The sequence below is a fragment of the Curtobacterium sp. Leaf183 genome, from assembly GCF_001424385.1.
Taxonomy (GTDB): Bacteria; Actinomycetota; Actinomycetes; order Actinomycetales; family Microbacteriaceae; genus Curtobacterium.
Genome location: NZ_LMPO01000008.1, coordinates 115164 through 172834 on the forward strand (window position 1 = coordinate 115164; position 57671 = coordinate 172834).

Annotated in this window: 50 protein-coding genes and 3 tRNA genes (1 of these 53 only partly in view); 18 read left to right on the forward strand and 35 right to left on the reverse strand. The window is 70.7% G+C overall.

Going from position 1 to position 57671, the window contains the following annotated elements:
• The 7 genes from ASG04_RS17815 to ASG04_RS06955 form a co-directional block, all read right to left on the reverse strand.
• Window positions 1-2056 (reverse strand): PHP domain-containing protein (locus tag ASG04_RS17815; RefSeq protein WP_235515466.1); only part of this gene is annotated, 2056 nt, incomplete at its 3' end.
• 73 nt (window positions 2057-2129) lie between these two features.
• Window positions 2130-3758 (reverse strand): DNA polymerase Y family protein, encoded by a 1629-nt coding sequence (locus ASG04_RS06930; protein ID WP_156463563.1) that lies wholly within the window; start codon window positions 3756-3758, stop codon window positions 2130-2132.
• Window positions 3755-4489 (reverse strand): hypothetical protein, encoded by a 735-nt coding sequence (locus ASG04_RS06935; protein WP_200938420.1) that lies wholly within the window; start codon window positions 4487-4489, stop codon window positions 3755-3757. The genes ASG04_RS06930 and ASG04_RS06935 overlap by 4 nt, the downstream gene beginning before the upstream one ends.
• A 270-nt stretch (window positions 4490-4759) precedes the next feature.
• Window positions 4760-6265: an anthranilate synthase component I family protein gene (locus ASG04_RS06940; protein ID WP_056121835.1), complete on the reverse strand. Its 1506-nt coding sequence runs from the start codon at window positions 6263-6265 to the stop codon at window positions 4760-4762.
• A complete protein-coding gene (locus tag ASG04_RS06945; RefSeq protein WP_056121837.1) occupies window positions 6244-7167 on the reverse strand; it encodes an aldose 1-epimerase family protein in 924 nt (307 codons plus the stop codon). The genes ASG04_RS06940 and ASG04_RS06945 overlap by 22 nt, the downstream gene beginning before the upstream one ends.
• Before the next feature lie 28 nt (window positions 7168-7195).
• The gene (locus ASG04_RS06950; RefSeq protein ID WP_162241697.1) at window positions 7196-9010 is read right to left on the reverse strand and encodes a 3-oxoacyl-[acyl-carrier-protein] synthase III C-terminal domain-containing protein; all 1815 of its coding nucleotides are present in this window, start codon (window positions 9008-9010) and stop codon (window positions 7196-7198) included.
• Window positions 9003-9971: an NAD-dependent epimerase/dehydratase family protein gene (locus tag ASG04_RS06955; protein WP_056121841.1), complete on the reverse strand. Its 969-nt coding sequence runs from the start codon at window positions 9969-9971 to the stop codon at window positions 9003-9005. The genes ASG04_RS06950 and ASG04_RS06955 overlap by 8 nt, the downstream gene beginning before the upstream one ends.
• A 39-nt stretch (window positions 9972-10010) precedes the next feature.
• Between ASG04_RS06955 and ASG04_RS06960 the strand changes: the two genes are divergently transcribed.
• Window positions 10011-11246, forward strand: a complete 1236-nt coding sequence (locus tag ASG04_RS06960) for a glycosyltransferase (RefSeq protein WP_056121844.1) — start codon at window positions 10011-10013, stop codon at window positions 11244-11246.
• A gap of 39 nt (window positions 11247-11285) precedes the next feature.
• Here the strand turns inward: ASG04_RS06960 and ASG04_RS06965 are convergent.
• The 10 genes from ASG04_RS06965 to rplU all read right to left on the reverse strand — a co-directional run bounded on the left by ASG04_RS06965 (window position 11286) and on the right by rplU (window position 18614).
• Window positions 11286-11358: transfer RNA gene (locus ASG04_RS06965), tRNA-Ala, on the reverse strand.
• Window positions 11359-11484: 126 nt separating this feature from the next.
• Window positions 11485-11874 carry a ribosome silencing factor gene (rsfS, locus tag ASG04_RS06970; RefSeq protein ID WP_056123738.1) on the reverse strand — a complete coding sequence of 130 codons (390 nt, stop codon included), beginning with the start codon at window positions 11872-11874 and terminating at the stop codon, window positions 11485-11487.
• Between the two features lie 105 nt (window positions 11875-11979).
• On the reverse strand, window positions 11980-13440 hold the full coding sequence (locus tag ASG04_RS06975; RefSeq protein WP_056121845.1) for a hypothetical protein: 1461 nt from the start codon (window positions 13438-13440) through the stop codon (window positions 11980-11982).
• Complete coding sequence (gene nadD, locus ASG04_RS06980; protein ID WP_082517867.1) at window positions 13437-14036, reverse strand: nicotinate-nucleotide adenylyltransferase; 600 nt, start codon at window positions 14034-14036, stop codon at window positions 13437-13439. Before nadD ends, ASG04_RS06975 begins: the two co-directional genes overlap by 4 nt.
• An 11-nt stretch (window positions 14037-14047) precedes the next feature.
• Window positions 14048-14248, reverse strand: coding sequence for a hypothetical protein (locus ASG04_RS06985; protein ID WP_056121847.1), 201 nt, complete (start codon window positions 14246-14248; stop codon window positions 14048-14050).
• 41 nt (window positions 14249-14289) lie between these two features.
• Window positions 14290-15585: a glutamate-5-semialdehyde dehydrogenase gene (locus ASG04_RS06990; protein ID WP_056121849.1), complete on the reverse strand. Its 1296-nt coding sequence runs from the start codon at window positions 15583-15585 to the stop codon at window positions 14290-14292.
• A gap of 9 nt (window positions 15586-15594) precedes the next feature.
• Window positions 15595-16407, reverse strand: a complete 813-nt coding sequence (proB, locus tag ASG04_RS06995) for a glutamate 5-kinase (protein ID WP_056121851.1) — start codon at window positions 16405-16407, stop codon at window positions 15595-15597.
• Window positions 16408-16414: 7 nt separating this feature from the next.
• Complete coding sequence (gene obgE / locus ASG04_RS07000) at window positions 16415-17938, reverse strand: GTPase ObgE (protein ID WP_056121853.1); 1524 nt, start codon at window positions 17936-17938, stop codon at window positions 16415-16417.
• A gap of 101 nt (window positions 17939-18039) precedes the next feature.
• Window positions 18040-18291 (reverse strand): 50S ribosomal protein L27, encoded by a 252-nt coding sequence (gene rpmA, locus ASG04_RS07005; protein ID WP_056121855.1) that lies wholly within the window; start codon window positions 18289-18291, stop codon window positions 18040-18042.
• Window positions 18292-18305: 14 nt separating this feature from the next.
• Window positions 18306-18614 carry a 50S ribosomal protein L21 gene (gene rplU, locus ASG04_RS07010; RefSeq protein ID WP_056121857.1) on the reverse strand — a complete coding sequence of 103 codons (309 nt, stop codon included), beginning with the start codon at window positions 18612-18614 and terminating at the stop codon, window positions 18306-18308.
• 185 nt (window positions 18615-18799) lie between these two features.
• Between rplU and ASG04_RS07015 the strand changes: the two genes are divergently transcribed.
• Complete coding sequence (locus tag ASG04_RS07015; RefSeq protein WP_056121859.1) at window positions 18800-19072, forward strand: DUF4031 domain-containing protein; 273 nt, start codon at window positions 18800-18802, stop codon at window positions 19070-19072.
• Between the two features lie 222 nt (window positions 19073-19294).
• Here ASG04_RS07015 and ASG04_RS07020 read toward each other — a convergent pair whose 3' ends face one another.
• The gene (locus ASG04_RS07020) at window positions 19295-19936 is read right to left on the reverse strand and encodes a hypothetical protein (RefSeq protein WP_056121861.1); all 642 of its coding nucleotides are present in this window, start codon (window positions 19934-19936) and stop codon (window positions 19295-19297) included.
• Between the two features lie 2 nt (window positions 19937-19938).
• The gene (locus ASG04_RS07025; RefSeq protein ID WP_056121865.1) at window positions 19939-22881 is read right to left on the reverse strand and encodes an Rne/Rng family ribonuclease; all 2943 of its coding nucleotides are present in this window, start codon (window positions 22879-22881) and stop codon (window positions 19939-19941) included.
• 329 nt (window positions 22882-23210) lie between these two features.
• Here ASG04_RS07025 and ASG04_RS07030 point away from each other — a divergent pair, with 329 nt between their 5' ends.
• Complete coding sequence (locus ASG04_RS07030; protein WP_056121867.1) at window positions 23211-23810, forward strand: vitamin K epoxide reductase family protein; 600 nt, start codon at window positions 23211-23213, stop codon at window positions 23808-23810.
• A 106-nt stretch (window positions 23811-23916) separates the two neighbouring features.
• The gene (locus ASG04_RS07035) at window positions 23917-24783 is read left to right on the forward strand and encodes a DsbA family protein (RefSeq protein ID WP_056121869.1); all 867 of its coding nucleotides are present in this window, start codon (window positions 23917-23919) and stop codon (window positions 24781-24783) included.
• Between the two features lie 303 nt (window positions 24784-25086).
• Here the strand turns inward: ASG04_RS07035 and ndk are convergent, their stop codons facing one another.
• Genes ndk through ileS form a run of 4 tightly spaced genes read right to left on the reverse strand, consistent with a single transcriptional unit; the run spans window position 25087 to window position 30690 of the window.
• Window positions 25087-25506, reverse strand: coding sequence for a nucleoside-diphosphate kinase (gene ndk / locus ASG04_RS07040; protein WP_056121871.1), 420 nt, complete (start codon window positions 25504-25506; stop codon window positions 25087-25089).
• A 38-nt stretch (window positions 25507-25544) separates the two neighbouring features.
• Window positions 25545-25958 (reverse strand): DUF4233 domain-containing protein, encoded by a 414-nt coding sequence (locus tag ASG04_RS07045; RefSeq protein ID WP_056121873.1) that lies wholly within the window; start codon window positions 25956-25958, stop codon window positions 25545-25547.
• Window positions 25955-27430, reverse strand: a complete 1476-nt coding sequence (locus ASG04_RS07050; protein ID WP_082517868.1) for a bifunctional folylpolyglutamate synthase/dihydrofolate synthase — start codon at window positions 27428-27430, stop codon at window positions 25955-25957. Before ASG04_RS07050 ends, ASG04_RS07045 begins: the two co-directional genes overlap by 4 nt.
• Complete coding sequence (gene ileS / locus ASG04_RS07055; protein ID WP_056121875.1) at window positions 27427-30690, reverse strand: isoleucine--tRNA ligase; 3264 nt, start codon at window positions 30688-30690, stop codon at window positions 27427-27429. Before ileS ends, ASG04_RS07050 begins: the two co-directional genes overlap by 4 nt.
• A gap of 242 nt (window positions 30691-30932) precedes the next feature.
• Here ileS and ASG04_RS07060 point away from each other — a divergent pair, with 242 nt between their 5' ends.
• Window positions 30933-31961, forward strand: coding sequence for a cation diffusion facilitator family transporter (locus ASG04_RS07060; RefSeq protein ID WP_056121877.1), 1029 nt, complete (start codon window positions 30933-30935; stop codon window positions 31959-31961).
• Here the strand turns inward: ASG04_RS07060 and ASG04_RS07065 are convergent.
• Together ASG04_RS07065 and ASG04_RS07070 are read right to left on the reverse strand one after the other, a co-directional pair.
• Window positions 31958-32530: a hypothetical protein gene (locus ASG04_RS07065; RefSeq protein WP_156463564.1), complete on the reverse strand. Its 573-nt coding sequence runs from the start codon at window positions 32528-32530 to the stop codon at window positions 31958-31960. The genes ASG04_RS07060 and ASG04_RS07065 overlap by 4 nt on opposite strands.
• A gap of 107 nt (window positions 32531-32637) precedes the next feature.
• Window positions 32638-33237, reverse strand: a complete 600-nt coding sequence (locus ASG04_RS07070; protein WP_056121881.1) for a TetR family transcriptional regulator — start codon at window positions 33235-33237, stop codon at window positions 32638-32640.
• Window positions 33238-33269: 32 nt separating this feature from the next.
• On the opposite strand from ASG04_RS07070, the gene ASG04_RS07075 reads away from it, so the two are divergent.
• From ASG04_RS07075 to ASG04_RS07090, 4 genes are read left to right on the forward strand one after another with little or no spacing between them, the layout of a single operon-like run.
• On the forward strand, window positions 33270-34901 hold the full coding sequence (locus ASG04_RS07075) for an ABC transporter substrate-binding protein (RefSeq protein WP_082517870.1): 1632 nt from the start codon (window positions 33270-33272) through the stop codon (window positions 34899-34901).
• 26 nt (window positions 34902-34927) lie between these two features.
• Window positions 34928-35971, forward strand: a complete 1044-nt coding sequence (locus tag ASG04_RS07080; protein ID WP_321164481.1) for an ABC transporter permease — start codon at window positions 34928-34930, stop codon at window positions 35969-35971.
• The gene (locus ASG04_RS07085; RefSeq protein ID WP_056121883.1) at window positions 35968-36843 is read left to right on the forward strand and encodes an ABC transporter permease; all 876 of its coding nucleotides are present in this window, start codon (window positions 35968-35970) and stop codon (window positions 36841-36843) included. Before ASG04_RS07080 ends, ASG04_RS07085 begins: the two co-directional genes overlap by 4 nt.
• A complete protein-coding gene (locus ASG04_RS07090; RefSeq protein ID WP_056121885.1) occupies window positions 36840-38561 on the forward strand; it encodes an ATP-binding cassette domain-containing protein in 1722 nt (573 codons plus the stop codon). Before ASG04_RS07085 ends, ASG04_RS07090 begins: the two co-directional genes overlap by 4 nt.
• A 106-nt stretch (window positions 38562-38667) precedes the next feature.
• Here the strand turns inward: ASG04_RS07090 and proP are convergent, their stop codons facing one another.
• Complete coding sequence (gene proP, locus ASG04_RS07095; RefSeq protein ID WP_235515467.1) at window positions 38668-40221, reverse strand: glycine betaine/L-proline transporter ProP; 1554 nt, start codon at window positions 40219-40221, stop codon at window positions 38668-38670.
• A 247-nt stretch (window positions 40222-40468) separates the two neighbouring features.
• Here proP and valS point away from each other — a divergent pair, with 247 nt between their 5' ends.
• From valS to ASG04_RS07115, 4 genes are all read left to right on the forward strand, one after another.
• Window positions 40469-43063: a valine--tRNA ligase gene (gene valS, locus ASG04_RS07100; protein WP_056121887.1), complete on the forward strand. Its 2595-nt coding sequence runs from the start codon at window positions 40469-40471 to the stop codon at window positions 43061-43063.
• Window positions 43064-43124: 61 nt separating this feature from the next.
• Window positions 43125-43376: a hypothetical protein gene (locus ASG04_RS07105; protein WP_082517871.1), complete on the forward strand. Its 252-nt coding sequence runs from the start codon at window positions 43125-43127 to the stop codon at window positions 43374-43376.
• Window positions 43377-43482: 106 nt separating this feature from the next.
• Complete coding sequence (locus tag ASG04_RS07110; protein WP_056121890.1) at window positions 43483-44064, forward strand: TetR/AcrR family transcriptional regulator; 582 nt, start codon at window positions 43483-43485, stop codon at window positions 44062-44064.
• Between the two features lie 47 nt (window positions 44065-44111).
• Entirely contained in the window at window positions 44112-46136 is a 2025-nt protein-coding gene (locus ASG04_RS07115) for a M3 family metallopeptidase (RefSeq protein WP_056121892.1), read from the forward strand.
• Window positions 46137-46156: 20 nt separating this feature from the next.
• Here ASG04_RS07115 and ASG04_RS17330 read toward each other — a convergent pair whose 3' ends face one another.
• Genes ASG04_RS17330 through clpX form a run of 4 tightly spaced genes read right to left on the reverse strand, consistent with a single transcriptional unit; the run spans window position 46157 to window position 50688 of the window.
• Entirely contained in the window at window positions 46157-47071 is a 915-nt protein-coding gene (locus ASG04_RS17330) for a hypothetical protein (RefSeq protein WP_156463565.1), read from the reverse strand.
• Window positions 47061-48194, reverse strand: a complete 1134-nt coding sequence (locus tag ASG04_RS17335; protein ID WP_156463566.1) for a hypothetical protein — start codon at window positions 48192-48194, stop codon at window positions 47061-47063. The genes ASG04_RS17330 and ASG04_RS17335 overlap by 11 nt, the downstream gene beginning before the upstream one ends.
• Window positions 48176-49396: a DNA cytosine methyltransferase gene (locus ASG04_RS17060; RefSeq protein WP_082517872.1), complete on the reverse strand. Its 1221-nt coding sequence runs from the start codon at window positions 49394-49396 to the stop codon at window positions 48176-48178. The genes ASG04_RS17335 and ASG04_RS17060 overlap by 19 nt, the downstream gene beginning before the upstream one ends.
• 11 nt (window positions 49397-49407) lie before the next feature.
• On the reverse strand, window positions 49408-50688 hold the full coding sequence (gene clpX / locus ASG04_RS07130) for an ATP-dependent Clp protease ATP-binding subunit ClpX (RefSeq protein WP_056121900.1): 1281 nt from the start codon (window positions 50686-50688) through the stop codon (window positions 49408-49410).
• Between the two features lie 235 nt (window positions 50689-50923).
• Between clpX and ASG04_RS07135 the strand changes: the two genes are divergently transcribed.
• On the forward strand, window positions 50924-51673 hold the full coding sequence (locus tag ASG04_RS07135) for a YcnI family protein (RefSeq protein ID WP_056121902.1): 750 nt from the start codon (window positions 50924-50926) through the stop codon (window positions 51671-51673).
• A complete protein-coding gene (locus ASG04_RS07140; RefSeq protein ID WP_056121904.1) occupies window positions 51670-52317 on the forward strand; it encodes a copper resistance protein CopC in 648 nt (215 codons plus the stop codon). The genes ASG04_RS07135 and ASG04_RS07140 overlap by 4 nt, the downstream gene beginning before the upstream one ends.
• A 245-nt stretch (window positions 52318-52562) precedes the next feature.
• Here the strand turns inward: ASG04_RS07140 and ASG04_RS07145 are convergent, their stop codons facing one another.
• The 5 genes from ASG04_RS07145 to ASG04_RS07165 form a co-directional block, all read right to left on the reverse strand.
• A complete protein-coding gene (locus ASG04_RS07145; protein WP_056121906.1) occupies window positions 52563-53222 on the reverse strand; it encodes an ATP-dependent Clp protease proteolytic subunit in 660 nt (219 codons plus the stop codon).
• 26 nt (window positions 53223-53248) lie between these two features.
• Window positions 53249-53878 (reverse strand): ATP-dependent Clp protease proteolytic subunit, encoded by a 630-nt coding sequence (locus ASG04_RS07150; RefSeq protein WP_056121908.1) that lies wholly within the window; start codon window positions 53876-53878, stop codon window positions 53249-53251.
• 179 nt (window positions 53879-54057) lie between these two features.
• A complete protein-coding gene (gene tig, locus ASG04_RS07155) occupies window positions 54058-55368 on the reverse strand; it encodes a trigger factor (RefSeq protein WP_056121910.1) in 1311 nt (436 codons plus the stop codon).
• Window positions 55369-55403: 35 nt separating this feature from the next.
• Window positions 55404-55480, reverse strand: a tRNA-Pro gene (locus tag ASG04_RS07160).
• A 57-nt stretch (window positions 55481-55537) separates the two neighbouring features.
• Window positions 55538-55840 carry a hypothetical protein gene (locus ASG04_RS07165; protein ID WP_056121911.1) on the reverse strand — a complete coding sequence of 101 codons (303 nt, stop codon included), beginning with the start codon at window positions 55838-55840 and terminating at the stop codon, window positions 55538-55540.
• Window positions 55841-55892: 52 nt separating this feature from the next.
• On the opposite strand from ASG04_RS07165, the gene ASG04_RS07170 reads away from it, so the two are divergent.
• The 3 genes from ASG04_RS07170 to ASG04_RS07180 form a co-directional block, all read left to right on the forward strand.
• Window positions 55893-55966: transfer RNA gene (locus tag ASG04_RS07170), tRNA-Gly, on the forward strand.
• A gap of 104 nt (window positions 55967-56070) precedes the next feature.
• Window positions 56071-56760: a response regulator transcription factor gene (locus tag ASG04_RS07175; protein ID WP_056121913.1), complete on the forward strand. Its 690-nt coding sequence runs from the start codon at window positions 56071-56073 to the stop codon at window positions 56758-56760.
• Window positions 56757-57671: the 5' portion of a sensor histidine kinase gene (locus ASG04_RS07180; protein ID WP_056121915.1), read on the forward strand. Its footprint extends 459 nt past the window's final position; only the first 915 of its 1374 coding nucleotides appear in the window; it begins with the start codon at window positions 56757-56759; the stop codon falls past the right edge of the window. Before ASG04_RS07175 ends, ASG04_RS07180 begins: the two co-directional genes overlap by 4 nt.

A 57671-nucleotide genomic window follows, 5' to 3' on the forward strand; every position in this document is an offset into this window, starting at 1 on the left:
GGATCGGGCCGGGGCGGACCAGCGCCACCTCGATCACCAGGTCGTAGAACCGCCGCGGCAGCAACCGGGGCAGGGTGCCCATCTGTGCCCGGGACTCGACCTGGAACACCCCGATCGTGTCCGCACGGCACAGCTGGTCGTAGACGCCCTGCTCTTCCTTGGGGATGGAGTGCATCTCCCAGCGCTCCCCGCAGTGCTCGGCCGCCAGGTCGAACGAGTACTGCAGCGCGGCGAGCATGCCCAGCCCGAGCATGTCGAACTTCACGAGCCCCATGTAGGCGCAGTCGTCCTTGTCCCACTGCAGCACGGTGCGGCCGTCCATCCGGGCGTGCTCGATCGGCACGACCTCGCCCACCGGGCGGTCGGTCAGGACCATGCCACCGGAGTGGATGCCGAGGTGCCGCGGGAACCCGAGGACGTCGCTGGCCAGCCCGACGACCGCCGGCGGGATGTCGTGGTCCTGGCTCTCGGTCACCGACCCCCACCGCTCGACCTGCTTCGACCAGGCATCCTGTTGGCCGGGACTGTGACCGAGCGCCTTCGCCATGTCGCGGACGGCGCCCTTCGGCCGGTAGGTGATGACGTTCGCGACCTGCGCGGCGTTGTACCGGCCGTACTTGTCGTAGACGTACTGGATGACCTCTTCGCGTCGGTCGGAGTCGAAGTCCACGTCGATGTCGGGCTCCTCGTCGCGCATCGCCGACAGGAACCGCTCGAAGGGCAGCCCGTACCGGATCGAGTCGACCGCGGTGATCTCGAGCAGGTAGCAGACCGCCGAGTTCGCCGCAGAGCCGCGCCCCTGGCAGAGGATGCCCCTGCCACGGGCGAACTGCACCATGTCCCGCACGATGAGGAAGTAGCCGGGGAAGTTCTTGTCCTCGATCACCGCGAGCTCGCGCTCGATGCGCGCTCGCTTGTGCGGGTCGACCCCGTCCGCGCTGCCCGGGTAGCGCCGTCGTGCCCCCGTCCACGTGAGCTCCCGCAGCCACGACATCGCCGTGTGTCCGTCCGGGACGTCGAGGTCGGGCAGCCCGGGCTTGACCGTCCTGAGCCGGAACCCGATCTCGTCCGCGATCCGGACGGTGTTCTCGATCGCACCCGGGTAGCGCGCGAACCGCCTGGCCATCTCGACGCCTGACCGCAGGTGTGCCGTGTCGGCGGCCGGCAGCCAGCCGTCGATCTCGTCGAGGCTGCGCCGCGCCCGGACGGCGGCGAGTGCCGTCGCCACCGGGAAGCGGTCCGGGGTGGCGTAGTGGACGTTGCCCGTGGCGACGAGCGGCAGCGCGTGCCGGGTGGCCAGCGCGGCCAGGACGTCGTTCCGGGCACTGTCGAGGGGGTCACCGTGGTCGAGCAGCTCCACGACGACGTTGCCGGTGCCGAACCGGTCGAGCAGTGCCCGCAGCGCGGCATCGGCCGCTGACTCGCCGCCCTGGTCGAGCGCCTGGCGCACCGTGCCCTTCCGGCAGCCGGTGAGCACACGCCAGTGTCCGTCCGCCCGGGCGGCGAGGTCGTCGAGGTCGTAGCGCGGCCGCCCCTTCTCGGACCCGGCCGCCAGGTGCGCGCTCGTGATGGCTCCCGCCAGGCGGTGGTAGCCGTCCTGACCGTCGGCGAGCAGCAGCAGGTGCGAGCCCTCGGGGTCGGGCACGCCGTTCTGCGGTGCCGTCAGCCCGAGGGAGAGCTCGGTGCCGTAGACGGTGCCGACGGTCGGGTACGCCTCGGCCACCTCGGCCATGCGGGCGGCACCGTACAGGCCGTCGTGGTCGGTGAGCGCCAGGGCGTGCAGCCGCAGCCGGGCAGCTTCCTCGAACAGGTGCTCGGGCTGGCTGGCACCGTCGAGGAAGCTGAAGGTCGAGTGCGCGTGCAGTTCGGCGTACGGCACGGTCGGTGGCCCGTCGACCGCGCCGTCCACTCGGGAGGCGGGGGCGTAGGGCTCGCGCTTGCGGGACCACGCGGGACTGTCCCCGCCGTCGCCGGCGTGCCCCGAACCCGGACTCCGCTCGTCAGAGAGGGCACGCTCGAACTCCGACCACGGGATCGGCGGGTTGCTGTAGCCCATCAGGTGCCCTTCGTCGTGGTCGTCTCGTCGTGCGTCTCGTCGTGCGTGGTCGTCTCGACCTGCGTGGTGGCCGTCACGTCGCGACCGCTTCGGCCCACCAGCGGTGGTCGGCGAGCACGAGGTACCAGGCTCGACCATCGGCATCGACGAGCTGCAGGCGGTGCAGCCGTCGACCGCCCGCTTCCCACCAGCGCACGACGAGCGGCCAGGGTCCGGCCCACGCCGTCACCACCGCGAACCCCCCGCCGCGGTCGCCGTCGGCTCGGAAGCGCTCGGGTGCACCCGAGAGCACGCCGCGCTCGTCGACGTCCACCCCGGTGCCGTCCGCCGCGACCACGTCGACCGGGCGGGGGCGTTCGAGCACCGTGGCGGGCGGTGGCCCGGGGAGCTTGCCGGGCCACGGCCGGTCGCGCACGGTCGCCAGGGCCCGCTCGCCACCCGGCGGGGCGTCACCCCAGGGGACGAGGACGATGCGCTCGGACAGGGTCCGGCCGCCCCCGACGCGCGGGCTGACCACGCCGTCGTGTCCGACCATGCCCTGGATGCGCGCGAGCCCGTGGTGCACGCGCTCGTCCGGACCCGACCCCCACAGCCCGCGCTCGTGGTTCGCCATGTCGTCGACGGCGACCGGGTCGAGCACGACCGAGGTCACCGGGGCTTCGAGCCCGGTGGGGTCGACCCCGCCCGCGAGCTGCCAGCGCACGCGGTCGACCACGTCGGCCGCGTCGAACCAGCGCGGGTGCGCCCAGGTGCGCTCGAGCAGGATGTCCCGTTCGTCGACGATGCCGACGCGGATGGTGGTGGCCACGAGTCCCGCTGCCCGGAGCCGTGCCGCGAAGTCGTCGGCCGACCGCCGGAAGGCGAACGCGACCTGGTCGGCGCGGTCGAGCGGCGGCTCGAACGAGGCTTCCACCCGGAGTTCGGGCGGGATGTCGCGTGCTGCGACCTCGCGCGGGTCGCGTCCGGCCGCCAACCGGTGCAGGAAGGCCCCGGGGACACCGAACCGGTCGCGGACCTGCTCGTCGCTGAGCCGGGCGAACGCCCCGAGGGTGGTGATCCCGAGCCGGTCCAGCACGGTCGCCAGGTCAGGGTCACCGAGCACGCCGAGCGGCAGTCCCGCCAGGAACTCCGCCGACGCCGCGACCGGCACGATCCGGACCCGTTCGCCCGGACGCACCGGACGGGCACGAGCGGCCTGCTCCGCCGCGAAGGGGGTGTCCGCGACACCGGCACGGACCATGGGCGCCCCGTGGTCGGCCGCGATGCCCGCCAGGGTCGCCGCCGCCGCACGTTCACCGCCGTAGTACCGCGCCGGACCCCGGGAGCGCAGGGCGAGGGTGCCGGGGCGCACCACCTCGACGCCCGGGACCGCGGCTTCGACCGCGCGGATGACCGGCTCGAACGCACGGTGGTCGAGGGCGTCGTCGTAGGGCTGCACGACGAGCCCGGGACAGCGCGCCTGGGCTTCACGGATCCGGATGCCCCGGGCGACGCCCTGCTGGCGGGCCGACGCCGAGCTGGCGAACACCAGGCCCTTCGCCACCACGGCGAAGGGCTGCTCCGGTGGGCACCCGGCGGCGCGGGCGGCGGCGATAACCGGCCAGTCCGGGCACCAGAGCACAATGGTGCGGGTGGGCGGCGGTTCCGGCAGCGCCCCGCCACGGGCGATCGCGTCGGCGCGCACACGCCCCTGGGCGATCACGACGCCACCGCCACGGGTCGCATGCCACGTTCGTCGCCCCGCTCGACACCAGCGACACCCGCGACACCCGAGCCGACCGAGCCACCCGAGCCGACCGAGATGTCCGAGACACCCGAGCCGCCGCCGGGCAGCGCCACCGGTGCCACGGTCGCTGCTCGGACGGCACCGTCGGCCGCCGGCAGGAGCAGCTCGGTGCTGATCGGACGCATGGCTCCCGCTCGCCCGGTCGCCGTCACGGTGGCGCGCCGTTCGGTCAGGTGCCCGTGCCCCTGCCCGATGCCGCTCCACGTCGACGCGGTGACCCGCAGCGTGACGTCAGCCCCCGGCCACGAGCCGAGTGCGACGAGGGCGCCACCACGCTGCCGCAACCGCGCCGAGAGCCGCGCGACGTCACCGGGCACGACACGGCCGAGCGGGCGGGTCAGGACGATCTGGGCGACGTCGGCCATCGCCGCCGTCACCGCGAGCCACTGGTCGCCCGGGTCGGGCACCAGGACGAGCCGTTCGAGGTCGATCCCCGCGGCAGCCGCGGCCTCGACCCCGAAGGACGGCACACCCACGACCGCGCACCACGCCCCCGCCGCCGAGGCCGCCTGCAGCATGGTCATCGCGAGCAGCACCGACTCGGGCACCGCGTACGTGCCCCCGGCGCGGATCGCCCCGCCGGGCAGCAGCGGTTCGAGTGCCGGCGCCGTGGGGAGCCCGGCGGTGTCGACCCGGGTGGACTCCATGTCCGAGACCCGGGACCGCAGCGACGTGATCCGGTCGAGCGCCGCCCGGGCATCCCCCAGGTGGTCACTGCCCCGCGCAGCACGCGCCGACGCAACACGCACCGACGCACCACGCCCCGTCGCAGCATCGTTCCGCCCGCCCCGTTCGGAGTCGGGCGACCGGAGTGCCGCCGCCGTTTGCATGCCCTCATATTCGAACATGTGTTCGATGATGTCAATCGGGTCTGACATCCGTGGACAACCGGATCGAACACGCGTTCGACCAAGCGGTCACCAGTGGGCGACGGCCCCCAGACTGCCGAGGACCGAGCGCGTCTTGGTCTCGACCTCGGTCGCCTCGTCCGCGGCGACGGACGACCAGGTCACTGCCCCACCGGCCCCGAGCGTGCGCGAGACCGCGGACCCCGCAGGACCGACCACCGTCACCAGTGTGCGGATCACCACCGACAGGTCGACCGCCCCGCTCGCCGAGAAGTACCCGATCACGCCCGAGTAGACCCCGCGCGGCGCGTCCTCGAGCCGGTCGGCGATCGCCATCGCGCTGGTCTTCGGCGCCCCCGTCATCGACCCCGGTGGGAACGCCGCCCGCACGACCTCCGCCCGCGAGGTCCCCTCCGGCACCCGCGCGCCGATCGTCGACACCATCTGGTGCACGCTGGCGTACGTCTCGACGTCGCACAGGCGGTCGACGTGCACCGACCCCGGCACCGCCGTCCGCAGCAGGTCGTTCCGCATGAGGTCCACGATCATCACGTTCTCGGCCCGGTCCTTCACGCTCGCCGCCAGCTCCGCCCGGACCGTCCGGTCCGCCACCGGGTCCTCGGACCGTCGTCGGGTCCCCTTGATCGGCTCCGCCAGCACCGTCCCGTCCGCCCCGATCCGCAGGAACCGCTCCGGCGACCGGCTGGCCACGCGCAGCGGGCCGAGCCGCAGGTACGCAGCGAACGGGACGGGGTCGACCGCCCGCATCCGCAGGTACTCGGCGAGCTGCGGGTCCGCGTCGGAGTCGACCAGGGCCTCCCGTCCGGCCACCGGCAGGGTGAAGACGGTCGTGAGACACACCTGGAAGGCGTTGCCCTCACGGATCTCGGCGCGGCACGCGTCGACCGAACGCTCGTGGGCGGCGCGCGTGACGCGACCGGTCGCCGCCACACCGGTCGGGAGGCTCGGGGTGCCGACGATCCCGCTCGGAACGGTCGGCGGACCGGTCACCGACTCGAGCCACGCCTGGTTCGCCGACGTCGCCGCCGGTTCCGCGTCGCTGACCAGGGCGAGCGCCCACGCCGCGCCGTCGTCGCGGACGACGACCGCCCGGTCCACGAACCACAGCTCGGCGTCGGCGTGTCGCCGGGCGGTCCGGTCCGCACCGCCCGACTCACGGCCGAGCTCGTAGCCGAGGAACCCGAGCCAGCCGAGCGCGAAGCCGAGTCCGGGGAGTGGTTCCTCGAGTGTCGGCGTCCGGCACAGCAGGTCGCGCAGCACGGCGAAGGCGGGGCGGTCCTCGGAGCGGCTCGGGCCGAACCACGTCGCGGCGGCCGTGGGCACGTCGAGCACCGCGCGCCGTGCCTCGTGCCGGAACCGCGTGGCGAACGGGCCGTCGCACGGCGCCAGGACGGACCAGCGTGCTCGGTCCCGAGCGCGTGGCGGGGACCCCGCGGGCAGGGCCGAGTCGAGCCAGACGAACTCGCCGTCCTGTCCGACGGCGAGCGCCTCGAGGTCGACCGCGTCGAGCCGACGCGACGCGATCCGCGGGGTCAGACCGCCTGGATCGTCCACGAGGCGGGGTGCGACGCACCGGGTTCGAGCACGACGAGCCCCCGGTCCTGTCCGGCGTTGAACGCGTCCGGGGCGCACGTCATCGGTTCGACGGCCAGTCCGACGCGGTGGTACTCGGGCACGACGTGGTCGGCGGTGTGCACCTGGGCCCACGGGCAGTCCGTGCCGAAGAGCATCCGAACGCCGTGACCGTCCGCCGCCGTCAGCGTGATGGTCGCGGTGCCCTCGGCGTCACGGTCGAAGCCGGTGAAGGCGTGGTCGATGAACCGGGTGCCGATCGGCGTCGCCGTGCGCAGGTCGAACTCGTCGTGCACGGGGACCAGGTCGGTCGGCACCAGACGGTCGGGCGTGACCTCGAGCACCTCCGCCGCGGGCAGCGTCAGCGCCCAGTCGTCGACCGTGCCGGCGCCCGCGACCAGGTACGGGTGCGGACCGGTCCCCCACGGCGCCGGACGGTCGCCGGTGTTCGTGCCGGTGACCGTCGTGTGCAGCCCGTCGGCGTCGATCCGGTACTCGACCCGGACGACCACGCGGAAGGGGTAGCCCTCCTGCGCCTGCACGGTGGTGCTGAGCACGACGCGGTCGGCGGCGACGGACTCGACGTCGAAGTCCGTCCAGGCGGCCAGCCCGTGCAGCGCATGCGAGCGCTTCGGCTCGGTGAGCGCGAGCTCGTGCTCGTCGCCGTCGAACGTGTACCGGCCGTCGACGACGCGGTTCGGCCACGGGGCCAGCACGGCGCCGCGGAACGCGGGACGGACCTGGTCGGCGTCGAAGGGCACGACCAGGTCACGGTCGTCGTGCTGCAGGGAGCGGAGCGTCGCCCCGACGGTCGCGATCCGGGCGGTGGAGCCGGCGGCGGAGATGGTCAGCTGCGTGCCGGACAGCGGGGCGTCGGTGCTCATGCGCTCAGCGTAGCGGCGCGTGGGTGCGTCACAGGCGCAGCGCGAGTGCGTTCGCGGTCAGGCCTGCCGCCGTCCCGCACAGCAGCACGGTGTCGCCGCGGCGCAGCCGGCCGTCGTCCAGGCACGTCGCCAGCGTGTACGGCACCGAGGCGGAGACCATGTTGCCGTACTCCGCGACCGCGTCGACGTAGGCGCCGTCGGGGATGCCGACCCGGCGCATCGCGATGCCGAGCGCTCCGCTCGCCTGGTGCGGCACGACCAGGTCCAGGTCCTCGACGCCGATCCCGGCCGCGGTGAAGAACCGCTCGAAGAACCCCGGCAGGACCCGGAGCATGCCCATGAGCGCACGACGGCCGTGCATGTCGAAGCGGTAGTCGGCCGGGTCGCCGTCGGCGTAGTCCTGGGCCGGGAACCGGGAGAGGCCACCGCGCAGCTCGGTGTCGTGCGCGTGTGCTGGCCAGGTCTGCTGCAGGCTGGCCAGGACGCCGGGGCCGGCGTCGGGGCGGACGTCGACGTCGGGGCGGACGTCGAGGTCGGGGCGCGCGTCGACGTCGGGGCGGTCCGCAGGGGTGGTCCCGGCGCGGCTCACCACGACGGCGGCCGCCGCGTCCGAGAACAGTTCCCAGGACTCCCGCTCCGCCGGGTCGAGGAACCGTGACCCGACGTCCCCCGACACGATCAGGACGTGCTCGTACACCCCGTCGGCCAGGTAGCGCGACGCGATGTCGAGCGCGGTGATGAAGCTCGTGCAGGTGGAGTTCACGTCGAAGGCCGCGGCGCGTGCCCCGGGGGCGACGCGTTCCATCACCAGGGCAGCCGTGCACGGGATCGGTTGGACGCCAGCGGCGCACGCCGCGATCACACAGTCGACGTCGTCCGGTCCCAGGTCGGCCCGGCGGATCGCCCGGTCGGCCGCTGCGACGAGCATGTCGAGCTGCGACACGTCGTCCGCGACGCGGTAGCGCGTGGCGGTCCCCGACCGGGTGGCGAACGTCACGGTGTCGTCGGGCAGGTACGTGCCCCAGCCGGTGATGCGACAGGTCTTCATGGTCCCCCCCAGGTGGTGCGGTCTCGGTGCGAGCAGGTCGACGCCCGTCGGGTGTGCGTCGTGGCTGAACGCCAGGCGCACACCGGCACGCTCGGCGTCGAGCAGCGTCCGTGCCGTCCGGGCCTGGGCGTCGGCGTCGTGCGCGACGGCGCGTGGCACCGCGCGGATCCGGTGTTCCTGCCCCAGCAGGTCGCGGCCCCAGGCCGCGTCACCGGCCACCAGCACCCGGTCCTCCACCAGGGCGCCGAGGTGCCCGTCAGCGTGCCCCGGCAGGTCGACGAGCAGGTACGACCCGTCGTCGAACAGGTCCGCGGTGTCCAGGCCGAGCGGACCGGGTCGGAACGCCGAACGGGGGACGACGTGGACGGGCCCCGGACGTGCCGCCGTCGGCAGGAGACCGCGCAGCACCCCGTCACGCACGCGGGGACGCTGCATCGCTCGGTGCACCGCCTCGGTGACGACCAGCGTCGCGTGCGGGAACGACCGCAGACCGCCCACGTGGTCCGGGTGCAGGTGCGAGAGCACCACGTGCGTGACCGTCGCGGGGTCGAGCTGTTCGGCGACCGTCGCGCCGGGCGGCACGTCCGGCGGCAACAGCCGGCGGTACGCCCACCCGGCGGCACCGGTCCGCCAGGGGTGCTCGGCGTAGCCGGTGTCGAACAGCACCCGGCGGTCGTCCGCCTCGTACAGGAACACCCCGGCGGGGAACACCCGCCGCTCGCGCGGAGCCCCGCGCAGCAGCTGGTGCATGCCGTGCGAGGTCGTCCCGCCCGCGAATGCGCGGAGGCTACCCACGTCGGTGCTCCGCATAGCTGGCCAGGCTCGCGTCGAGCGTGACGGCCGGCGCGTACCCGAGCACGTCACGGGCACGGCTGATGTCGAGCGTCTGCGAGTGGGTGATCGTGGACACGGTGTACCGCGTGACGGGCGGCTCGGGGCGGCCGGGGAGCACACCGCAGACGGCCTCGAGCGCGGCCGCGATCCCGTACACGGCACCGGCGGGCAGCGGACGATGCCGCAGCGGCAGGCCGAGACCGGTCAACAGCTGGTCGAGCAGCTCGACGAACGGCCGCGGGTCGCCGTTCGTGACGTTGAACGCGCGCCCCTGTGCCTCGGGCACCTCGACCGCCAACCGCACAGCGAGCGCCACGTTCTCGACCGCCGTCAGGTCGACGAGCCCCCGACCGCCGTGCAGGAGCGGGACCCCGACGCGCTCGTGCACCCGCAGCAACCGCGGGACGAGCGCCGGGTCCCCGACGCCGATGATCCCGCGCGGGCGCAGCACGACGGTCTCCGGGCCGGTCGCGGCGCGGAGGAGGGCCTCGGCGTGCAGCTTCGACCGGATGTAGTGGTTCATCGGGCGGCTCGGGTCCACCTGGTCCTCGCGGATCGCCAGCCGGTCGCGCGGGGCGGCATAGATCCCCGGGGACGAGATGTGCACGAGCCGACGTGCTCCGACACGGCGTGCGTACCCCAGCACCCGTGCCGTCCCGGTGACGTTCGCGTGCTCGAACTCCGCCCACCGGCCCCAGGGCGAGGACAGCGCGGCACAGTGCACCACCACGTCCACGGGTCCGGTGTCGGGCGCGCCAGCGCGTCCCAGGTCGTCCAGGTCCCCCACGAAGGTCGGCCCGTCCGGGAGCGCCTCGGCACGGCGGCCGGCGGCGACGACGACGTACCCGTGTGCGCGGAGGTCCCGGACGACGTACCCGCCGAGGAACCCGCTCGCGCCCGTGACGAGTACCCGCTCCCCCATGCCGACGATCCTAGGGGGCGGGTCCCCTAGGCTCCGGTCGTGCGGATCGCTCTGGTCACCGACTACTACCTGCCGACGCTCGGCGGCGTGCAGACCGCCGTCCGGGCGCTCGCCGAGAGCCTCCGGAACGCGGGCCACGACGTCACGGTGTTCTGTCCCCTCGCGACCACGTCCACCGACCCGGGGGTGGTCGGTCTCCCGGTGTCCCCGGTGTTCCGCCCCGACGGCTACCCGTTCGCCTGGACGCCGGCCCGGGTGCGCTCCGTGCTCCGGCGCGAGTTCGCCGCGCGTGGGATCGACGTCGTGCACACCCACTCCGAGATGTTCGCCGCGCTCGGCGGCGTCCGCGCGGCCGATGACCTGGGTCTGCCGGTGGTGCACACCATGCACGGTCGCATCGACGTGTACACGCAGCACGTGCTGCCGCTGCCCGGCGTGACGACCGCGCTGCTCGCACGCCTGCACGGTGGTCAGGTGAGCCACGCCGGCATCACGGTGGCGGCCGACTCCGCGGACACCGCGACCCGGGCTGCCCGGCGGATGTGGCGGGTGATGCTCGCGCAGTCCCGGGCGAGCGACCACGTCGTCGTGCCGTCCGCGCACTTCGCCCGGCGGCTCGTCGACCGCGGCGTGCGCACCCCGGTGTCGGTGGTGTCCAACGGGCTCGAGCCGTCCGTGCTCGCGGCCGTCGGCCCCGGTCACGTGCGCCTGCTGCACGCGGGCGACCCCGTACGCATCGTGTGGGTGGGGCGGCTGTCCCCGGAGAAACGTCCGGAGGTGCTCGTCGACGCCGCACACCGGTTCCCCGACGGCGTGGAGGTACACGTGTACGGCGACGGGGTCGCTCGGTCGGCGGTGCGCCGAGCCGCTCGGGACACGCCGGTCGTCCTGCACGGGGCGGTGTCGCACCGACAGGTCCTCCACGCGATGCACGACGCCCACCTGCTGGTCTCGAGTTCATCGGGCTTCGACAACCAGCCGATGGTGATGCTCGAGGCGATCGCGTCCGGACTGCCCGTCGTGCACACCGACCCGGACCTCGCCGAGGTGGTGCCGGAGCACGGTGGCTTCTGCACACCGACGCCCGACGCCGACGGTCTGGTGTCCACGATCCGCCGCCTGCGTGCGGACCCTGCCCTGGTCACGACGGCCAGTCGCGCGATGGTCGCGGCGCGCAGCCGGGTGGAGCAGCAGACCCGGGCGATCGTCGACGTCTACGACCGTGTGGTCGATGACCGTCGAGGCGGAGAACGACGAAGCCCCACTGACCGGTGATCAGCGGGGCTTCGTCTGGGTCGAGCTATGTCGTTTGGGTGGATCTGAGGGGACTCGAACCCCTGACCCCCTGCATGCCATGCAGGTGCGCTACCAGCTGCGCCACAGACCCATGCGGACACGTTCCCGTGTCCGGCACTTTCGTTCCCCTGGTCTCCCAGAGGCACCAGTGCAGCGTACACCATCGTCGACCCCGGGGAGGAAATCGACGCCGTCCCCCGGGCGCGTCGGGGGCTCGCTACGCGGAGTGCTCGGCGGTCGCTGCGTCGGCACCGATCTCGAGCGAGATCGTCGGGCAGTCCGACCAGAGCCGCTCGAGCGAGTAGTACTGCCGGTCTTCCTCGTGGAAGACGTGCACGACGACGTCGCCGAAGTCGATGAGGACCCACCGACCTTCGCTGCGGCCTTCGCGACGGAGCGTCTTCGCACCCGCCTGGAGCATCCGGTCCTCGACCTCGTCGGCGATGGCCATCACGTTGCGCTCGTTGCGCCCGGTGGCCAGCAGGAACACGTCAGTGAGCTGCAGGGGGCCCGTCACGTCGAGTGCGACGAGGTCTTCGGCCTGCTTGGCGTCAGCCGCGCGAGCGGCGACCTGCGTGAGTTCCAGTGCGCGAGAGGAGGCGGTCACGGAGTCCTTCCGGTTGTCGTCCAGCACTCTGCCGGACGCGACACGATCATAGGCCACGCCACCGACGGCGGCGAGGGAGGGCTCAGGGGCGACCGGACGGACCGGTCAGGACCCGAAGAAGTTCGTCGACACGAGCGCGACCACGATGACGGCGGCTGCCGCGACGCAGATGCCCCCGACGGTGATGAACAGGATCATCGGCGCGCGGGACTCCTTGGGCTTCGCCGCAGCGAGCACCACCTGCCGCGTCGACGTGTGGCTCGACACCGCGCGGCTCGCCCGCACCGGGCTGGCGTCCGTCTCGGGCTGCTCGTCGTGCTGCTCGAGCAGACGGTCGACCTCGGCGCCGTCGATCGGCCGGTGCGACCCGGTCGAGGACAGCGACGCCGGCAGGTCGATCGAGCCGGTCAGGATGACCTCGCCGGTCGCGTTGAGCGCACCGGTCGGGTCAGCGAGGGCGGAGTTCGGCAGGATGATCGCGTTCGTCCGGGTCTCGGCGACGCGGCGGGTGCCGGTCTCCTCGTCGTGGACCTCGGTGTCGTTCGAGTCGTGCGCCTGGGTGGACCAGTGTCCGACGGGCGGCTCGAACGCGGTGGTCAGCGGCTTCGGCTCGGCCGGACGACGGAAGGCGACTCCGGGCGCCTCGGCCTGGACCGGGACCTCGTTGGTGTCGTCGTCGCTGTCGTCGACGTCACCGTCGAGCACCAGGGGGAACACGCCGGGAGTCGCAGCCGCGGGGGCAAGGCCGCTGTCGTCGGACGTGTCGGGTGCGGGTGACGGCTGCGTGTCGTCGTCGGACTGCGGCGCCCAGGTGGACCGGTGCCGGCGGGGTTCCTCGGCGTGCGCGGCCGCGGTCTCGAGCGGTTCGATTGCGTCGGGCGACCCGTCGGCCGACGTGGCCTGCTCGACGGCAGCCGGGTCGAGCTCGGTGACCTCGGCCGCCGGTTCCTGCCACTCCGACGGAGCCACGACGGGGTCCGATTCCGGCTCCGGCTCGGGCGGCGTCGGCGGGTTCATCGGTGTCGACGCGTCGGGGACCGGGACGGCCGGCGCGCGGTTGCCGGCGAAGCCGGACGGTGCCGTGGGCGGCGTGGTGGCGCCATCGTCGTCGTGCAGGGACGCGACGGTGCCCAGGACGTCCTGCACGGTGCGGTCCGACGACTGCGGCGTGGGGTTCTGGAGCGGGACCGGACGGACCGCCTGGCCCTCGGCCTCGCGCATCAACCGGATCTGCCGACGGGTGAGCCCGCCGGTGCCGGGGACGATCTCGGTCGCCGAGGCGGGCGGCAGGTCGGGCACGCCCTGCGGGACGGGTGCGATGGCCACCGCACCCGGGGCGGACTCGGGTCGGCCGGACGTCTGGGACGGGGCCGCACCCACGGGCGCCACGTGGGACCCCGGTCGGCGGCGGCCGCTGTCGGACGAACCGGTGGCCGGTGCTGCGACGGTCGGGGGTGGGGTCGCCGGCTGTGCGCCTGCCGAGGCGGCGCGCTCACGCTCGCGCGCCTGGCGCCGCGACAGTGGCGGCTGCGCGTCGGACGGCGGCTGCGCGTCGGACGGACTCATGCAACGCTCCGATACAGATGGTGCTTGGTGATGTACTGGACGACGCCGTCCGGGACCAAGTACCACACGGGGTTCCCGCGTCGCACCCGTTCGCGACAATCGGTCGACGAGATGGCCAGCGCCGGGACTTCGAGCAAGCTTACGTCGCGCTCGGGGAGTCCGGTGATGCTCAGGTTGTGCCCCGGACGCGTGACCGCGACGAAGTGCGCGAGGTCCCAGAGCCCATCATGGTCCTTCCAGTCGACGATCTGCTGGACAGCGTCTGCGCCCGAGATGAAGACGAGCTGAGCGTCGGGACGCTGTTCGTGCAGGTCCTGCAACGTGTCCACCGTGTAGGTCGGACCCGGACGGTCGATGTCGACGCGGCTGACCGTGAACATGGGGTTGGACGCGGTCGCGATGACCGTCATCAGGTAGCGGTGTTCAGCGTCCGTGACGCCGGACTTCATGTAGGGCTGTCCGGTGGGGACGAACACCACTTCGTCGAGGTCGAACGACTTGGCGACTTCGGACGCCGCCACGAGGTGACCGTGGTGGATGGGGTCGAACGTGCCGCCCATCACACCGATGCGGGGCCGTCCCGAGCTCTCGAGCATCGAGCGGCGCGTCAGATCTTGGTGTGGCCGAACTCGTCCACACCGGTCTCGTGGGTGCGGGTCGCTTCGAACTTGTTGGAGTGGCGGTAGGCCACGTCGCGGAAGGACCAGGTCACGAAGCCGAGGAACGCGAAGAACGCTGCAGCCACGACCGGGAAGATGAACGCGGGCACCGACGAGGCGTGCTCGGCTGCTTGTGCGAGGACGGTCATGGTGCGGTGCTCCGATCGGTCGAGGAAGGCTGCAGGTCAGTCTAGCCGCGGATCTGACCCTGTCCGCGCACGACCCACTTCGTGCTCGTGAGTTCCGGCAGCCCCATCGGGCCACGCGCGTGCAGCTTCTGCGTGGAGATCCCGACCTCGGCGCCGAAGCCGAACTCGCCGCCGTCGGTGAACCGCGTCGAGGCGTTCACCATCACCACGGCGGAGTCCACCGCGGCCAGGAACCGCTCGGACGTGTCGACGTCGTTCGTCACGATCGACTCGGTGTGGTGCGTGGAGTACTCGGCGATGTGCGCCATGGCCTGGTCGACGTCGGCGACCACCCGGATCGACAGGTCGAGGTCCATCGACTCGGTCGCCCAGTCCGCCTCGGTCGCGCGGAGCACACCGGGGACGACGGCCCGGGTCTCGTCGTCGCCGCGCAGGGTGACCCCGGCAGCGCGCAGCCGTGCGGCGAGGGTCGGGAGCAGCCGCTCGGCCGCGTCGCGGTGCACCAGCAGAGTCTCGAGCGCGTTGCACACGCTCGGCCGCTGCACCTTGCTGTTGAGGACGATGTCGACGGACCGGTCGAGCGGCGCCGACGCGTCGAGGAACACGTGCACGACCCCGGCCCCGGTCTCGATCACCGGGACCCGCGACTCGGTGACGACCGTCTGGATCAGCGATGCGCTGCCACGCGGGATGAGGACGTCGACCAGGCCTCGCGCACGCATGAGCTCGGTCGCACCGGCACGACCGAACGGGTCGATGGTCTGGACCAGCTCCCGCGGCAGTCCCACGGACGCGACGGCGTCCTGGATGCGGGCGACCAGGACGGCGTTCGTGCGCTCGGCAGCGGACCCGCCCCGCAGCACCACCGCGTTGCCGCTCTTGAGCGCCAGGCTCGCGATGTCGACGGTGACGTTCGGCCGCGCCTCGTAGATCGCCCCGACGACCCCGAACGGGACCCGGACCTGCGAGAGCTGCAGCCCGTTCGGCAGGACCGACCCCCGCACCGACTGCCCGACGGGGTCCGTCAGACCGACGACCTGCTCGACTGCGGCAGCGAGGGACTCGATGCGCTCGGGGTCGAGCCGGAGCCGGTCGAGCAGCCCGGACGACAGCCCGGCGTCCTCACCGGCGACCAGGTCGGCATGGTTCGCGAACACGACGTCGTCCGCGCCCGCCCGGAGCGACGCGGCGATCGCACGGAGCGCCGCGTCCTTGACCGCCGTGGTCGAGGTGGCCAGCACCTGCGCCGCGGCGCGGGCAGCGACGAGCCGGTCCTGGAGGCTCGGCACGGCTCCGGTGGGCACGCGTGCGGGCAGCGACGTGACAGGGCTGGACATGACAGGAGTCTAGGGCGCGGCGTGGAACCAGGTCCCGACGTGGTCGCCGTCCAGTGCCCGTGCCACCAGCGCCGTGGCGGTCACGAGCACGGACGTGCCGGCCTCGGCGGCGAGTCGGGCAGCGGCGACCTTGGTGCCCGCTCCCCCGGTGCCGACCCCGGCCGCGCCGATCGAGCCGAACGTCACCCCGGCGAGCTCGTCCCCGAACGGGACCTCGTCGATGCGCTCGGCACCCGGCTGCTCGGGAGGACGCGTATAGAGCGACTCGACGTCCGACAGCAGCACGAGGGCATCGGCACCGAGCAACCGTGCGACCAGGGCGGCGAGTCGGTCGTTGTCGCCGAACCGGATCTCGTGCGTCGCCACGGTGTCGTTCTCGTTGACGATCGGCAGCACCCGCAGGGCGAGCAACCGGTCCATCGCCCGCTGCGCGTTCACGCGGTGTGTCGGGTTCTGCAAGTCGCCGGCGGTGAGCAGGACCTGGGCGGCGATGAGCGCGTGCCGGTCGAGCTGCTGCTGGTACCGGAACATCAGGACGTTCTGCCCGGTGGCAGCTGCCGCCTGCTGCGTGGCGAGGTCGTCCGGCTTGCCCGCGAGCCCGAGGAACGGGAACCCGGTGGCGATCGCGCCGGAGGAGACCAGGACGACCTCGGTCCCCCGGCCGTGGGCGGCGGCCAGCGCATCGACCAGCGGGCCGATCTGCGCGGTTGCCTCGCCGCTGACCGACGAGGACCCGACCTTGACCACGATGCGCCGGGCACGTGGGACGTCCGCGCGCTGACGGACGGCCCCGAGTGCGGGCTGGCCGGTCGTGTCGGACATGCCGGGGTCAGTCATTGCCCTCGACGGCGTCGTCGTCGGCCCACAGACCGGACTTGCGCTCGGACTCGAGCTCGGCGCGCGCGGCGGCCTTGGCGTCCATGCGCTCGAAGTACTCCTCGCGGCGCTGGTTGCGGGTCGGCCGCATGTTCATGTCGACACGGGCGTCGGTTCCGCGCGCGCTCGTGATGAGCTCGGCGGTGGACGTGAGCGTGGGCTCCCAGTCGAAGATCATGCCGCCGTCGCCACCGATGACGACCGTGGACCCGGCGACGGCGCCGGCCTTGAACAGGCCGTCCTCGACGCCGAGCTTGGCGAGCCGGTCGGCCAGGTAGCCGATCGCCTCCTCGTTCTCGAAGTCCGTCTGCTGCACCCAGCGCTCGGGCTTGGAACCACGGACCCGGTAGAAGCGGTGCTCCTCGCCGCCCTCGGCACGGACGGTGAACCCGCCCTTCGCGTCGACGGCCTTCGGACGGATGACGATGCGCTCCTGGACCGGCTCGGCTGCGGCAGCCGCGCGGGCCGCTTCGACGATGCCGGCGAGCGCGAACGAGAGCTCGCGGAGCCCGGCGTGCGAGGCGGTCGAGATCGGGAACACGCGGTAGCCGCGGGCCTCGAGCTCGGGGGTGACGAACGCGGCGAGCTCGGCGGCGTCCGGGACGTCGACCTTGTTGAGCGCGATGAGCTGCGGACGCTCGAGCAGCGGGACCTGCCCCTCAGGGACCGGGTAGCGCTCGAGCTCGGCGAGCAGGACGTCGAGGTCGCTGACCGGGTCGCGGCCCGGGTCGAGCGTGGCGCAGTCGATGACGTGCAGCAACACCTCGCAGCGTTCGACGTGGCGCAGGAACTCGAGCCCCAGGCCCTTGCCCTCGGACGCGCCCTCGATCAGGCCGGGGACGTCGGCAACGGTGAAGCGGACCTCGCCGGACTCGACGACGCCCAGGTTCGGCGTCAGGGTCGTGAAGGGGTAGTCGGCGATCTTCGGCTTGGCGGCGGAGACCGCGGCGATGAGCGAGGACTTGCCGGCACTCGGGAACCCGACCAGTGCGACGTCGGCGATCGTCTTCAGCTCGAGGCGGACGTCGCCGCCCTCGCCCTCGGTGCCGAGCAGCGCGAAGCCGGGGGCCTTGCGCTTGGTGGTCGCGAGGGCCGCGTTGCCGAGACCACCCTGACCGCCCTGGGCGACGACGACGCGCATGCCGGCTTCGGTCATGTCGGCGAGCAGGTCGCCGTTCTCGTCGTACACGACGGTGCCGACGGGTACGGGCAGCTCGAGGACCTCACCGGATATGCCGCTGCGCATGTCCCCCATGCCGGGCTGACCGTTCTTGCTGGACCGGTGCGGAGACCGGTGGTACCCGAGCAGGGTCGTCACCTGCGGGTCGGCGACGAGCACGATGTCGCCACCGTCACCGCCGTTGCCACCGTCCGGGCCAGCCAGCGGCTTGAACTTCTCGCGACGGACGGACACGCAGCCGTTGCCGCCGTTCCCCGCGCTGAGGTGCAGGACCACGTCGTCGACGAACGTCGCCATCGGTTGTCACACTTTCGTAGGAATGAGGCCGTACAGGAATGAGAAAGAGGGGCAGGCGCTCGGCCTGCCCCTCTTCTAAGGACTTGCGTCGTCGGGAACGCTTACGCGTTGACGATGTTGATGACCTTGCGGCCACCCTTGGTGCCGAACTCGACCGAGCCGGCGGCCAGCGCGAACAGCGTGTCGTCGCCACCGCGGCCGACGTTGGCGCCCGGGTGGAAGTGCGTGCCGCGCTGGCGGACGATGATCTCACCGGCGTTGACGACCTGTCCGCCGAAGCGCTTCACGCCGAGGCGCTGTGCGTTCGAGTCGCGGCCGTTGCGAGTGGAACTCGCACCCTTCTTGTGTGCCATGTCTGTCTCCCGCCTTACGCGATCTTCGTGACCTTGACGCGCGTGAGGTCCGCGCGGAAGCCCTGGCGCTTCTTGTAACCGGTCTTGTTCTTGAACTTCTGGATGATGACCTTCTTGCCGCGGAGGTCACCGAGCACCTCGGCGGTGACGGTCACCTTGGCCAGGTCGGACGCGGCGGAGGTGATCGAGTCACCGTCCACGAGGAGCACGGGCGCGAGCTCGATGTTGCCCTGGTCATCGGCCTTGGCGCGATCGATGGTGATGATCGTGCCGACCTCGACCTTCTCCTGACGGCCGCCGGCGCGCACTACTGCGTAAACCACGTGGAATCCTTACGTAACTCTGCTTGAGGGAAGTCTCGGGTGCCCAGGCACGATCGGTTCGGTCGGAACCGATGACCAGCCACAGGCGGTACGGCCAGCTGACCGGACGGCACAGTGACACCGAGGAACGAGAATACTCGATGCCCATGGGTCCGGTCAAACGGCGACACACGTAGTCTGTCGGAGTGACCGTGTTGATCGACCCGCCGACGTGGCCCGCACACGAAACCGTGTGGTCGCACCTCGTCAGTGACACATCCTACGCGGAACTCCACGCCTTCGCTGCACGCGCCGGTGTCCCGCGCCGCGCGTTCGACCACGACCACTACGACGTGCCGCTCGCCCGCTACGACGAACTCGTCGCACTCGGGGCCCAGGCGGTGTCGGGCCGTGAGCTCGTCCTCCGCCTGATCGGGAGCGGTCTGCGCGTCGCGCAGCGCGACAAGCGCGCCACCTGACGGAGCGACGCGACGAGCGACGGACTGGAGGCCCGGTGCGGGCCCGCCACGGTCCTCCCGTCCGAGCGCTCTCCCGGCGACCGCGCCGGCGGACCGCTGCTGGTCGCGGTGCGGGGACCTGCCGCTCACGGTCCACGCAGTGACGCATCTCGCCGGTCCGACACCACGAGATGCCAGGATCCTGGAACCTGGGCGGGACGGGTGGACAGCGCACGGCACGCGTCAGGTGCGGGGCGGACCCCACTGGCCCGCGGGCGGACGCGGCGGCTGCTGCGGGAACGAGGGCGGCGGGACGGCGTCGGCGGGTCGGACCGTCCCGGGTGTGGTGCCCGGCGCGCCGGCGCGCCGGCCGGACGTCCGGGAGGAACCACGCGGGCGACCGAGCCACAGCCAGGCCACCGTCGCGGCGGCCAGCAGGATCGCCGTCAGGGGCACGCCCCGCTGCAGCGGTGTCGTGAGCACGTCGGTGACCAGGTGTCGTGGCCCGTCGGCGACCGCGCCGTACGCGCCGGTGAACACGCCGACGAGTGCCAGCGCGACCGTGCCGCCCGCACCGCCGAGGACGGCACGCAGCAGCACCGTCGGCAGTGGGCTGCGCCGGGTGACCGGTGTCAGGAACGCGAGCGTCAGGAACGCCCCGACGTAGAACGGGAACGGGCTGACGAACACCGCGGTGGCGAACTCGAGGACGATGTTCTGCCCGCCGTGGAAGGCGAACGGGCCGATGTACAGGCTCGTGCCGAGCATGCCGGCGAGCCCGGACACGGCCTGGACGGCGAGGACCCCGACGACGGCGATCAGCGCGCCTGCGGTGCCCTCGCGTGAGGCACCGGGAGCGAACGCACGCGTCGGGTCCCCGACCACCCTCAGTTCCCCAGGATCACGGCGCCGTCGTCGGTCGGGGTCTCGCCGGACGTCGCCGGGGCGCTGATGCTGCCCGACGACACGCGACGGGACCGCGAACGACCCTGGCCGGGCTGCTTGGGCTCGGGCAGCGCCTGCAGCACCGAGTCCAGGAGCGAGTCGGCATCCGGCGCCTTGCGGGCCTCGCGCTTCGTCACCGCGACGGGGATGTCGAGGATCGCGACGGTCGTGTCGGCCGGGGTCACCGGGGCCGAGGAGGACACGCGACGCCGGGTCGGCGCAGCCGCCTGGTCCGGAGCAGCTGACGCGGCCGGCTCCGTCGCGCGCTGCGGTGCGGCGGACACGGGCGCGCCGGCCTCGGGAGCCGTCGACTCCGACGCCGCAGCGGGCGCCGTGGTCGAGGACGGTGCCGACACCGTCAGGATGCCCTCGGTCGCGGTGGGCGCGGACTGCTCGGAGCTCGCACGACCCCCGCGCCGGCGACGACGCTTGCCGCCACCGGTGGACTCGGGCTCGTTGTCCGGGGCACCGGCATCCGAGGACGACCCAGACGCTGCAGCGGGTGCCTCGTGCGACGGCGCCGAGGTGGGGGTGGACGGGACGGACGCGGCGACCTCGTCGTGCGCGATGGTCGACGCCGCGATCCGCGACAGCGCGTTCTTCACGTCGTCGGTGATCTGGTGCGCCTGCGACGGCTTCTGGTCAGCGCCACCGCGCTGTCCGTTCTGGTTGCCGTTCCCGTTGCCGTTGCCGCTGTCGTTCCCGTTGCGGGCCTTGCGGCGGCCCTTCGACGGGCCCGGGTCGGCGTTGTTGTCGTTGACCTTCGCGTTGACCTCTTCGAGCGACTCGCGCAGCCCGACGCCGATCTTCTTGCGGGTCATCTGCACGAGGCCGAGCGAGGTGACCTCGGCGACCTGGTGCTTCGTGCGGTCGCGGCTCAGGCACTCCATCAGGCGGCGCAGCACGAGGTCACGGTTCGTCTCGAGCACCATGTCGATGAAGTCGACGACGATGATGCCGCCGATGTCCCGCAGGCGGAGCTGACGGACGAGCTCCTCGGCGGCCTCGAGGTTGTTCTTGGTGACGGTCTCCTCGAGGTTGCCCCCGGAACCGACGAACTTGCCCGTGTTGACGTCGACGACCGTCATGGCCTCGGTGCGGTCGATCACGAGCGAACCGCCGGACGGCAGCCAGACCTTGCGGTCGAGGGCCTTCTCGATCTGCTCGTTGAGACGGTGCTCCTCGAAGGAGTCCGGGCCGTCGTAGAGCTCGACGCGGTCCTTGAGGTCGGGCGCGACGGCGTCGAGGTACTCCTCGATGGTCTCGCGTGCGGCATCGCCGTCGATGATCAGCTTCGTGAAGTCCTCGTTGAAGACGTCACGCACGATCTTGACGAGCAGGTCCGGCTCCGAGTGGAGCATGACCGGGGCGTGCCCGTGCTCGACCTTCTTCTGGATGGCCTCCCACTGCGCGGTCAGGCGCTGCACGTCGCGGGTGAGCTGCTCCTCGGTCGCGCCCTCCGCAGCGGTGCGGACGATGACGCCCGCGTGCTCCGGCAGGACCTCTTTGAGGATCTTCTTCAGGCGGGCACGCTCGGTGTCCGGGAGCTTGCGCGAGATGCCGTTCATCGAGCCGTTCGGCACGTAGACCAGGTAGCGGCCCGGCAGCGAGACCTGGCTGGTCAGGCGGGCGCCCTTGTGGCCGACCGGGTCCTTGGTGACCTGCACGAGGACCTTGTCCCCCGGCTTGAGCGCGGCCTCGATGCGACGGCCGTGGTTGCCCGTCTCGACCGAGTTCCAGTCGACCTCACCGGCGTAGAGCACGGCGTTGCGACCGCGGCCGATGTCGACGAACGCCGCCTCCATCGAGGGCAGGACGTTCTGCACCTTGCCCAGGTACACGTTCCCGATGAGGGAGACGTTGTGGGACTTGGTGACGTAGTGCTCGGCGAGGACGTTGTCCTCGATGACGCCGATCTCGATCTTCTGCGCGCTCGAGCGGACGATCATCTGGCGGTCGACGCTCTCACGGCGGGCGAGGAACTCGTCCTCGGTCACGACCTGGCGGCGGCGCCCGGCGTCACGGCCGTCGCGACGGCGCTGCTTCTTCGCCTCGAGGCGGGTGGAGCCCTTGATCCGCTGGGGCTCGGTGATGAGCTCGACCTCGCGCCGACGCGGCTCCTGGTGGTCACGCGGCTCGCGGTCGGCGCTCGTGCCCCGACGGCGCGTGCGGCGGCGGCTGCCACCGCCGAAGTCCTCGTCGTCGTCGTCCCAGTCGGACCGCTCCGAGCGCTCGGCCCGGTCGGTGCCCTCGGAACGGTCGAACCGGTCCGAGCGGTCGAACCGGTCCGAGCGGTCGGTGCGCGACGAGCGGGCCGGCAGCTCCGGCAGGACCGGGGCGTGGAAGATCAGGCTGAGTGTCGAGGTGGCACGGGGGACGACGGGCTCCGGCGGCGCGACCGCGTCGGCCTGCTCCGGTGCCGTCTCGACGGCCCGCTCCGGGGCGACCGCGTCGGCCTCGTGCGACTCGACCGGACCGACGACGTCCGACTGCACGTCCGTGCCCGACTGCACGTCCGTGCCCGACTCCTCGGTCGTACCCGACTCCTCGACCGCGGTGGCCTCGGCCTCGGCGGCCGCTGCGGCGACGTCGACGACCGGGACGTCACCGGTCAACGTGCTGACGTCGTCCGGGGCGTCGGTCGTCGTGACCGACTGCACCTCGACCGAGACGGAGCCCGTCTCGGGCGCCGCATCCGTGCCGGTCTGCTCGACCGACCCGGTGTCCGGGGTCGCCGTGTCGGCACCGTCGGCCGGTCCCTGTGAGCCGTTGCGGGCCTCCAGGGTGCCTGCCGACCGGGCGCGGCGTCCGCCGAACAGGCGGCCGCGTCGCTTCGGTGCGGCATCGTCGGTGTTCTGGTTGCTGTTGTTGTCGTTCTCCACCATGGACTGGTGCACTCCTCAGCCCCGCTCCCACCCCGAGGGGCGGCGGGAATCCTGTCGTTGTGGCGGACGGCGGCGACGCCGCCCGCACTCGCTGGTCAGTGACCGTCCGGCGTCGACCTGCCGTGCGCTCGGACCGTCCGGAGCACCCGGCTCCGCTCGGTTCGGCGTCGGAGTGACGCGTCGTCCGGTCACGGTGCGCTCTCACCGCACCTGTTCACCCGGGCTGGTGCCCGGAAAGCTCGCTGTGCCACACGGATCTCCCGTGTGACCTCCCCATCATCGCACGCGTGACGGAGGAAGGCGCAGAACGAACGTGTCATCATGTCGGCGTGACCACGACTGCACCCACCACCCGTCGTCCCGTCGCCGTCGCCGTGCTGCTGCTCGTCACCGGGGCGGTCGCCCTGTACGCGGCGTTCCGACTCGTCCTCGACGAGTTCGCGAAGTACGAGAACCCGAAGGCGGCGCTCAGCTGCGACGTCAACCCGTTCATCAACTGCTCGGACGTGATGACGAGCGCACAGGGACACCTGCTCGGCTTCCCGAACCCGCTGCTGGGACTGATGGGCTTCGTCGCGCCGATCGCCGTCGGCGCCGTGCTGCTCGCGGGGTTCCGCGGTTCGCGGTGGTTCCTCGTGGCGTTCAACGCCGGGCTCCTCGTGGCATGGGTCTTCGTCACCTGGCTCTTCACGCAGACCGTGTGGTCGATCGGTGCGCTGTGCCCGTGGTGCCTGCTCGTGTGGGCGATGACCATCCCCATGTTCTGGGTGTTCACCATCTGGAACATGTCGCGCGGCACCTTCGGTCCCCGGGCGCGTCGGGTCGGGCGGGCGCTGCTGCCGTTCTGCTGGGCGTTCCCGCTGGCGAACTACCTGGTCATCGCGGTGACGATCCTGATCATGTTCCCGCGGGTCCTCGACTTCATCTGAACCGGCGACCGGGTCGTCGACCATCGGTGACACGTCACCGGACTCCTGGGCTCTTCTCAGCCAGCAGAGCCCGTCGGTGCACCGGCACCCGTTACGCTCGTTCCCGATGAGCGACAACGAGAGCAAGAAGGCCCGCCGGAACGCCGCACGGGAACGTGCTGCGGCCCAGCGCGAGAAGGAGAAGGCCCGCCGGCGCCGCAACAAGACCCTGACGATCAGCGGCATCATCGTGGGGTCCCTGGCGATCGTCGCCGTCATCGTGCTGGTGATCGCGAACTCGATCCAGCCTGCCGGTCCCGGTCCCAAGAACATGGCCAGCGACGGCATCGTGTTCCAGGGGCAGAACGGCAAGATCGTGCCCGTCACGACCAAGGCCATCCCCGAGGGCGGCACGCCGACCGCCACGAAGCAGGACGACTCGGTCGCGAACATCACGGTGTACGAGGACTACATGTGCCCGATCTGCAACCAGTTCGAGACCGGCAACATGAAGCAGATCAAGCAGTGGGTCGCGAACGGCTCCGCCACGCTCGAGATCCACCCGTTCAACCTGCTCGACCGCTCGTCGCTCGGCTCGAAGTACTCCACGCGTTCAGCAGCAGCCGCAGCGTGTGTCGCGAACTACGACCCCGACGCCTTCCTCGACGTCAACTCGGCCTTCTACGAGAACCAGCCGTCCGAGGGCACGAAGGGCCTGACGAACGACCAGCTGGCCTCGATCGCGAAGAAGGCCGGCGCCACGAACAAGAACGTGCAGTCCTGCATCACGGACCAGCGTTTCGCCGGATGGGTCGGTGACGCCACGAACCGCGTGCTGACCGAGCCGCTCGCGAACTCGTCGCTCGACAAGCTCACCGGCACCCCGACCGTGATCGTGAACGGCAAGCAGTACAACGCCCAGGGCACCAGCGCCTGGACCGACGCCGACGCCTTCGCCGCGTTCGTCGAGCAGAACGGTGGCGCGGTCAAGTAGCCCGCTCCCCGTCACGACGGCCCCGCGCTCCCGGAGTGCGGGGCCGTCGTCGTCGCGGGCGCCGCGCCGCGGCGGCACACGCTGGCGGATCGCGCCCCCGGGCGGACGTCGCGCCCCGTCCTGCGGGGGGCGCGACGTCGGCGCAGGGGTGCGAGGCAGCGTGCGCCGCGGCAGCGGCCCGCGGCGGCGGCCCGCCGCCGCTCGCACAACGGAAAGCGCCCCGCGCCACGTGGTCACNNNNGGCGCTTTCGGTTGCGCGGGAGCGCAGCAGCGAGCGCGAGCGCCGTCAGGCGCGGCGACCGCTCAGGCGAACCAGAGGCCGAGCTCGCGCGCGGCGGACTCGGGGCTGTCCGAGCCGTGCACCAGGTTCTGCTGGACCTTGAGGCCCCAGTCGCGGCCGAGGTCACCGCGGATGGTGCCGGGCGCGGCGCCCGTCGGGTCGGTGGTGCCGGCGAGCGAGCGGAAGCCCGCGATCGCCGCGTTGCCGGCGACGCGCACGGCGACGACCGGGCCGGACTGCATGAACTCGACCAGCGGTTCGAAGAACGGCTTGCCCTGGTGCTCCTCGTAGTGCGCGTCGAGCAGGTCGCGCGGCGCGGTCAGCATCTTCAGGTCGACGATCTCGTAGCCCTTGGCCTCGATCCGGCGCAGGATCTCACCGGTGAGCTGGCGGGCGACGCCGTCGGGCTTGACGAGGACGAGGGTCTCTTCGAAGTCGGACACAGCGGTGCTCCCTGAGGTTCTGGAGGGGTGGATTCGGATCAGTCGCCGGCAGCGGCTCGGCGGGCGGCGTTCTGACGGTCGAGCTGCCCGCCCTTGACGAAGCAGAACACCCACAGCGCCAGGAACACCAGGCCCACCACGACCATGAACGGCTCGATGAAGCCGGTGGCGAGGATGGCCGCCTGCAGCAGCCATCCGAACCCTACACCGGCTCGCGTACCGGTCAGGCGCGACGCCAGCGCCAGCACGACGATCGCCGCGAGCCCGCCGCCGAAGGCGACACCGGCCGGCAGCGTGTGCTTGCCGAACACGACGAGCATCGGGAAGAAGAACATGATCGCCTCGAGGACGAGCGTGATCGACAGCAGGCTCTCGCGGGCCCCGCGGTCGCGTCGCGGACGGCGGGTCCGGGGCGTGCGACCCGGACGGGAGGCCCGTGGTCCGTCCGTCACTTCGACTCCCCCTCGGTGTGGACCAGGTCCATGACCGCGCCCACCATCACGATGGAGCCGGCGACGAGCACCATGGCGTCGTCCGCCTCGGCCTCGTCCACCAGGTCGCGCGCTTCCGACAGGGCCTGTGCCAGCGACGGCTCGACGACCACGCGGTCGTTGCCCACCTCGTCGACGACGACCCGGGCGAACGTGTCGGCGTCGAGGGCGCGCTCCCCCGGCGGCTGCGTCACGACGAACGTCGCGACGGTGTCCTTCAGCGCTCGGACGAAGCCCCGGGCGTCCTTGTCGGCGAGGATCCCGACGACACCGACCACGTGTCCGGAGGGGAACGCGACGGGCAGCGCGTCGGCCAACGCCCTGGCGCCGTGCGGGTTGTGCGCGGCGTCGACGACCACGGTCGGGTCCTGCGCGATGGGCTGCAGCCGACCCGGGCTGGTGGCACCGGCGAGGCCCTCGCTGAGGACGTCCTGGTCGAGCGGCTGCGCGCCCCGACCGATGAACGACTCGACCGCGGCGATCGCGACGGCGGCGTTGTGGGCCTGGTGTGCGCCGAACAGCGGCAGGAACAGGTCGTCGTAGCGACCGGCGACGCCCTGCACGGTGACGAGCTGCCCGCCGACGGCCGGGGTGACGTCGATCAGGCTGAACCCGGTGCCCTCGACGGCGAGCGACGACTCGGTGAGCTCGGCCGCCCGCTCGAGTTCGGCGAGCGCCTCGGGGACCTGCGCGCTCGACACGACGGCCGACGACGGCTTGATGATCCCCGACTTGGTGCGGGCGATCTCGGCGACGGTGTTGCCGAGCTGCTTGGCGTGGTCGATCGCGATCGGGGTGAACACCTGCACCTGGCTCTGCACGACGTTGGTGGAGTCCCACTCGCCGCCCATGCCGACCTCGATCACGGCGACGTCGACGGGCGCCTCGGCGAAGCACGCGAGCGCCAGGACGGTCAGCGCCTCGAAGAACGTCAGCGGGAGCTCGCCCTTGTCGGTGAGCTCCTTGTCCGTCATGGCCAGGATCGGCGTGATGTCGTCCCAGTTCTCGACGAAGCGGTCCGGTGCGATGGGCTGGCCGTCGATGACGATCCGTTCGCGGATCGACACCAGGTGCGGGCTCGTCATGAGCCCGGTCCGCAGCCCGTGCGCGCGGATGATGCTCTCGGTCATCCGCGCCGTCGAGGTCTTGCCGTTCGTGCCCGTCAGGTGGATCACCGGGTACGCGAGGTGCGGGTCGCCGAGGAGCTCGACGGCGCGACGCGTGGCGGTCAGGCGGTGCTCGGGCGACTGCTCGCCGATGCGGGCGTAGAGCGCGGCCTCCACCCGCTTGACCTCGGCGTCGTCACCACCGAAGGGCACGGCCTCGATCGGGTCGGCATCGGCGGGTGGGCCCACCGGGATCTCGATGCCGTCCGCGGCGGGACCGGCCGCGTCGAAGGGGTCGAACGGGTCGTTGTCGTCACGGTCGCTCATGCGCGTGCCACCTCCACAGTCACCTTGGCTCCGTCGCCGACGGCGGTGCCCTCGTCCTTGCCGAACGTGGTGGGGACCACGTCGACGGTCGTCGCCAGGGTCTCCCCGGCGATCAGCTCGCGGTGGGTGCGGACCGCGTCCGCGGCACCCTCGTCGGTGCCCAGCGTCAACACGATGCGGTCGCTGACGTCGAGGTCGGCGTCGCGGCGGGCCTGCTGGACGGCGCGGACGACGTCGCGGGCGAGCCCCTCGGCCTCGAGCTCGGGCGTGGTGTCGGTGTCGAGCACCACGAAGCCACCCCCGTCGAGGAACGCCACGGCCGTCGACGCGTCGGCCACGGTGAGGTCGAGCGTGTACTCACCCTCGACCAGGTCGATGCCGCCGACGGTCACCCCGGACTCGGTCGCGACCCAGTCGCCGCGCTTGGCGGCGGGGATGACCTGCTGGACGGCCTTCCCGATGCGCGGACCGGCGGCACGGGCGTTGACGGCGAGCTTCCGCTCGATGCCGTACTGCGCCAGGGACTCCTCGGCCTGGGGTTCGAGGACGACCCGCTTGACGTTGAGCTCGTCGCGGAGGATGTCCACGAACGGCTCGACGGCTGCGGTGTCCGGCACGACGAGCGTCAGGGTCGCCAGCGGCAGCCGGACGCGCTTGCCCGTGGCCTTGCGGAGCGCGAGCCCCTTCGAGGCGACGTCGCGCACCCGGTCCATCGCGGCGACGAGGGCGTCGTCGGCGGGGAACTCGTCCGCGCTCGGGAAGTCCGTCAGGTGCACGCTCCGCCCGCCGGTCAGGCCCTTCCAGACCTCTTCCGAGACCAGCGGTGCGAGCGGCGCGGCCACCCGCGCCAGGGTCTCGAGCGCGGTGTACAGGGTGTCGAACGCGGCCCTCGCCGATTCCGACGACGCCGCGCCGAGCCAGAACTTGTCGCGGGACCGGCGGACGTACCAGTTGGTCAGCACGTCGGCGAAGTCGCGGATGGCCTGGGCTGCCAGCGGGGTGTCGAGTGCGTCGAGGTGCGTCGTGACGTCGGTGACGAGCAGGCGGGTCTTCGCGAGCAGGTACCGGTCGAGCACGTCGGTCGAGTCCGTGCGGCGGGACGCCTGGTGGCCCTCGGGCCCGGACGCATTCGCGTACAGCGTGAAGAAGTAGTACGTCGACCAGAACGGCAGCAGGAACTCGCGGACGCCCTGCCGGATCCCCTCTTCGGTGACGACGAGGTTGCCGCCGCGGATCACCGACGAGGACATCAGGAACCAACGCATCGCATCGGCGCCGTCGCGGTCGAACACCTCGGAGACGTCCGGGTAGTTCCGGAGCGACTTGGACATCTTCTGTCCGTCGGAGCCGAGCACGATGCCGTGGCTGACCACGTTCGTGAACGCCGGCCGGTCGAACAGCGCCGTGGACAGCGCGTGCATGACGTAGAACCAGCCGCGGGTCTGCCCGATGTACTCGACGATGAAGTCAGCCGGACTGTGGGTGTCGAACCACTCGCGGTTCTCGAACGGGTAGTGCACCTGGGCGTACGGCATCGACCCGGAGTCGAACCAGACGTCGAACACGTCGGAGATGCGGCGCATCGTCGACGCACCCGTGGGGTCGTCCGGGTTGGGTCGCGAGAGCTCGTCGATGAAGGGACGGTGCAGGTCGACCTCTCCGTCGGCGTTCACCGGCAGGCGTCCGAAGTCGCGCTCGATCTCGGCGAGCGAGCCGTACACGTCGGTGCGCGGGTGTTCCGGGTCGTCGGAGACCCACACCGGGATCGGGGTGCCGAAGTACCGGTTGCGTGACACCGACCAGTCGATCGCGTTGCCGACCCACTTGCCGAACTGGCCGTCCTTGACGTTGTCCGGCACCCAGTTGATGTCCTGGTTGAGCTCGCCCATCCGGTCGCGGAACTCGGTGACCCGGACGAACCAGGACGAGACGGCCTTGTAGATGAGGGGTTTGCGGCAGCGCCAGCAGTGCGGGTAGCTGTGCTCGTACGAGGCCTGGCGCAGCAGCCGCCCGGCGTCGCGGACGGCCTTGGTCAGCGGCTTGTTGGCATCGGACCACAGCTGCCCGGCGACGAGCGGGAACTGCGACGTGAACACCCCGCCCTCGTCGAGCGAGAGCACGACGGGGATGCCCGCGGCGGCGCAGACCTCTTGGTCGTCGGCGCCGTAGGCCGGGGCCTGGTGCACGATGCCGGTGCCCTCGCCGGTCTCGACGTAGTCGGCCACCAGGATCTGCCAGGCGTTCTCCATTCCCTCGGCGTCGGCCAGGAAGTCGAACAGGCGCTCGTACTCGACGCCGTCGAGTTCAGTCCCGACGAGCGTGCGGGTGACCGCCGCGACGGCGTCGTCCGGCGACGCGTAGCCGAGGTCCTTGGCGTACGCGGCCACGGTGTCCGCAGCCAGCATGTACGAGACCGAGCCGGCGTCGGCACCGTCAGCCGAACCTCCTGGACCGGCCGGCAGCACCACGTACGCGACCGCAGGGCCGACCGCCAGGGCGGCGTTCGTCGGCAGCGTCCACGGGGTGGTCGTCCAGGCGAGCGCACGCACGCCGTCGAGCCCGAGCTCCGCAGCGCGCGCGCCCCGCAGCGGGAACGAGACCGTGACGGACTGGTCCTGACGCATCTGGTAGACGTCGTCGTCCATGCGCAGCTCGTGGTTGGACAGCGGGGTCTGGTCGTTCCAGCAGTACGGCAGGACCCGGAAGCCCTCGTACGCCAGCCCCTTGTCCCAGAGCTGCTTCCACGCCCAGAGCACGCTCTCCATGTAGGTGACGTCGAGGGTCTTGTAGTCGTCCTCGAAGTCGACCCAGCGTGCCTGGCGTGTGACGTACTGCTGCCACTCGTCGGTGTACTGCAGCACCGACTTCTTGGCGGCGGCGTTGAAGACGTCGACGCCCATCTCGTCGATCTCGTGCTTCTCGGTGATGCCGAGCTGGCGCATCGCCTCGAGTTCGGCGGGGAGCCCGTGCGTGTCCCAGCCGAAGCGGCGGTGGACCTGCTTGCCGCGCATGGTCTGGTAGCGCGGGAAGACGTCCTTGGCGTAGCCGGTCAGCAGGTGGCCGTAGTGCGGCAGACCGTTGGCGAACGGCGGACCGTCGTAGAAGACCCACTCGTCGCAGCCCTGGCGAGCGTCGATCGACGCCTGGAACGTGTCGTCGCCCTTCCAGAAGGCGAGGATCCCCTGCTCGACCGCGGGGAAGGACGGCGACGGGGTGACGCCGGCAGCGTCGTCTGCATCACGATGAAGTGGGTATCGCACCGGTTGCTCCTGTGGGTTCGGTTGCTCTCCACGAGGACGGAGCACTGCTCCGCGGTACCACCTCGCTTGCCGCCCCGGGTTGCCGGAGTGACCGCTCGTCGTCGGGGTGGTGACGGTCCCGAACCCGTCCGGTTCTACTGACGGCCCGTCAAGACGTGCCGCGTTCTTCCGGAGACTCCCCGGTGATGGCCGGATCGACGTCTGTTGGTCCCGAGTCTACCCATCGGGAGCATGCTGGAGGAATGCCCTCGTCTGAACAGCAGGACCGTCCCGAGTCCTTGCTCACCGTCGTCATCGCCTTCGGCGCGAACCTGCTCGTCGCCATCGCGAAGTCGATCGCCGCGCTCCTGTCCGGGTCCGCGTCGATGGTGGCCGAGGCAGCGCACTCGTGGGCGGACACCGGCAACGAGGTCTTCCTGCTCATCGCCGAGCGTCGCGGTGCCAAGAAGCGGGACGTGGCACACCCGCTCGGGTACGGTCGTGAGACCTACATCTGGTCGATGTTCGCCGCGTTCGGTCTGTTCACCGCCGGCGCGATCGTTTCGATCTACCACGGCATCTCCGAGCTCGGCGAGACCGGACCCGCCGAGGACGTCCTGCTCAACTACATCGTGCTGGCGCTGTCCTTCTGCCTCGAGGGCACGAGCTTCCTGCAGGCGTACCGGCAGGCGCACGGCGCGGCGACGAAGCGGAAGGTGCCCGTGCTCCGGCACGTGCTGCAGTCCTCGAACCCGACCCTGCGCGCCGTCTTCGCCGAGGACGCCGCCGCGCTGGTCGGCCTGGTCATCGCCTTCCTGGGCGTCTTCCTGCACCAGCTCACCGGCCTGGCCGTCTTCGACGCGATCGGGTCGATCGCGGTCGGCGTGCTGCTGGGCGTCGTCGCGGTCATCCTCATCGACCGCAACCGCCGGTTCCTGGTCGGCGAGAGCACCTCGCCCGAGCTCGAGAACGCGGTGCTCGTCGAGCTGCTCTCGCGCAAGCAGATCGAGCGCGTGACGTACCTGCACCTGGAGTTCGTCGGCCCGTCGAAGGTCTACCTGGTCGCCGCCGTCGACCTGACCGGCAACGAGGACGAGTCACATGTGGCGGTCCGACTTCGGGACGTCGAGAAGTCGCTCGAGGACAGCCAGTACATCGAGGAAGCGGTGCTGACGCTGAGCTACCCCGACGACACCGCGCTGGTCCCCACCGACGACCACGTCCCCGAAACCGTGCGCGACGGCACGGTCGAGGACGTCGCATCCGGCGGCGCCGGGACGCTCCGGGCCTAGCAGTCCGCCTTCGTGAACGTCATGTCGACCTTCTTGCTGGACCCGTCGAACCCGTAGGAGTACCGCATCGCGATGTCGCGGTCCAGCAGCTTCTTGGTCTCGGTGGTCGCGCACAGCTGCTGCAGCACGCTGTCGTGCAGGGCGCCCTCGTCGAGCTGCGACGGGTCCGCCTGCACCGTGTAGCGGTAGTGGATCGTGCCGTCCTCGGCGGACACACCCGTCCACGTGGTGACGGAGTCGACCTGCTTCGGCAGGTCCGACTGCTCGCGGATCTGCTTGACGCCCTCGTTGACGATGTCCTGCTTGGACTCGCCGAAGGCGGCGTTGAACCCCTGGCGGACGAGCACTGCGACGATGACCGCGACGACGATGCCGACCAGGGAGATGAGCACGCGCCGCCCCCGGGGCTGCTGCGGCGGCGGGGACGGCTGGAACGGCGGCTGCCCCGCCGGCTGCTGCTGGTACGGCGGCTGTCCGCCCGGCTGGAACGGCGGCTGCTGGTACGGCGGCTGTCCGGCCGGCTGCCCGTTCGGCTGGTTCGGCTGGTTCTGCGCAGGCGTGTCGGACATGGTCCCCCGGTTCGTCAGCGCCTCCCCCACTGGACGGCGCACCGCGAACCTAGCAGGCACCCCGCGACACCGGGGGGAACCCGCAGTGCGCGGGGCAGCCCAACGGCTCAGCGCGCGTCGAGCCCCGCCACCACCGGGGTCAGCGCCGCCCCGACGTACTCGACGAGCGGCCGTCGCGACACCCCGTCCGTCACCCAGACCCCGAACGCGGCGGCCGCCGCCCCGAGCATCGCGCCGGCGACCGTCTGCGGCCACAGCGCCCCGGCGTGCTCCCCGGTCCGCCTGGCCACGAACGCCGCGACTGCCGCGTGCTGCGCCGTCACCCGTGCCGCGACGCTGGCGACGAGCTCCTGCCCGATCCCCATCACCTCGGCCTGCGCGATCGCCCACGGAACCCGGTCCGGGTCGTGGGCCCGTGCGGCGTCGAGCAGCGCGTCCTCGACCGCACGGACCGCCGAGGACTCGGTCGACCCCGCCAACAGCTGCGGGAGCGCCCCGACGGCGGCGTCGAGCTCGAGCCACATCACGTCGGACTTCGCCGGGAAGTAGTTGAAGAACGTGGCACGGCTGACACCCGCGCGCACGGCGATCTGGTCCACCGTGGTGCGTGCGTACCCCTGCTCGAGGAAGAGCTCGGCGGCAGCGTCCGCGAGCACCTCGGCACTCGAGCGGCGCGGCCGTCCCCCGCGGCGGATCGGTTCGTCCATGGTCCCCATTCAACCGCTAGACTCGACCAGCCATGATCTTGGACCGAGTACAGAAACGTCGCGCGCGCATCGCCGGCAGCATCACGGGGGCCACAGCGCTCCTCGTCGCCCTCACCGCCTGCACCGGCGGTGGCACGAGCACCGCCGCCAGCACGCCGGTCTCCGGCGGCACGCTGACCTACGCCTCGGGCGACGCCGAGCCCACGTGCCTCGACCCGCACGTCGGGGGCAACTACCCGCAGGCGCTGCTCTCGACGCAGTACATCGACGAGCTGGTCGGGCTGGACGACGGCAAGCCCACCCCGTCGCTCGCGACCAAGTGGACCACGAGCGACGACGGCACGACCCTCACCTTCACGCTGCGGGACGACGTCACCTTCACCGACGGCACCCCGTTCGACGCGTCCGCCGTCGTGGCGAACATCGAGCACGTGCAGGACCCGGCGACGGCGTCGAGCACGGGCTACCTTGCGCTCCAGTCGATCGACAAGGCGACCGCGACCGACGACCACACCGTCACCCTGTCGCTCAGCCGGCCCGACAGCGCCCTGCTCGAGTCCTTCTCGCAGCCGTGGGTCGGCATGGAGTCCCCGAAGGCCCTGCAGCGCACCCAGGCCGCCAACTGCGAGTCCCCCGTCGGCACCGGCCCGTTCCGCATCACGGACTGGAAGCACGGCGACCGCGTCACCCTCGTCAGGAACACGAAGTACTGGGGAACGACCGAGCCGCGGCTGTCCGGCATCAGTTGGCGGTTCCTGCCCGACTCCACCTCGCGGTACGCCGCCCTGCAGTCCGGCCAGGTCGACGTCATCGACAACGCCCAGCCCGACCAGCTCAAGGCCGCGTCGTCGAAGGCCGCCATCCGCGACCTCGACGCACCCCGACCCGGCGCATCCAACCGACTCGAGCTGAACTCCGGCCACGGGGTCTTCCGCGACGAAGCGGTCCGCAAGGCCTTCATCGCCGGCGCCCAGATCGACCCGGGCATCCGGTCGCTGTTCCTCGGCACCGCGAAGCGCTCGTACTCGCTGCTGTCGAGCGTCGAGCCATTCGGGTACTCGGACAAGTCGCTGTTCGCGTACAGCCCGAGCACCGCGAAGCAGCTGCTCGACGACGCCGGCTGGAAGGTCGGCTCCGACGGCATCCGCGTCAAGGACGGCCAGCAGCTCACCGTCACCTTCCCGGTGTCGACGAACCAGTCGGTTCCGGCCGAGCGCAGCCTGTTCCAGCAGATCCAGGCCTCCGAGGCAGAGGTCGGCATCAAGGTCCAGCTCGAGGAACTCGACCTGTCCAGCTGGTACGCCGCACTGGCGAAGAACCAGTACGACGTCGTCAGCGCCCCGTACACCAAGGTCGGCGCCGACGTGCTCCGCATCCTGTACGACAGCGCCAGCATCACGCCGGCACCGTCGGGGTACTTCGCGAACCTGGCGCAGCTCGACGACCCCGAGGTCGACGCCCTGCTGCAGCAGGCCGCCCAGACCGCGGACCGCTCCGCACGCGGCGACCTGTACCAGCAGGCGCAGCGGCGGATCCTCGAGTCGCGGACCGTGCTGCCGCTCTACGACCAGCAGAACCACTTCCTGTACCGCTCGTCCGTCCACGGCATCCGGACCACCGCCGTCTCCACGCCGTGGTTCGGCACGGCGTGGATCGACCGCTGACGTCCAGCACGACCAGGAGGCCCGGTGTGACCCCGACGCGCACCCGGCGGTCCGCCGGGTGGTCCGCCGGGTGGTCCGGCTGGACGCTGTGGGTGCTCCGCCGCGCCCTCGGCGGCATCGGGGTGCTGTGGGCGGTCGCGACGATCGTCTTCGTCGCGATCCGGCTGATCCCCGGGGACCCGGCGCTCGCGGTGCTCGGTGGCCCGGGCTCCCAGGCCTCCCCCGACGCCGTCGCCCGAGTCCGCCTGGAGTACGGCTTCGACCAGCCGGTCATCGCCCAGTACGCCGTCTTCCTCGGACGCCTGGCGACCGGGCAGCTCGGCGACTCCTACGCGTTCCGCACCCCCGTCGCCACGCTCCTGGCGCAACAGCTCCCCGTCACCCTGACCCTCGCCGTCGCCGGGCTCGTCGTCGCCTGGGCGCTCGCCCTCGTCGCCGCGTGGTGGTCGACGCAGCGGGGCCGGATCGCGGCAGCACTGACGTCGGCGCTGAGCGTCACCGCCAGCGTCATGCCGCACTTCTGGCTGGGCAGCGTGCTCATCGTGGTGTTCGCGAGTTCCCTCGGCTGGGTGCCGGCAGTCAGCGACGGCACCGTGCGCGGTTGGGTGCTGCCGGTGCTCACCGTCGCGGTCCCCGTCGCCGGCTACCTCGCCGAGACCGTCCGCGACGGCGTGGTCGACGCACAGCGGTCCGCCTTCGCGCTCGCGGCGCGCGGACGGGGCGAGACCCGCGCGGGGGTGTTCGGCCGGCACCTGCTGCGACACGCGGCCCTGCCCGGGATCGCCCTGTCCGCGTGGGCCTTCGGCTCGCTGGTGTCCGGAGCCGTCGTCGTCGAGTCGGTCTTCGCGCTCCCCGGCATCGGGCGCGCCCTCGTCAGCGCCGTCGCGCAGCGGGACATGCCCCTCGTCGCGGGCATCGCGCTCGTGTCCGCGGCGGCGTACGTCGTCGTGCTCGCGGTCGCCGACCTGGTCGAACGCGTGGTCGACCCCCGCCAGGCCCGTCGCGCAGCGGTGACCCGGCCGCGGGTGCCGCACCGTCCGACGACCGGCCCCGGGACGGACGTGCGATGAGCGGGATCGCCGAACCGAGCCTCCAGGCCGGCACGTCGTCCACGAGCGCGGCGACCGCACGGGGTCGTGCCCGCGGGCTCGGCGTGGCCGGCACGGTCGCCGCCGCCGTCGTCGCGCTCGCCGTCGTCGCGGCGATCTGGCCGGACGCGCTCGGCGGTGGCGCCCCGCTCGCCGTGCACCCCGCCGATGCGCTGCTTCCGCCCGGGGCCGGGCATCCGTTCGGCACCGACGAGTCCGGCCGCGACGTCCTGGCCCGGGTCGTCGCCGGCACCCGCGCGAGCCTGGTCGTCGGCGTCGTCGCGACGCTGGTCGGCGGCGGTGTCGGCGTGGTGCTCGGCGTCGTCGCCGGACTCGGCGGTCGGTTCCTGGACGCCGTCATCGGCCGCGTCACCGAGGTCGCCTTCGCACTGCCCCTGCTGCTCGTCGCGCTGGTCGTGATCGCCGTGACCGGTCCGGGACCGGTTCCCGCGATGCTCGCCGTCGGGTTCGCGACCGCCCCCGGCTACGCCCGCATCGTCCGCGGCCTGGTGCGCTCCGCACGCGGCTCGCAGGTGGTCGAGACCGCCGTCCTGCAGGGCCGGGCGCCGGCCCGCATCGTGGTCCGGCACGTCCTGCCCGCCGCACTCTGGCCGGTCGTCGCCGTCGGGACGCTCGGGGTCGGCCAGGCCGTCGTGTGGGCGTCGGCGCTGAGCTACCTCGGCGTCGGGACGCCGCCGCCCGCACCGGAGTGGGGTGCGATGCTCGCCGACGGCCGCACCTACCTGCAGACCGCCCCGTGGATGAGCGCGTTCCCGGGACTGGCGATCGTCGTGCTCGCGACCGCCGTCACGGTGCTCGGCCGTGCCCTGCGGCGGACCGGAGCCCTGCGGTGAGCGCGGTCCTCGACGTCCGCGGGCTCCGCGTCGCGATCGACGGCACGCCGCTCGTCACCGACGTCGACCTGCGCGTCGACGCCGGCGAGTGCGTCGCGCTCGTCGGCGCCTCCGGGTCGGGCAAGAGCGTCACCGTGCGGGCACTGCTCGGCCTGTCGGCCACCGGGGCGGTCGTCCGGGCCGACCGGCTCGAGGTCGCCGGCCTCGACGCCCGCGCCTTCTCCGAACGTCGGTGGCGTTCGGTGCGCGGCTCGCGGGTCGGGTACGTCGGCCAGGAGGCCCTGGGCGCGCTGGACCCGCTGCGTCCCGTCGGGCGCGAGGTCGGTGACGTCCTGCGGCTGCACACCGAGATGCGCGCGCACGAACGCGTGGACGCCGTTCGCGCCGCGCTCGCCGACGTCGGGCTCGACCCGGCGATCGCGTCGGACGGACGCCTCGCGGGCACGCTGTCAGGGGGGATGCGGCAGCGTGCACTGATCGCCGCCGCGACCGTCGGTTCGCCGTCGCTCGTCGTCGCGGACGAACCGACGACGGCGCTCGACGCGGGGGTCGCGGTGCGCGTGATGGACCAGCTCCGACGGGCCCAGGAGCGCGGCGCGGGGCTGCTCGTCGTGACGCACGACCTGGGGCTCGTCGCCGGGTGGGCCGACCGGGCGGTGGTGCTCGACGCCGGACGGGTCATCGAGCAGGGGACGGTGTCCGAGGTGCTGCGGGCGCCGTCGCACCCGGTGACCCGGGCGCTCGTCGCGGCCGCGGGGTCGGGTGCGGGTGCGGGAGCGGGAGCGGGTGCGGGAGCGAGAGCGGGAGCGGGAGCGGGTGCAACCTCGCACGGTGCGCCCCCCGACGAGCCGGCCGACGCATGGTGCGAGGTTCCATGCACGGTGGCAGGGTCCGAGCCTCGCACCATGGAGGGAACCTCGCACGGAGGCACAACCTCGCACGGTGCGAGGTCGGCGCTCGCGGCCGACGACCTGCACAAGGCGTACGACGGTACCGAGGTGGTGGCCGGGGTGTCGTTCGGCCTCGGCCCCGGTCGGGTGCTCGGCGTCGTCGGAGCGTCCGGGTCGGGCAAGACCACCGTCGCGCGGATGCTGCTCGGCCTCGAGACGCCCGACACCGGCTCGGTCGCGCTCGACGGGACTCCGTGGGCGCCCCTGCCCGAGCGCGACCGCCGTTCGCGACGAGGTCGGATCGCAGCCGTCGTGCAGGACCCCGGCGCGACCTTCGACGAACGGTGGAGCGTCGAACGGGTGCTCGCCGACGCGATGTCGGACGGCGGTGCCCGCCGGGCGACGGGCTCGCTCGGCCCCCGCGTCGACGCGGCGCTCCGCCAGGTCGACCTCGACCCCGCGCTGCGCGGGCGGTCCCCCGGCACGCTGTCGGGTGGGCAGCGGCAGCGACTGGCGATCGCCCGGGCGCTGGCGACCTCGCCCGACGTGCTGGTGCTCGACGAGCCCGTGACCGCCCTCGACGCGACGGTCCAGGACGCGGTGCTGACGCTGCTCGAACGGCTCCGCGACGACACCGGGGTGGCGATGGTCTTCGTGTCGCACGACCTGCGGGCCGTCCGGCGGATGGCGGACGACGTGCTCGTGGTCGACGCGGGTGTCGCCGTCGAGCACGGCCCGGCTGCGCGGGTCTTCGCGCACCCGGAGCACCCGGTGACCATCGCGCTGCTGCGGGCGGCAGAGCGGCTGACGGCCGGCCCGCGCGGGTGAGACGCGGCTGCCCAGGCGAGACACCCCTGCGGACGCGAGACGCCGCCCTGCACCGCGGTGTCTCGCGGGCAGGGCGGCGTCTCGACGTGGTGAGCGGGGCCTCCCGTCAGCCCTTCTGGGGGCCGTCAGCAGCGACGACCGGGATCTCGCTGGTCGAGAACTCCTTCGCCCAGTCCGACTGCGCGAACTCGGACGACGGGTCGTTGTACTCGTCGATGACCTGGGCGACCTCTTCCTCGGACGCGACGGTCGGACCGGAACCCATGAGCGGTGCCGACGCGGTCTCCTTGGTGAAGTACACCGCGACGAGCCCGATCACGGCTGCCGCCATCAGGTAGAACGCGGGGATGTCCTCGGCCCAGCCGAAGCCGGCGTCCTTGGCACCGTTGATGAGCGCCGCCGTCGCGAGCGGGGTCGTGCCACCGAACAGCGAGACCGACACGTTGAACGCGATGGCCAGGGCGCCGTAGCGGATGATCGTCGGGAACAGCGCCGGCAGCGTCGAGGGCATGGTCGAGGTGAAGGTGACGAGCACGACGCCGAGGATGAGCAGGCCGAAGAACACCCCGACCCCGGTGCCGGTCTGCACGAGCTGCAGCGCGGGCCACGAGAACAGGAAGAAGCCGATGCAGCCGGCGGCGAGCACCGGGCGACGGCCGAAGCGGTCGGACAGCCGGCCCCCGAACGTGATGACGACCATCATCAGGATCATCACGATGACGATGAGGATCAGGCCGAACGTGGCGTTCTGCCCGAGGTTCTGCTCGAGGTAGGTCGGCATGTACGACAGGAGCATGTAGTCGGTCACGTTGAAGACCAGGACCAGGCCGATGCAGATGACGAGCGCACGCCAGTTCTCGGCGAAGAGCTTGAGGAAGGGCGTCTTCTGCGACTCGCGCTCGGCCGCCTGCTCCTGCTGCTTCTGGAAGGCCGGGGTCTCCTCGAGCTTGAGCCGCAGGTACAGGCCGATCAGGCCGAGCGGACCGGCGACGATGAACGGGATGCGCCAGCCCCAGCTGAGCAGGGCGTCCTCGGACAGGCCGAACTGCAGGCCGGTCACGATCGAGGCACCGAGCACGTAGCCGGCGAGCGTGCCGAACTCCAGCCACGAGCCCATGAACCCGCGGCGCTTGTCCGGTGAGTACTCGGCGATGAAGGTCGCGGCCCCGCCGTACTCACCGCCGGTGGAGAAGCCCTGCACGAACCGGGCCACCAGCAGCAGCACCGGCGCCCAGAACCCGATCGTGTCATACGACGGGATCAGGCCGATCATGAGCGTGCCCGCGGCCATCAGGATCATCGTGAGCGCGAGGACCTTCTGGCGGCCGATCCGGTCGCCGATGGGCCCGAAGACCGCACCGCCGATCGGGCGCACGATGAACGCGGCGGCGAAGAAGCCGAACGTCGCGACGATGTTCGACGCCGGGTCGCCCTGCGGCAGGAAGACCTGGGAGATCGTGACCGTCAGGTAGGCGAAGATGCCGAAGTCGAACCACTCCATCGCGTTGCCGAGGGCGGCGGCGGCGACGGCGCGCTTGAGGAGCGACTCCTCGACGACGGTGACGTCGTCGCTCGTCATCTTCCTGCGGGCGCGCTCGGCGGCGCGCTTCGTGCGCAGCGGGCGATCGCCGTGCGTCTTCGGTGCGTTGCTGGGTGTCACGGGTGTTCCTCCGGTGTGCTGAGCGTCCTTCGGGCGTCCGACGGGACGGCGACGTTGCAGCTCCCCACGAGCTCGCGCTCGCCGGACAAACCCCGACAGACTAGCAGGTCCCCAGTGGAGCGCTCCAGCGGCCACTGTCTGGGAGTCGTCGGAACCGGTACGATCGGTGGCACCACGTGTCACGCGTGGACACTCAGGCACCTCATCACGGACTCGGTGCCGCACATACCGATCGAAAGGCGCAGCCATGACCAAGCCCATGCCCGACAAGCCCACGGTGGACGGACTCGAGCAGGTCTGGGGACCGGTCTGGGAAGCGCAGGGCACCTACCGCTTCGACCGCGACGCCGCCGGACACCGCGACGCCGTGTACTCGATCGACACCCCGCCCCCCACCGCCTCGGGCTCCCTGCACATCGGCCACGTGTTCTCGTACACGCACACCGACCTCAAGGCCCGGTTCGAGCGCATGCGCGGCAAGCACGTCTTCTACCCGATGGGCTGGGACGACAACGGTCTCCCCACCGAGCGCCGCGTGCAGAACTACTACGGCGTCCGCTGCGACCCGTCGCTCCCCTACGACCCCGACTTCACGCCGCCGTTCGAGGGCGGCGACGGCAAGTCGAGCAAGGCCGCCGACCAGCTGCCGATCTCGCGGCGCAACTTCATCGAGCTGTGCGACCAGCTGACCGTGCAGGACGAGCAGCAGTTCGAGGAGCTCTTCCGCACACTCGGCCTGTCCGTCGACTGGACGCAGTCGTACCGCACGATCGACGCCACCTCCCGCGCGAGCGCCCAGCGGGCGTTCCTGCGCAACCTCGAGCGCGGCGAGGCCTACCAGGCCGACGCCCCGACGCTCTGGGACGTCACGTTCCGGACCGCGGTCGCCCAGGCTGAGCTCGAGGACAAGGACATGCCGGGCGCCTACCACGGCATCGCGTTCCACCGAACGGACGGCCAGGGCGACGTCGTCATCCAGACCACCCGTCCCGAGCTGCTCCCGGCGTGCGTGGCCCTGGTCGCACACCCGGACGACGAGCGCTTCCAGGACCTGTTCGGCACCACCGTCCGCTCCCCCCTGTTCGACGTCGAGGTCCCGGTGCTCGCACACCACCTGGCCCAGAAGGACAAGGGCGCCGGCATCGCGATGGTCTGCACCTTCGGTGACACGACCGACGTCGTCTGGTGGCGCGAGCTGCAGCTGCCGAACCGCGCGGTGATCGGGTTCGACGGGCGCGTGCGCTCCGACGCGCCGACGTGGATCGAGTCGTCGCGCGGCCAGGAGCTGTACGCCGAGATGGCCGGCAAGACCGTGTTCTCCGCCAAGAAGGTCGTCGTGGACGCCCTGACCGAGTCCGGTGAACTGGTGGGCGACGTGAAGACCATCCAGCACCCGGTGAAGTTCTTCGAGAAGGGCGACAAGCCGCTCGAGATCGTCTCGACCCGCCAGTGGTACATCGTCAACGGTGCCCGCGACGAACAGCTCAAGGCCACCCTGCGCCAGCGCGGCCAGGAGATCGGCTTCCACCCCGACTTCATGCGCGTCCGCTACGACAACTGGGTCGGCGGCCTGTCCGGCGACTGGCTCATCTCGCGCCAGCGCTTCTTCGGTGTGCCGATCCCGGTCTGGTACCCGCTCGACGCCGACGGCAACCCGGTGTTCGACCAGCCGATCGTCCCGACCGAGGCGCAGCTCCCCGTCGACCCGTCGTCCGAGCCGGCACCGGGGTACTCCGCCGACCAGCGCGGCGTCCCCGGTGGCTTCCAGGGCGAGCTCGACGTCATGGACACCTGGGCCACCTCGTCGTTGACCCCCCAGCTGGCGGGCAAGTGGGAGACCGACCCGGAGCTCTACGGCCTGGTCTACCCGTACGACGTCCGCCCGCAGGCGCAGGACATCATCCGCACGTGGCTGTTCACCACCGTGCTCCGCAGCCAGCTCGAAGCGACGCAAGTGCCGTGGAAGCACGCCAGCATCTCCGGCTTCATCGTCGACCCCGACCGCAAGAAGATGTCGAAGTCGAAGGGCAACGTCGTCACGCCGATGTCGGTCCTCGAGCAGCACGGTGCCGACGCGGTCCGCTACTGGGCGGCATCGTCCAAGCTGGGCACCGACGCGGCGTTCGACCCGCAGAACCCGAAGCAGATCAAGGTCGGTCGTCGTCTGGCGATCAAGGTGCTCAACGCGGCGAAGTTCGTGCACGGCTTCCCGCTGCCCGAGGGCGCCAGCCGGGTGACCGAGGCGCTCGACGTCGACATGCTCGCGGCGCTCGGGTCGACCATCGACCAGGCCACCGCGGCGTTCGAGGCCTACGACCACGCCCGCGCCCTCGAGGTCACCGAGCGCTTCTTCTGGACGTTCTGCGACGACTACCTCGAGCTCGTCAAGGAGCGCGCCTACGGCACCGCGCCGGACGCGACGCACGAGACCCAGGCGAGTGCGGTCCTGGCGCTGCGCGCTGCGATCGACGCGCTGCTGCGCCTGCTGGCACCGTTCCTCCCGTTCGCCACCGAAGAGGTGTGGGCCTGGACCCACGACACCAGCGTGCACCGCGCGGCGTGGCCGACCGCGGCCGAGCTGCCGGTCGACGCGTCGGAGACCGGCCTGCTCGCCGCCGTCGGCCAGGCGCTCATCGGGATCCGTGGCGCGAAGACCGCCGCCAAGGCCTCGCAGAAGACGCCGGTCACGCGCGCCGTCGTGGCCGCGCCGGCCCAGACGCGGCAACTCGTCGAGCGCGCCGCGGTCGACCTGGCGGCCGTCGGCCGGATCCAGGACCTGTCGTTCGTCGACGGCCCGGAGCTCGCGGTCGTCGAGATCGAGCTGGCCGAGCAGCCGGCCTAGTCCCACCCGCCCCGCCGGCACGATCCGGCGGGGCGTCACCCCACACGGCCAGGAGGCTCGGATGCAGTTGGGCACACGATGGAACGTCGGTGCCGTGGCACCGTCACGGCTCGACGAGGCCCTGGTGGTCGCGGTGCGACAGGTCGAGGACGAGCTGTCCGCCGAGTCGGTCGACACGGCGGCGTGGGGCTGGACGCTGACCTACCTCGAGGGCAAGCCGCGCGTCGAGCTCGACGACGGCACGTCGATCCACCTCGACGACGCCGGCCGCGCCCAGGTGACGAACCCGGACGACGCGGCCGAAGAGGACTGACCGCTCGGTCCGCCCCGCCCCTGCTGCGCACCCCGGTCCTGTCGTACACTGGAGAACCACCGTTCCCGGCACGGGTGTGGTGGGGACGAGCAGAAGGGGACGGACGATGGCAGCGGGAACGGTCACACCGGACACCCGGGCGCACATCGTCGACGTCGCCGACGAGCTCTTCTACGCCCGGGGCATCCAGACCGTCGGGATGGACGAGATCCGCACCGGGGCAGGGGTCTCGCTCAAGAAGCTGTACGCGGCGTTCCCGGGCAAGGACCAGCTGATCGCCGCGGTGCTGACCGGGCGGCACGAGTTCTGGGAGCACGGCATCGCCCAGGCGGTCGACGCGGCCACCACTCCGCGGGACAAGCTGCTGGCGATGTACGACTTCCTCGAGTCGTGGTTCGGTGACGACACCTTCCGAGGCTGCGGGTTCATCAACGCGTTCGGTGAGCTCGGCGCGACCTCGCCGGCGGTCGCCGCCATCGCGCGCGACCACAAGGAGTCCTTCCAGCGCTTCGTCGCCGGGCTGACGTCACAGGCGGTGGACGACCCTTCGCTGGCCGAGGAGCTCGCCGCGCAGCTGGCCCTGCTGGCCGAGGGCGCGCAGACCACCGCCGCGATCGCCGGGGACACCGCGCCCGCTCGGCACGCCCGCCGAGCGGCGGCGACGCTGATCGACGCCGCGACGCGGTAGCGCCCGTCCCCGCTGCCGCTGCCAGGGCGGCGTCCTAGGGTGGTGTGATGACGACGCCGTTCGATGCACCGAGCACGCTCCCGTACGCACTCCCCCCGTTCGACCAGGTCCGGCTCGAGCACCACCGCCCGGCGTTCGACGCCGGCATGGCCGAGCAGCGGGCCGAGGTCGAGGCGATCGCCACGAACCCGGACGCCCCGACCTTCGAGAACACCCTCGTGGCGCTCGAACGCTCCGGCCAGCTGTTGACCCGGGTGAGCATGGTGTTCTTCACCCTGTCCTCGGCGGACTCGACGCCCGAGCTCCACGACCTCGAGGCCGAGGTCTCCCCGCTGCTGGCCGCCCACCGCGACGCGATCACGCTCGACTCCCGCCTGTACGCGCGCGTCCGGGCGGTGCTCGACGGCGCGGCCGAGGCGGGGCTCACGGGCGAGGACCTCCGGCTGGTCGAGCGCACCGCCACCGAGATGACGCTGGCGGGCGCCGGGCTGGACGACGCGGGCAAGGAGCGCCTCACCGCGATCAACCAGGAGCTCTCGACACTGACCACCACGTTCGAACGCAACCTGCTCGACGAGACGAACGACCTGGCCGTGCACGTCACGGACGAGCGGGAGCTGGTCGGGCTCGACGACGGTGCCAAGTCCGCCGCGGCCGGTGCCGCCACGGACCGCGGGCTCGAGGGCTGGCTCATCACGCTGCCGCTCTACACGGGACACCCGTGGTTGTCGTCCCTGGCCGACCGGGGACTGCGCGAGCGGATCATGCGCGCGTCGCTGTCCCGCGGCCGCCGCGGCAACGAGCACGACAACCGCGACGTGCTCCTGCGCATCGTCCGGCTGCGTGCCGAGCGCGCCGAACTGCTCGGGTTCCCGAACCACGCCGCCGTCGTCACCGCGGACGAGACCGCCAAGACCCCCGAGGCGGTCGACGGTCTGCTGTCGTCCCTGGTGCCGGCAGCAGCCGCGAATGCCGACGACGAGCGCGCGGTCCGGTCCCGCACCGTCGGGTACGACGTCGAGTCATGGGACTGGGCCTACGCGACCGAGATCCTGCGCGGGGAGCAGTTCGCGGCAGACGCCTCGGCCACTCGCCCCTACCTCGAGGCCGACCGGGTGCTGCACGACGGGGTGTTCTTCGCCGCCAATGCGCTCTACGGGCTGAAGTTCGCCGAGCGCCCGGACCTGCACGGGTACAACGACGAGGTCCGCGTGTTCGAGGTCACCGACGAAGAGGACGCCCCGGTCGGCCTGTACCTGCTCGACCTGTACACGCGGGACGGCAAGCGCGGTGGCGCGTGGATGAACCCGATCGTCGAGCAGTCCGCCCTGATGGGGACGCTGCCGGTCGTCGTGAACAACCTCAATGTTGCCAAGCCCGCAGCGGGCTCGACGACGCTGTTGATCCAGGACGAGGTCGAGACGCTGTTCCACGAGTTCGGGCACGCGCTGCACGGTCTCATCGCCCGCACCACGTACCCGCGGTTCTCCGGCACGAACGTCGAGCGGGACTTCGTCGAGTTCCCGAGCCAGGTGAACGAGATGTGGGTGTCGTGGCCCGAGGTGCTCGCGAACTACGCCAAGCACCACGAGACCGGTGCGTCGATGCCGCCCGAGCTCGTCCTCGGTCTGAGCGACTCCGCGGGCTTCAACGAGGGGTTCTCCACCACGGAGTACCTCGCCGCGGCGCTGCTCGACCAGGCCTGGCACCGGTTGTCGAAGGCCGGAGCCGATGCGGTCACCGACGTCGAGGCGTTCGAACGCCAGGCGCTGGCCGACGCGGGCATCGACGTCGTCGCCGTCCCGCCGCGCTACTCGTCGACGTACTTCGCCCACACGTTCTCGGGCGGCTACGACGCCGGCTACTACGGCTACATCTGGAGCGAGGTCCTGGACGCCGACACGGTGGAGTGGTTCCGCGACCACGGCGGACTCGACCGGGCCGCCGGGCGTCGCTTCGCCACGATGGTGCTCGGCGTCGGCGGCGCGCAGGACCCGATCGAGGCCTTCCGCGGGTTCCGCGGGCGCGACGCCGAGGTCGGACCGCTGCTGCGCCGCCGCGGGCTGGAGTAAGCCCCTAGAACCTTCAATATTCATACACCCATTGACTGCGTTTCCGACGCCATCACAGCTGCTATAACTTCCCCGACCCTCGTTCCTGGAGACGAAAGGTGCTTCGTGAGGTGCAGGCGGTCCAGCAGGCGCCTGCCTGCGCCTGCAACGTACCCCAGCGCAGAAGACTCCATATGATGAGGAACGGCTAAGAAGCCCACCGGCTCAACCAAGTCACCTAAGAAAGACTTCCAGTCAGACAAGCTAGGTTCAGTGGCCTTATAACGCCATGTATCGCTCTTTCCGCACGTCACCTGGCCGACATAAAACCATCGAGTCTCACGAGGAAACCCGAACAATAGCTCGGCAACAATATCAACGTCCTCATCTTTGGCTCCGACGCGATGGTGAACGCCCCGGGACGTCGTAGCAATACCGAGCCGACGACCAAGTTCAGCAAGCGTTTGGTCAAAGTTTGAGGACGTACGTGCTATTTCTCCTAGCGACTCAGCACGCAATCCTGCTGATTGTAACGCCTCGGTCACCAGAATTTCAAATAAGTTTTCTACTTCATTCGGGCGACTTAACGAGAACGCATGGGAGATAGTTACAGCGAGAAGTCCAACATACGCATACTGGGTTGGATCAATGCCTGGCTTGAGTCGCAGAGTAGCGGCCGCGACGTCGAACGGGTAGAGATCGTCCAGTTCACTCGCGCGATCCTGCAGACAAGACCAAGCATCCTCGGCGATACGCTCGAAAGTCCATTCTTCATCTTCGTCTCTCGAAGGATCAAAAACTATCTCTTTTTTCTGAGACGCGAGATCTTCGATTAGGTCTTCGAGCGTCGCTCGCCTAACAGTTCCACCCTTCAGCGCCAACAGCTCGCCGTAGTCAGCAAAGAACGACGCCCGCTCCATCGAGCCATACCGTTCAGAGTCTGGTTCAATCGTCACCGTCAAGCCGATCTCTCAGAATAACCAGCAACGAACGCGCGCTACTACTAAGACTCTGAGCGGTAGAGACAACCTCCGGCGTTACCTCGAAAGAGTCGACGCCTGCGATAATGATCTCGATCGCCTTAGCCTGATTCGCCAGGCGACTCGACAAGGACTCCCGGTCGACCACCTGGTAAGCCAAGCCAATATCATCGGTTGCCACCAGCGTCGCCCTAGCCGCGTCACTTGCTAGGACTCGTCCATACCGCGTGGCGTCCCGCGAATCCCTGAGAACTGGCCGAGTAGCACCATCTCGGGGGACAAGGTCACTAATAACCCGTGCTAGCGCTGCCACGTCCACTGTTCCTAGGGTTCGTTGAATACCCTCGTACGTAAGTGAATCTTCGATTCGAAGATAGGAGCGCACTTCAAGGCTGTTCAAGAGGCGGTTCCAGACCCCGAAGCGCTCACGTAAGACGTAATTCGCTTGATCCCTGAGCGTCGTTTCTTCTTGCGCGTAGCGTAAGATGCGCAATGCAAGATAGGGCCCACGCACCCCGAGAGCGTTGGTTCCGACCCGCTTCCCGACGTCCTTGAAGGGAGCCTTGGAGCCTTCCGATACCGCCCGGCTGATCTCGGCTTCAAGATATCTCGCTTTGGCCTCCGGACTCCAGGTCTTCAAGCCCCCGATGTGCCGGAAACCCAGGAACTTCCGTACCTCTTCCTCGGACGAAACGACGAGACAAGGAACTGAGCGGAGCGCGTTCAGACTAGCGACTGTCGGTGCCTCTTCGAAGTCGAAACTTAAGTCCGCTTCCCGAGCCGCAGGCAGCTGCAAGAGCAAGCTCAATGTGGCAAATCGACGGTTCCCCTCGACCACGAGAGTCGGCATTCCGGCGGCTCGCATGACAACCAGAGGTTCATGTTCGAAAAACCCATTCGTGACCATCGATGACGCGAGCTCTTCCAGAGCACCTTGCTCCACCAGCCACGCAAGTAACTGAGGCTGCGATGAGCCGACCAAGTCCTCCGGTAGTCGGGGGTTATTTGGATCGAGATTCAACTCATCGACAGGAATGTACTCAATTTTCCCCGCGGTAGGACCATCCGCATCGTTTTGGCTCACGCTGATACCGCCCATTCCTCGTCGTTCGTACTCAGCATGCGAGCACCCGGTCCCTTACCTTCCCCTGCATGCGCCGACTTTGGTCCGACTAAAGGGAGATAGACCTCAGCGACGGGCGCGACAGGTAAAGGCCGGTGAGTCACAGCGGAGTCTCGAGAAACAGATAGCTCAAGTTGCCCCTGGCGACCTGGCAAGGAAAGAGCATGAAGGAGTTGCCGTCCTAGATGTTCAGCAAGGAGCGATGGCGTCGCGTTACCGATTTGACGGGTTGCGGCTCTATAGTCCCCCTCGAGCTTCCAATCCTTGGGCAGAGTCTGCAGCCGCAGCTGCTCTTCAACCGCCAAGGGCCTGTTCTCCCAATGAAATGGGCCGGTAGAAGGCCCTGGCGAGGCGGAGAGTGTCCATGACGGTAAATCTCTGGCAAGTTTCAGAAGGAAATTCCAGTACCGAGTCCGGTAGCCGAAAATCTCGGGCCCTTCACCTCGACTCGTCAGCCAGAGATAGTTCTTTCCTTCCGGGATCGACGGAAGGAGACTTGCCCATTTGCCGGCCGCGATAGGGACTTCTTTAGGCGTTACGTCGCTGAGTGCCTCAAAGGCCGTTATCGGCCTGTCTCCATGTGTTGGCTCGGGCCAATCAAAGGTAACATCGTCTCGCAAGATCACAATAATGACGCGACGCCGATTCTGAGGAACGCCAAAGTCGGCAGCATTCAGGAGGCGCCAGTTCACTGAGTAAGTCACCGCGTTGGACTGACTAATTTTAAGCATCGCCTGCTTCAAATAGTCTAAAGCGGAGTGCTGGCCTTGAACAAAGCCGAGCACGTTTTCCATCAGAACAGCTCGAGGAAGGAACTTATCAATGAGTTCGATAGTGGCGTCGACTGTTTTAGCTCGCGGGTCCCTCATGCCTTTTCTGCCACTGGCTGCCCACTGCGCGGCAGCTGAGAACGGCTGACAGGGCGGTCCGCCACAAATAAGCGCAAGGTCGCCCCTGTTTAGTCCCAAGTCCTCCGGCGTGAGCGACGCTGCCACTTCGATAACGTCGCCTCGTTTGCCAAGGAGATTCGCACCGGGGCGATTGAGAAGGAGCGACTTCCGAGCCACCACATCCTTCTCAACCGCGCCAATGATGCGAAATCCCGCCGCCTCTAGGCCAACGTCCATGCCCCCTGCCCCGCTGAAAAGCGAGAGCGCTGTCATCTGACCCTTCTTCACAGCTACCTAGGCTACGCCGACTTCTCGATGCGCTTGGCCTGCTGACGCGGGACGATCGTCGGCGCAGCGTTCTCGAGGACCGATGCACGGGTGACCACCACGCGGGCGACGTCGTCGTCCGAGGGCACGTCGAACATGATCGGGCCGAGCACTTCTTCCATGATCGCGCGGAGTCCGCGTGCCCCGGTCTGACGCAGCACCGCGAGATCGGCGATCGCCTCGAGCGCCCCCTGGTCGAAGTCGAGCTCGACGCCGTCGATCTGGAACATGCGCTGGTACTGACGGACCAGGGCGTTCTTCGGCTTGGTCAGGATCTCCATGAGCGCTGCCTGGTCGAGCTGCGACACGGTCGTGACGACGGGCAGGCGACCGATGAACTCGGGGATGAGCCCGAACTTGTGGAGGTCCTCGGGCAGGACCTCGGCGTACAGGTCCTGGTGGTCGAGCGAGCTGTGCAGCTGCGCGCCGAAGCCGATGCCACGCTTGCCGACGCGCGAGGACACGATCTCCTCGAGGCCGGCGAAGGCCCCGGCCACGATGAACAGGACGTTCGTCGTGTCGATCTGGATGAACTCCTGGTGCGGGTGCTTGCGTCCGCCCTGCGGCGGGACGGAGGCGACCGTGCCCTCGAGGATCTTGAGCAGCGCCTGCTGCACGCCCTCGCCCGAGACGTCGCGCGTGATCGAGGGGTTCTCGGCCTTGCGCGCGATCTTGTCGACCTCGTCGATGTAGATGATGCCGGTTTCGGCGCGCTTGACGTCGTAGTCGGCGGCCTGGATCAGCTTCAGCAGGATGTTCTCGACGTCTTCGCCGACGTAGCCCGCCTCGGTCAGGGCCGTGGCGTCGGCGACCGCGAACGGCACGTTGAGGCGCTTGGCCAGGGTCTGCGCCAGGTAGGTCTTGCCGCAGCCCGTCGGACCGATGAGCAGGATGTTGCTCTTGGCGATCTCGACGTCGTCGCGGTCTTCGGCCGCGGTGATCGTGCCCTGGGCGCGGATGCGCTTGTAGTGGTTGTAGACGGCGACCGCCAGGGCCCGCTTGGCCGGGTCCTGCCCGATGACGTACTCCTGCAGGAAGTCGAAGATCTCACGCGGCTTCGGGAGCTCGAACTCGCCGCTGCCGGACTCGTCGCTGGCTTCGGCCAGGCGCTCTTCGATGATCTCGTTGCAGAGCTCGACGCACTCGTCACAGATGTAGACGCCGGGACCGGCGATCAGCTGCTGTACCTGCTTCTGGCTCTTGCCACAGAAGGAGCACTTGAGGAGGTCTGCGCTCTCTCCGATGCGTGCCATGCTCGCAGCCTTCCCTGGTCGACGTGCACCGATGCGCCGGTGCACGAGGTCGTCGTGGATCCGAGCCTAACCGCATCCGACGACAGTCACGGCGACGCCGAGCGCGTTTCCACGGGCGCGTTCGCCCTGGGCGTTGCGCCCTGCTACGTTGTGACCACGAGTTCTACAAGTTGTAGAGCAGCGCGCCCGTCCACCACCGGTACGTGCCCAGTCCCACCGTGAGAGGATCCACCCCATGCAGAAGCGCCTCGCCGTCGGCAGCGCAGCGACCGTCGCGGTCGCCGCAGCCATCGTCCTCGGCACCGCCGCCTCCGCCAGTGCCCACGTCGAGGCGACGAGCACCAGCACCGCTGCGAACTCCTACACGACGGCCACGTTCTCGGTCCCGCACGGCTGCGACGGCTCCCCCACGACCAAGCTGCAGTTCCACGTGCCGTCCTCGGTGATCGAGGTCACACCGACGGTGAACCCGAACTGGGACATCACGAAGACGACCGAGCCCTACACGAGCGCGTCCGCCGCCTCGGACGACGAGTCCACCGCGGACGCCGGCGAACGGGTCATCAGCGTCACGTACACGGCGAAGACCCCGCTCCCCGCCGACGAGCGCGACACGTTCTCGCTGTCGTTCTCATTGCCGGACGGCAAGGCGGGCGACGTCGTCTCGCTGCCCGTCACCCAGACCTGCGAGCAGGGCTCGACCGAGTGGGACCAGGCGCAGAAGGCCGGTCAGGCGGAGCCCGAGCACCCGGCGCCCTCGATCACGCTGACGGCAGCCTCGGCCAGCACCGACGGTGACGACGACGCGGCTGCCGCCACCGACGACGACGCGCCCACGGCGGCCGCTGCCTCGTCCTCGACGACCGGCGCCTCGGCCTCCGAGCCCGACCTGGTCGGCCGGTTCCTCGGCCTCGGCGGTCTGGTGCTCGGCGCAGCCGGACTGGTCGTGGCGGTCGCCGCCACCAGACGCCGCAGCACCAAGTGACGCGGTCGTCGACCCGGCGCGCGCCGGCCAGCAGGCTCCTGGCGGGCGCCGCCACGGTCCTCCTGGCCGTCGGTGGAGCGGTCTTCGGGCTCGCCGGTCCGGCGAACGCGCACAACTACCTGATCGCGTCGACGCCCGCGGTCGACGGCACCCTGACGTCCCTGCCGAAGGCGTTCGAGATCACCACGAACGACAAGCTGCTCGACATCGGCGGGACCGGCTCGGGGTTCGCGTTCCGCGTCGTCGGCCCGGACGGCCGCTACCACGAGGACGGCTGCGTCGCGATCGACGGCCCCTCGATGACCACGACGGCCTCACTCGGCGCATCGGGGAAGTACCAGGTCGAGTGGCAGATCGTCTCCGCGGACGGGCACACCGTCTCGGACGAGTACGCCTTCACGTGGAAGGCCCCGACCGGGTTCACCCCCGCGGCAGGCTCGGCGAAGCCGCCGGCCTGCGCGTCTGCGGGGTCGTCGTCGGACACCACGACCGGGACCGCGTCGGGCAGCGGGGACTCCTCGGCGTCCGACGCGCTGTTCATCGGCGCCGGTGGACTCGTGCTCGTCGCCGCGGTCGTCGCCGTGCTGCTGCTGGTCCGGCGCCGCCCCGCGCCCGCGGCGGACCCCGACGACACCGAGGACTGACGCGGCCCGCCGGCCAGCCGGCCAGCCGGCCACCCGGCCGGCCCGGGCTGTCCCTGGTCACCTCGCCGAGGTTCCACGACTTGCCGCTCAGGTTCCGCGAGGTGCGACAAGCCAACCGTGACCGAGCTCGAGATGCCGTAATTGGGGAACCTCGGTGGGCTGGCGGCACGAGCAGCCCCCAGGACGATCGCGACGCACGACGAAGGGCCCCGCACCGGTCGGTGCGGGGCCCTTCGTCGTTGCTGCTAGCGGGCGAGCGCGGGGAGGTTCTTCCGGCTCGTCAGCACCTGGTCGATCAGGCCGTACTCGACGGCTTCGGCCGCGGACATGATCTTGTCGCGCTCGATGTCGTGGTTGACCTGTTCGGCGGTCTTGTTGGAGTGCTTCGACAGCGTCTCCTCGAGCCAGGTGCGCATGCGGAGGATCTCCGCCGCCTGGATCTCGATGTCGGACGCCTGACCGCCACCCTGCTGGACCGCAGGCTGGTGGATGAGCACGCGGGCGTTCGGCAGCGCCAGACGCTTGCCGGGCGTTCCACCGGCGAGCAGCACCGACGCGGCCGAGGCGGCCTGCCCGAGGCAGACCGTCTGGATCTGCGGACGGATGTACTGCATCGTGTCGTAGATCGCCGTCATCGCGGTGAACGAGCCACCGGGCGAGTTGATGTACATCACGATGTCGCGGTCGGGGTCCATCGACTCGAGCACGAGCAGCTGGGCCATGACGTCGTCAGCCGACGCGTCGTCGACCTGGACGCCGAGGAACACGATGCGGTCCTCAAACAGCTTCGCGTACGGGTCCTGCCGCTTGTAGCCGTAGGCCGTGCGCTCTTCGAAGCTCGGGAGGATGTACCGATCGGAGGGAGCCGGGACGTTCTGCGCGCCACCGAGCATGGGGAGATGCATTCTCGTTTCCTTTTCTTCGGTGGGGGTCAGGACTGGGCGTCGGGGTCGGCTGCCGCGGTGGGCGTCTCGCCGTCGGCGACCGTGCCACCACCGCCCACGACCTCGGACGCGGATGCGCGCAGGTGGTCGACGAACCCGTAGTCCAGCGCTTCCTGCGCCGAGAACCAGTTGTCGCGGTCGTTGTCCAGGAGGACCTGCTCGATGGACTTGCCGGTCTGCTCGGCGGTCAGCTCGGCCATGCGCTGCTTCATGTCGAGGATGACCTTCGCCTGCGTCTGGATGTCCGCGGCGGTGCCGCCGAAGCCACCGGACGGCTGGTGCAGGAGCACACGGGCGTTCGGGGTGATGTAGCGCTTGCCGGGCGTGCCCGACGAGAGCAGAAACTGCCCCATCGAGGCGGCGAGGCCGATGCCCACGGTGACGATGTCGTTCGGCACGAACTGCATCGTGTCGTAGATCGCCATGCCCGCGGTGATCGAACCACCGGGCGAGTTGATGTAGAGGTAGATGTCCTTCTCAGGGTCCTCGGCGGCGAGCAGCAGCAGCTTGGCTGCGATCTCGTTCGAGTTGTCGTCGCGGACCTCGGAGCCGAGCCACACGATCCGGTCTCTCAGAAGGCGGTCAAAAACACTGGGGTTCAGTGTTGCTTCGGCCATGGAAAAGCTCCCGTTCAGTTGTCGCTTGATGTCGAACTTATCGGTTGCAACGCACCACTTCGCGCCTGTTCGCTGTCGGCAATGCGGGCGGCCGGAAACCCGGCCACGAACAGACAGGAGGCACGGTGCCAGCTGGCACCGTGCCTCCTGTTCGTGACGCGGTCGCGTCGACTGCCGGACTACTCGGCGTCGGCCGTGGCCGGCTCCTGTGCGACACCCGCGGTGAACGCGGACAGGTCGACGTCGCCGCCGTTGCTGTCCTTGACGGTCACCTTGCTGAGGACCGTGGCGACGGCCTTGGAACGGGCGACTTCGCCGACCATGCCGGGGATCTGGCCGTTCTGGTCGATCACCTTGATGAACTCGCCGGGCTCCATGCCGTACTGCGCGGCGGCCTGGATCAGGTACTGCGTGAGCTCTTCCTGCGAGACCTGGATCGACTCCTTCTCGGCGATGGAGTCGAGCAGGATCTGCGAGCGGAACGCGGTCTCGCTGGACTCGGCCACTTCCTTGCGGTGCTCGTCGTCCTCGAGCCGGTTCTCCTGCTCGAGGTGACGGTGGACCTCGTCCTCGATCAGCTTCTCGGAGATCGGGATGTTGACGTCCTCGAGCAGCTTCTCGACGAGGGCGTCGCGCGCCGCGGAACCCTGACCGAAGGTCTTGGACTTCGCGATCTGCTCCTTGAGGTCGCCCTTGAGCTCGTCGATGGTGTCGAACTGGCTGGCGATCTGGGCGAACTCGTCGTCGGCCTCGGGGAGCTCGCGCTCCTTGACGGCGGTGACGGTCACGGCGATCTGGGCGGTCTCGCCCTCGCGGTCGCCGCCGACGAGCTTCGACTCGAAGGTGGTGGACTCGCCCGCGGTCAGGGACTCGAGCGCCTCGTCGATGCCCTCGAGCAGGTCGCCCGAGCCGAGCTCGTAGGAGACGCCGGTGGCCGAGTCGACCTCGTCGTCGCCGATGGTGGCGGTCAGGTCGATCTGGGCGAAGTCGCCCTTGGTCGCCGGACGGTCGACCGTGACGAGCGTGCCGAAGCGCGTGCGGAGGTTCTGCAGCTCTTCCTCGATCTCGTCGTCGGAGACCTCGACCGCGTCGACCGTCAGCTCGTAGGAGCTGTAGTCGGGCAGGTCGAACTCGGGACGGACGTCCACCTCGAAGGTGAGGACGAGGTCGCCGGTGAAGTCGTTGACGTTCGGGAGCTCGGAGACGTCGGCCTCGGCACGACCGAGGATGCGCAGTTCCTGCTCGTCGACCGCCTGGCGGTAGAAGGTGTCGATCGCGTCGCCGACGGCGTGGTTCAGGACCTCGCCGCGGCCGACACGCTGGTCGACGATCGCCGGCGGGACCTTGCCCTTGCGGAAGCCGGGGATGTTGATCTGCTCGGCGATGTGCTTGTACGCGTGGTCGATGCTCGGCTTGAGATCTTCCGGCGTCACGTTCACCGTGAGCTTGACGCGGGTCTCGCTCACCTTGTCGACGGTGCTGTTGGCCAAGGGGGGTTCTCCTGATGGTTGTCGGTGATGTGTCCTGGTCGGGGCGACAGGATTCGAACCTGCGACCTCCCGCTCCCAAAGCGGGCGCTCTACCAAGCTGAGCTACGCCCCGTTTGACTGGGCCAGGGTGCTCGCGAACACCGGTAGGGCGCATGCGACGCCGATGAGTCTAGCGGTCCGACGGTGTCCCGTTCCCGGGTGGCTCCTCAGCTGTGGGCAACTGCTGCCGCAGGCGCTGGCGCCACCGGACCCCGACCGCCACCTGCACGGCGAGCGCGGCGACGGCGAGCACGAGCCCGAGGACGATCCGCCACACGTGCAGGAGTGCGTGCACCGGCTGGGTCTGCGGGTCGCCGAACAGATCGGGACGGAGCGAGAGCACCACGGCGGCGAGGAGGACCAGCACGTACGACACGATGCGCGAGCGCCGGATGGTGCGCTGGGCGGACGCGTCCGGTGGGGGCAGGATCATCGAGTGCGGTTCGTCCGGTATGGTTGTCCCGCTGTGCTTCGTGCACGTGCGCGGGGATGTAGCTCAATGGTAGAGCCCCAGTCTTCCAAACTGGCTACGCGGGTTCGATTCCCGTCATCCCCTCCACAGGGCTCTTCCCTTGACAGGGCTCTTCTCTCCACAGGGCCCTCCTCTCCACAGCGCCGTCCTCTCCAGCCAACGCTGACCGGCGACATGTCAGCATGTCCCGCATGGCGCAGCGAACGACCGTCCTCGTGGTGGACGACGACACGAACGTCCTGCTCGGCATCCGGGTGGCGCTCGAGACCGACGGACACCGGGTCGTCACCGCGCCCGACGGCCGCCAGGCACTGACCGCGGTCGTCGGGCACGACCCCGACGCCGTCGTCCTCGACCTGGCGATGCCGTTCCTCGACGGACTCGGCGTCTGCCGGGCCCTCCGTGCGGCGGGCGACGCGGTCCCGGTGATGATGCTCACCGCCCACCACCGCCCGGACGAACGCGTCGACGGGCTCGACGCGGGTGCCGATGACTACCTCGGCAAGCCGTTCGACGTCGACGAGCTCCGCGCCCGTGTCCGCGCACTGGTCCGGCGGGGTGGCGGCACCCGCACGTCGATCGACGACCGGCCGACCTGGGCGGGCGTGACGCTCGACGCCGCCCAGCGCGTCCTGCACACCGCGAGCGGCCCGGTCGACCTCACCCGGTCCGAGTCCGTCGTCGCCGAGCTCCTGTTCCGCGATCCGACGCGGACACGGACGCGCGACGAGCTCGTGGACGCCGTGTGGGACGGCGCCGCTCCCCCGGCGTCCAACGCGCTCGACGTCCTGGTCAGCGCGGTCCGCCGCAAGCTCGTCGCCGCCACCGGCAACCCCGCCATCAAGGCCGTGCGGGGCCTCGGCTACCGGCTCGAACCGTGAGGACCCGGACCGGGTCGCTGCGTCGACGACTCGCAGCGCTCGTCGCCGGGGCGGTCGCGCTGGCCGGGCTGCTCGTCGCGGTGCTCACCGGGTTCGTGGTCACCACGCAGCTGCACGGTGCGCTCGACACCGCGCTGCAGCGCGAGGCCACCCGGGTGCAGCGGCTCCTGCAGACGGACGCCGGCTACACGGGCGACGCGGCGAGCGAGTGCCGGTACGTGGTCGAACCGGCGTGCGCGCGCGAGGTCACCCGGGACGACGCCGTGGGGTCCGGGCGGGGTCCGCTCGTGCTCACGGCGGCGGCGCACCGGGTGGCGACCGGCGAGCGCGCGAGTGCACGGTCGACGCAGGACGGTGTCCGGGTCCTGGTGGTGCCCGTCCGCGACGGTGAGGCCGTGATGGTCGGGCTCCCCCTCGCCCAGACCGAGGTCGCGGTCCGGCGCACGTGGATCGCCCTGGCAGGTGCCGGTGCGCTGTCCATCGTGCTGGCGGCGGTCCTCGGGTACGTGGTGGCGGCCGTGGGGTTGCGCCCGATCCAGTCGCTCGACGCCGCGGTGCGCCGGGTCCGTGACACTGCCGACCCGCACGCCCGGGTCGAGGTGCACCGCAACGACGAGCTCGGACGCCTCGCCGATGCCTTCGACGACATGCTCGCGCGGCTGGCGGCAGCGAGCGACCGGCAGCGGGACTTCGTCGCGGACGCCTCGCACGAGCTCCGCACGCCGCTCACGACGCTCCGGACGAACCTGCAGCTGCTCGGCGGCGACCGTGCGCTCGACCCGGGCACGCAAACGGCGCTCCGCCGGGCCGTGTCCGAGGAGCTCCGCGCGATGCAGCTGACCGTCGACGACCTGTCCGAGCTGGCGCGGGGTGACCGGCACGACGCAGGCTTCCTCGACTCCGAGGACCTC

Coding starts and splice junctions, on each gene's coding strand:
- ASG04_RS07115 (WP_056121892.1), top strand. CDS start 44,112: ATGACGACGCCGTTCGATGCACCGAGCACGCTCCCGTACGCACTCCCC.
- ASG04_RS17335 (WP_156463566.1), bottom strand. CDS start 48,194: ATGGGCGGTATCAGCGTGAGCCAAAACGATGCGGATGGTCCTACCGCG.
- ASG04_RS07060 (WP_056121877.1), top strand. CDS start 30,933: ATGCCCTCGTCTGAACAGCAGGACCGTCCCGAGTCCTTGCTCACCGTC.
- ASG04_RS07175 (WP_056121913.1), top strand. CDS start 56,071: ATGGCGCAGCGAACGACCGTCCTCGTGGTGGACGACGACACGAACGTC.
- ASG04_RS07035 (WP_056121869.1), top strand. CDS start 23,917: ATGAGCGACAACGAGAGCAAGAAGGCCCGCCGGAACGCCGCACGGGAA.
- ASG04_RS07145 (WP_056121906.1), bottom strand. CDS start 53,222: ATGCATCTCCCCATGCTCGGTGGCGCGCAGAACGTCCCGGCTCCCTCC.
- clpX (WP_056121900.1), bottom strand. CDS start 50,688: ATGGCACGCATCGGAGAGAGCGCAGACCTCCTCAAGTGCTCCTTCTGT.
- ASG04_RS07165 (WP_056121911.1), bottom strand. CDS start 55,840: ATGATCCTGCCCCCACCGGACGCGTCCGCCCAGCGCACCATCCGGCGC.
- proB (WP_056121851.1), bottom strand. CDS start 16,407: ATGTCCGACACGACCGGCCAGCCCGCACTCGGGGCCGTCCGTCAGCGC.
- ASG04_RS07070 (WP_056121881.1), bottom strand. CDS start 33,237: ATGGACGAACCGATCCGCCGCGGGGGACGGCCGCGCCGCTCGAGTGCC.
- ASG04_RS06990 (WP_056121849.1), bottom strand. CDS start 15,585: ATGTCCAGCCCTGTCACGTCGCTGCCCGCACGCGTGCCCACCGGAGCC.
- ASG04_RS07085 (WP_056121883.1), top strand. CDS start 35,968: ATGAGCGGGATCGCCGAACCGAGCCTCCAGGCCGGCACGTCGTCCACG.
- ASG04_RS07150 (WP_056121908.1), bottom strand. CDS start 53,878: ATGGCCGAAGCAACACTGAACCCCAGTGTTTTTGACCGCCTTCTGAGA.
- ASG04_RS07025 (WP_056121865.1), bottom strand. CDS start 22,881: ATGGTGGAGAACGACAACAACAGCAACCAGAACACCGACGATGCCGCA.
- valS (WP_056121887.1), top strand. CDS start 40,469: ATGACCAAGCCCATGCCCGACAAGCCCACGGTGGACGGACTCGAGCAG.
- ASG04_RS06935 (WP_200938420.1), bottom strand. CDS start 4,489: ATGGAGTCCACCCGGGTCGACACCGCCGGGCTCCCCACGGCGCCGGCA.
- ASG04_RS07065 (WP_156463564.1), bottom strand. CDS start 32,530: ATGTCCGACACGCCTGCGCAGAACCAGCCGAACCAGCCGAACGGGCAG.
- ASG04_RS06985 (WP_056121847.1), bottom strand. CDS start 14,248: ATGACCGTCCTCGCACAAGCAGCCGAGCACGCCTCGTCGGTGCCCGCG.
- ASG04_RS06975 (WP_056121845.1), bottom strand. CDS start 13,440: ATGAGTCCGTCCGACGCGCAGCCGCCGTCCGACGCGCAGCCGCCACTG.
- ASG04_RS06955 (WP_056121841.1), bottom strand. CDS start 9,971: ATGGGGGAGCGGGTACTCGTCACGGGCGCGAGCGGGTTCCTCGGCGGG.
- ASG04_RS07135 (WP_056121902.1), top strand. CDS start 50,924: ATGCAGAAGCGCCTCGCCGTCGGCAGCGCAGCGACCGTCGCGGTCGCC.
- obgE (WP_056121853.1), bottom strand. CDS start 17,938: ATGGCGACGTTCGTCGACGACGTGGTCCTGCACCTCAGCGCGGGGAAC.
- ASG04_RS07050 (WP_082517868.1), bottom strand. CDS start 27,430: ATGAGCGACCGTGACGACAACGACCCGTTCGACCCCTTCGACGCGGCC.
- ASG04_RS07110 (WP_056121890.1), top strand. CDS start 43,483: ATGGCAGCGGGAACGGTCACACCGGACACCCGGGCGCACATCGTCGAC.
- ASG04_RS07075 (WP_082517870.1), top strand. CDS start 33,270: ATGATCTTGGACCGAGTACAGAAACGTCGCGCGCGCATCGCCGGCAGC.
- ASG04_RS06945 (WP_056121837.1), bottom strand. CDS start 7,167: ATGAGCACCGACGCCCCGCTGTCCGGCACGCAGCTGACCATCTCCGCC.
- nadD (WP_082517867.1), bottom strand. CDS start 14,036: ATGCTCGAGAGCTCGGGACGGCCCCGCATCGGTGTGATGGGCGGCACG.
- rpmA (WP_056121855.1), bottom strand. CDS start 18,291: ATGGCACACAAGAAGGGTGCGAGTTCCACTCGCAACGGCCGCGACTCG.
- ASG04_RS07105 (WP_082517871.1), top strand. CDS start 43,125: ATGCAGTTGGGCACACGATGGAACGTCGGTGCCGTGGCACCGTCACGG.